The sequence below is a fragment of the Paenibacillus popilliae ATCC 14706 genome (assembly GCF_000315235.1).
Classification (GTDB): domain Bacteria; phylum Bacillota; class Bacilli; order Paenibacillales; family Paenibacillaceae; genus Paenibacillus_B; species Paenibacillus_B popilliae.
Window position 1 is genome coordinate 1 of the sequence record NZ_BALG01000048.1, and the last position, 57,671, is coordinate 57,671.

Here is a 57,671-nt window from a genome sequence, read left to right on the forward strand (position 1 = left end):
GGCTATACTGGGACTGGAAAGTCCATCCCCTGAAAAGCGCATACAGGTTCCGATGAAAGTGTCCGTCATTCGATAGGTCTCATAACCCTTTCGACGAAGTATACGGGTGAGCTGCTTGAGGGAAAACCTCACGAGCAGTTCTTATGGGGAGGGGCTGGAAACGGGCCTACAGGACCGCGCCAGTCCTTTACCCGACAAACCTCATTCCGGGCATTAAAGTACACCGTCGGTCCGACGAATTTTCATGCAAAGAAACGAGAGTCCATCACCCAGGAGATTTTCGCAAGAATGATCCTGTACAATTTCGCTGAAATGATGATCTCACACGTCGTCATTTCCCAAATGGATAAACGGCACCCATACCAAGTCAACTTCACGGTTGCCGTTCACGTTTGTAGACATTTCCTGCGATCACGGCACGATGAACTCCCGCACGATGTTGAAGCGCTGATTCGCAAAAACATTTTACCGATTCGACCCATTCGCCCAGGGCAGCAGAATACGCGAAAAATACGCTACAAATCAGTGGTTAGCTTCGTCTACAGAGTAGCATAATTCGTTTCACATGAACACTTTTTTAAGCGGATATTCCATCCGCTTTGTTTGCTGTACGCTTTTTCCTTGCTTGCACCAAAAAACAAACGACACAGGGCTTTTTCCCATGCCGTTTCAAATTCCATTTTTATTTCCGCTCTTGTTTTTGAGCTTAACTTAATGACATTGCCCAAGTGGAGCCTTTACGCCACTTCTATGTTAGATACAAAATATTAGGAGGATTTGTTTGCTTTTCTCTACTCTAAAAAAAGCACTGGGAGTTTTACATTATATCCCTATTTTTAAGTGCTTGTATATATTGAAAAACTGAACCTCTCCTGACTAAGGGACTGACCCCCGTTTGTGAGACGGGGATCAAAAACACCTTGCCAGATTAAGCTGCCAGTCGCCGAAAATCTTGGCTCAACGGTTCGCAAGCTGTTGCTTTCACGTGGAATCACGTGGTGAGCCGTATGCCTTAGCAGGGTACGTGCGGTTCGATAAAGGGGAAGCCATGAGAGTGGTTTCCCTACTTTATTGTCCCCCATTTTATGGTTTTTCCGTCGCAGATAGCGGTTATTGTCCCTTGCTTGTCTGTTCGGAATATTTCCGCGTCGGATTTCTTGAGCCTGTTCATCACCGATTTTTTGGGATGGCCATACTTATTGTTTGTACCCGTGCTAATCACGGCGTAGCTTGGTTGTACGGCGTCCAGAAACGCCTGGGATGTGGATGTATCTGAGCCGTGATGCCCTACCTTCAGCACGTCGGCACGAAGCCGCTCCGGCTGCTTTAGCATATCCGTTTCGCTTCGCTTTTCGGCATCCCCTGTAAATAAGAATGACGTATCTTGGTACGTAACCTTCAGAACTGCGCTCCAGGCATTCAGATCCTTGCCGTATTCGCCAACCGGTGCGATAAACTCGGCCGTAACGCCGTCAAGTGGGATAGACAAGCCTGCCTTCGCCGTCTTGATCTTCAATCCTCGATTTTTGACGGCCAGCAGGAAATCTTGATAGGTTTGGGTGGTATGTGACACCCGCGGTGCATACACGGATGTAACCGGGATGGAATCAATCACCATATCCAAGCCGCCGATATGATCTGCATCCGGGTGTGTCGCAATAACTGCGTCCAACTGCTTCACGTCAAGTTGATCCAGGTAATCGACGACAGTCTGTCCCTGATGGTTGTCCCCGCCGTCAATCAATATGTGCTGCCCTTTCGGTGTCTTGATTAGTGTCGAATCTCCCTGACCGACGTCCAAATAGTACACTTCCAGCGTGCCCGCCTGCTGCTGTGTTTCTACGGTTTGATTTATTACCGGGAAACTTGTTGAGCAAGCTACAAGCAGCACCAAAACAAGCCCAAGCACGATCTGTATATATTTCTTCATATGTACCTCTCCATGTAAGTTAGTATAAAAGAATAAGCCGAATGAATGGCGGTTTGAAGCGGCTTTTGCACAATCCCGACAATGAAAGAAATAGGAATGAGAATCATCACAAAATAGGATAGAATCAGTTTCAGTGTAAGGCTTTTAAACATAGATCCCCTCCTTCAGGATGTCTACAGTAATTTTATTAATGGAATTCTACATTAAACAGAAATATTCGACAAACAGAAATATTCGACATGAGTATTTATCGCCCCCCAAAGGGGGCATTTTAATAGCGAGGAGCGATTTGAAGAGAAGGCATATGTAGATATGTAGTGACAATATGCGACAGAATCGTCAAGTTCAATAGATCGCATATTTGGGGCGCCGTATACAGTTTCATTGCGTCTCGGTGTTCGAATACGAGCAGGCTCAAGACCGCCAGAAGATCACTTTCTGGCGGTCTTGAGCTGCGAATACATCTGTTGGTTATTCCTATTGATAAAGAATCTGGCTGTGCACATTAGAGGTGGCCTGCTTACTTTATCCCTTTCATATAGCTTTGAATCTTCGGGGACAGCAGGTAGAGCAGAAGACTCAACACAATGGCTACCCCTCCAATAACACCAAAGTAAAGCATCTCGGTTTCTGGGGTATAGAACTTTACGATCTGGGCGTTAATGGCTTGAGCTGCGGCATTGGATAAGAACCATAAGCTCATTGTCTGGGCCGTGAAGGCAGCGGGCGCGAGCTTCGTAGTAGCCGACAGGCCTACAGGCGATAAGCATAACTCTCCGAGTACAACGACGAAGTAGCTAAGCACGAGCCACAATGGATTGACGAGTGAAGCGGATCCGCCAAAGTAAGCCGGCAGCAGAATGATCAAAAAGGACAAACCGGCGAACAATAAGCCCAGTGAGAATTTTTTCGGGATGGTCGGCTGGCGATTTCCGAGCTTTACCCATAACCAAGCGAATACAGGAGCCAGTATAATAATAAAGAGCGGATTCAGGGATTGAAACCAGGCGGGTGAAATATGGATGCCTGCGAATTCCAATTGGGTACGCTTGTCTGCATAGTTGGCCAGAATTGTGGACCCTTGCTCCTGAATTGCCCAGAACATAATCGAAGCAATGAACAAAGGAATGTACGCAATAACTCGGGAACGCTCAACGGGCGTTGTTTTTGGACTGCGGTACATTACAATAAAGTACAGGGTGGGAATCAGAAGGCCTAAAATCCCAACCAGCTTGATAAAGGTATCGAAGGTAAGAACACCGAATGCAATGGCAGCCACGATCAAGACAGCCAAAACAACGACACCCACACCCAGAATCGTAAACACTTTTTTCTTCTCAGCGGGTGAGAGCGGATTGACGACAACCGTACCGGCAAGACCTAGATTTTTGGAGCGGGTTACCATAAACACGACCAATCCTATGAACATCCCGATAGCGGCTAAAGCGAAACCGAGATGGAAATTATTCATCCCGACGGTTCCAACAACTAATGGAGAGAGGAAGCCTCCGAGGTTAATCCCCATATAATAAATGCTAAAGCCCGCATCTCGGCGGTTATCCTGTTCGCTGTAAATATCCCCCACTAAACTGGATGCATTGGATTTCAGAAGGCCGGTACCAAGCACAATCAAGATCATGGATACAAAGAATAGCGATGCATTGCCCGGTACGGCCAGCACGATATGACCGAGCATAATCAGGATACCACCATAAAAAATAGCTTTCGACGTACCAAATATCCGGTCAGCTAACCAGCCACCAATGATGCCGGACATATACACGAGTGATCCGTAGATGGACATAATGGCGAGTGCGGTGTTCTCCGGAAACCCGAGTCCGCCCTGCGACACTTCATAGTACATAAAGAATACAAGGATAGCCCTCATCCCATAATAGGAGAACCGCTCCCAGAACTCGGTGAAAAAGAGGGTAAACAGGCCTTTGGGATGTCCAAAGAAACCTTTTTGTGGAACGCTTTCTATAATTTTCTTCCTGTCATTATTTGGCATACCAACTCTCCTTTAATAATCTATATTCCTTTAACGTATTGAAGCTAATATTTTTTTTATTATAATACCCTAAGTAGTAAAACTGCAATCTTTTCGAGATGACAATATAAGGGAATTAAACCTTATCATTGTCTGTGACAATGGAACTTTCGAAATTCGGCCTGACCAGATGACCTTTACTTGGCTTTTGTGATGTCTTGGAATAAACGGTTTCTTGCCGTGGATTTCCACACCGATGTCTTCCACAATAACGCCGTTACGTTTCATTTTTACCATGGAGACTCCTTATTAGCCGCATAATATATACTTTTTTTTATTGGGTGCCAGACGTCAAGTGATCCATGGAATAATGAGCAGGGATGGCACGCGGGCGACGGCAGCGGAGCCGGAAATACGTCATCCATCGGCATCGAGGTCTGCATGTACGAGGGAATGGACGAGCCGTTGGCATGGCAGCGGGCCGCGGAGCTAATCGCTCTGCTGGCCAAGCGGCACGGCATCGGGCTGGATGGTGTCGTGCCGCACTCTCACTGGAGCGGGAAGGCATGCCCGTCCCGTATTCTCCCGCAGTGGGAGGAGTTTATCCAATTGGTAGAAACGGCAATGAAGGCAGGTGATAAGCCGGTTCCACCTGATATCATCGGCCACTGGGCGGAAGCCTCAATCAGAGCGGTAATCGAGGCCGGAATTATGGTGGGACGCGGCTCCGGAAACTTTGAGCCGAATCAGCCGATCACCCGTGCTGAGGTAGCTGTAGTCGCTGATCGGATATTGAAACGTTTTACAAATGCCACTTGAGAATAAAAAATAAGGCCACCCAGAAGATGCTGGCTGTCCTATTCATATGAAAAGAGAAGAAAAAGGTGACCAGCGAAGGGATATGGGCCAGTGGATCAGCCGGCGAGGAAACAAAGCGGCGGGCCGCACGGAAAGCGCGGCCCGTACTGTTGGTCCCATTCGGGGGAATGTTCGAATATCCGGATTAGGGAATTTATTTGCTCAAGGTGTCTGTCAACACAGGCACGATTTGCTTCTTACGGGATACGACACCCCTCAGGAGCGCAGTGTTGTTCTCTAGGCTTACCTTGTATGCCTTCTCGACGGCGTCCGCCTTGGCGCCGAGCGCAATGGCCATGGAATTGCTGTTCAAAATATCGGTCACGACGAACACGAACAGATCGAGACCTTTCTTCGCGATCATGTCGGACATTGCCGCTTCCACTTCCGCCTGGCGAGACAGCACATCGTTCACATCCACCGCATTCACTTGCGCGATTTCCACCTTCGCGTTGCCCATGGTGAATTCCTTCGCATCAAGCGAGAGCAAATCCTGGATGCTCTTGTCGCTCAGGTTTGCGCCCGCTTTCAGCATGTCCAAGCCGTACTTCTCCGCATCGACGCCGGCGATGGCAGCCAGCTCGTGGGCAGCAGCAATGTCTTGGTCCGTGCATGTCGGGGATTTGAACAGCATCGAATCGGAAATGATGGCAGACAACATCAGACCGGCAATATTTTTACTGATCGTTTTCCCGTTCTCTTTATACATTTTATTCAAGATTGTAGCGGTGCAGCCGACCGGCTCCGCGCGATAGTACAACGGGCCGCTCGTCTCGAAGTTCGCGATACGGTGATGGTCGATCACTTCCAGCACCTGAACCTGATCAATGTCGTTGGCGCTTTGCTGCCGTTCGTTGTGATCGACGAGGATAACGCCGTTCACTTCGTTAGCCACGGTCTCTACGAAGCGCGGCGCTTCCGCTTGGAACGTATCCAGCGCGAACTGCGTTTCCCCGTTGATGCTGCCGAGGCGAACGGGCTCGGCATGGAATCCCAATTGTGTTTTCAAATCTGCATAAGCAATGGCGGAACAAATCGTATCTGTGTCTGGATTTTTATGTCCGAAAATAAGAGCTTTTTCCATAATCTTTACTCCCTTACATCTATATTCTAGCGAGAAAAGTATACCTTAGAATTCATTTAACAATCAAGGTAACAGCGGATGTCAACGGAGAAAAATGGCCCATTCCTCTCTTGCCAATCCCCTTTTTTATGCAATAATGATGTCGAATGGACGCCCATTCAAGTCATGCACAATAGATGAGGTTATAGGCGCAATGGAAGTTTGGTGCTACCGAACAGATACGATGAAGTATATCTTAGCAAGCGGAGATGTTCTTTAATGCCGAAGAAGGGATGACAGCGGCGTGCACTTATATCATAAGCACAGAGGCTAGACCTCGCGATGTTTGCGGTGACGCTGCTGGCCAACGATATGGGCGGATTTTCATTGGCGCAGGTAGTGGTGCAACTTCGGAAGCCGACTTGTTCACCGGATTGATTCCTTGTATGCCGAAAAATCGGCTACGGGGCTTTTTTTCGTACAATGACCATGCTTGCCCTTGACAGATGAGTCCCTTTATTATTGCCAAGAAGGACACCTTCATTCGCTGAAGGCAGGAAATCTCACCTTCGGAATAACAAGTAAGGGGGAGGAAGACATCCCCAGCAACACTTCTTGCCCAGAGATGTCTATCCCTTCCGTACTACTCCTCGGCTAGCTCGCGGAACGATTTCACTTTGCCGTGGGAGTGAGGAGTTTGTTTGCGGATTTTGTCCACATTTTCACGCCGGTGCTTCGGAGAGGTCATCGGCTCAGCCTCCTTCATTAATAATGAAACATAAAGGCAACAATATAAGTCATTCGATAGGCTGTTGCATTACTATTGCAGCCTGCTGTCATCCGTCGGACGGGGTCACCCATCGAATGTGTTATTAATATGGTCCCCGGTACTTCCCCTTATCCCCACCAAAGTCAGGAGATGTAGCATGGGGCAGAATTATTTTTCTATATATAGGCACATATCCATTTTTAATGAATATACAGGTAGGGAAAGGTATATAATTCCACGACGGAAAGAGGAGAACATCCATGTATCATAACCCTTACGGATATCCGACTTATATGCATCACCATCAATATGTTGATCATTCATATAATCGAGCCCCACAATTTGAAAATAAAATTGGACAATACTATATTCTTCCGAAGTCTGTGCAGCTTCCAACAGGCTACACGATTCCGGCCAATACACGCGTTTTTATCCATAACGTCACACTGACCACCACAGGTGAAGAGTTAGTTACATTAGTAGCTCCGGTTCTAAAAGGAGGAAACTGGGTATCCGAGACGATTAAAGATATCCCTGCATCGCAGCTTTAAAAGTAAGAATGTAAAAAATAGATTTCTTAATAAGGAAGTGGAATACAAATGATTCACTATAATTTATATACAAGACAAACTACTGGAACATTGATGGTTTTTGTATTTGAGGGAAACAAGGCCAAGCCTATTATTGGCGCCACAGTAACAATAACAGGAGATAACCAAAATATAATACTTCAAACAAATGAATCCGGTCAAACCCAACCCATCACCTTGCCGGCCAAAGAACCTTACTCTAACTATACTGTTAATGTTTCAGCCAGCGGATACACCTCTATAAAAATTAATGGGGTACAGGTTGTCCCAAATTCTACAGGGATTCAAGAAATTGAAATGACTCCCACTGGTCAAAGATGGGATTATCGCCCAATAGAAGAACACACAATCCCTCCACATCAATTAGATTTGCCCGAACCTGAAAAGCCCATTGAAAATCCACTAACGAAACAAGAACCCCAACGTCGTCCCGACGGTCCTGCTATAGGCCTGTTAATACCTGAATATATTATTGTACACGATGGAGCGCCCAAGGATAGGTCTGCACCTAATTATCGGGTGAAATTTACAGATTATATTACCAAAGTAGCTTGTGGTGAAATATATTCGAGTTGGCACAAAGAAGCTTTAACAGCTAATATTCTTTGTATCACTTCTTTCACGTTAAATCGCCTATACACGCAGGAATATCAAGGATTCGATATTACGTCCAAAATCCAATTCGACCATAAATTCGATCCTAACCAAACCGTATATGGAGAAATCGTGGAAGTCGTAGATACGATATTCAATCAATATGTTAAGCATCCAGATCCCGAATTAAAGCAACCCTTTTTAACCGAATATCGAGCTTACGAAAGACGTTGCACATTAGGCCAATACAAAAGTCAAGAACTGGCACGTGCAGGATATAAACATCTGGATATTCTAAAATACTTTTATGAACCATGTTATAAACCGATAGCAACCGCAACAAGCCCGGGTGTAATTTTCCAAGGCCGCCCAACTCCGCCTCCAGAAACAGTCTTGCAAGAAGGCGCAACCGGTTCCGATGTACGTGAAATTCAGGTCTATTTAAACGAAATCTCCAAAAAATATAGTGAAATACCTAGCCTAGAAGTAGACGGCACTTATGGAAAAGAAACAAAACAAGCCGTTGAATCCTTTCAAAAAATATTTATTGTACCACAAACTGGAGCCACAGACTTTAGAACATGGTATAAAATCACGAACCTCTATTATTCTATATTACAGTATAGGCATAATAATAAATCTATCCCACATCATACAAACTTGCCATCAAACCCATCAACTAATCCAGGGTTAATCAATCAGCATCATCTTGCGCACCCATACCATCTAAATAATCACCGAAATATTCCAAATTATTATAACTACTTTTGAGTGAGAGCAGTGGATGAGTCCATGGTATTTACATGCTTATGAGTTTCAGAAGATACCTTCCACTTTCTCATTTCAATAGGGCAGAGAATTCTGCCCTATTATCACCATATCACCAAACTTTTTTTCATCCACGGAGTCCCGGCTGCTCTCTGATTGATTGGTGACAAGTTTGTATGTACAGGCACAATGGCAAAAAAGAAAATTTATTTGTTTAAAAGCATAAGTATTTTTGATAAAATATGTTACAAGGAATAAAAATGCAAATATTAATTTAATTGGGAGTTGCTCTGTAACCTATTCGTAATAACTACTTCGAGATACCTGAAATAGATAGCACATCAACATCGTATTCCGTGACGTACGGAAATGATACCTTTGATCTATAAAATACCAAATTTGATAGGTGGAATGGTAATGGGTGAAAGAAGTAAAACAATGTTGGGAGTTTCGTATATTAGAGGCTACTTATTAGAGGATGTACGTTCAAAACAGTTGATCGAAAAACAAAAAGAGGAGAGCAAAAATATTGTTGAACGAATCAATAAAGCGAATGGAGGTATGTTTACTCGGAATATAATAACGAGAAATTTTTACTTTAACGAGAAAATTAAAGAAAATATCTATAAGTTCGATCAGCTGCTTGTTTTAGGCATTGGCTTAGATACCAAAGCAGATGCACTTGAAGAGTTGAAAGATAAAAAAGTTTTTGGCCTTGATATAAATGCAAATAGCATTCATGGAATATATGAAGAAGCTGGTCTAAAAACAAACGCAGTTATTTTACCTGTAGATTTAAGAAATGTAAGTAAAGAAGATATTTTAAAAAAATTGATAGAACAAGGATTCTCCCTTGAAGAACGGACATATATGATCTGGGAAGGTGGAACCTTTTATATTAAAGAGTCTGAAGTATTGGATATCCTTTCTTTTTGGTATGATTCCGTTAATATCAGGGGAATGAGTATCGATTTTTTAAATTACGATGTTTTTCATGATAAGACTCACAAAAGCAGAGAAGTGATTGAAATGGTATTGAAAATATTGGAAAACGCAAAAGAACCGTGGATAGGTTACTTTCGCCCTGAAAACATAACAACCTATTTTCGTTCTTTAGGATGTAAGCATATTGATCTTGATATGCACGGAGATATTGAAAGAAAGATCTATGACGAGCCATTAGTAATTGAAGATTTACTTTTTTTCGTAACTGTTTTTGATTAATCATTATGTAACGTATAAGAGGAGGGATATATTGAAATATTTAGAACATAAAGCAATTATTATTGGTGGCGGATTTGCTGGCAAACTTGCATGTAAAGCGCTTTCCCCCCATGTTAAGCATATTACGATATTAGAATCTAATTCTAAACCTGCTGACAATGATATGCAACCTTTTGTTCCGCAAGCTCATCATGTCCATATTTTGTTAAGACAAGGTTTGCTGACTTTGGAAAAACTGTTTCCGGAAATCTCGAAGAAATTAGTTGAATCGGGTTCAATAAAGTACGATATATTACAAGATTTGAAGTGGTATCATTATGGCGGACTTAAATCACCTTATCCAAGCAACTATTTTATCATTCAACAAACAAGAACGTTACTTGAACACCATATTCAAAATTATATTCATGACTTAAAAAATGTGTCTTATGTCGATAATGTTAGGGTAACAAAAATGCTTTTTGACTCGAAAAAGACAAAATTGCTAGGTGTTGGAGTCAAAAAGCGCCATAGTGAAGAAATGGAAGACTACTTCGCAGATATCATTATTGATGCAAGCGGAAATGGAGCCAATATAAAAAAATGGATTACAAATATCCATATACCTGTCAAGGAAATTAATATTAACTTACTTTATATGTCTAGATTTTACGAAATAAATAATGAAAATCTTCCTCCGTGGAATGGATTGCTCGTTTCTCCGATTTTTCCACATTCAACAAAAGGGGGGGTAATATTAAAAACAGAGAAAAAAAACCAGTTTATCGTTACATTAAGTTCTTATTTAACGGAAGAAATCCCAAAGAAAGATGAAGATTATGAGAAAATGGCTGAGTCATTACCTCAGCAAGATATTATCCAATTCATGAGAAGTGCAAATCCAGTAACGAAATGGAAAAATTATAAAATCAATAAACAGCACTGCTATCAATTTGAGAAGGTTGATCATTTACCAAGAAACTTGTTTGTCATAGGTGACTCCTATTCTGTATTTGATCCTATATTTGGGCAAGGGATGGTCGTCTGTGCCTTAGAGGCCGAAGCATTAAAAACAGCTTTTTCGAAAATTGACGATATAAAAAATAGTTCTCAATACTATTACAAAGCATGTGCAAAAATAGTAAAACGGGCTTGGGATATCTCAGTTGCTGAAAATTCTAAGTTAAATAGTAACGTAAATAAAAATAATTTGTCTTTGAAAATTAGGCAGTGGTTAAATAAAAACATATTTGAAATCTCAGCTTACGATCCATATGTTTACCTGAAATTAGCACAAATTATGCATATGACACATACCCCCAAAGAGATTATTTCACCAAGATTAGTGTATAAATTGGTCAAACACCTTTGTATAAAAGGAAAAGGGAAGAGTTAATTAAAAGAGGAAGCTACAGTCTGGCGAGGGCTGCGCGAAACGAAGTTGTTTGTTCAAATTTATTTTCGATATCATATAGTGAAAGTGATAACTTTCACTAATAGGTATTAATAACTATGCTATCATGATGATGTGTATAGAGTACGATTACGCTGTATGCAAATATAACAAGTGAGGATAAGGGGTTAACCGACATGAAGAGGATGAAGCAAGCGGGAATGATGTTACTGATTCTATGTCTGTTCGTGATGTTAGCAGCATGCGGGAGCGGGAACAAAGATGGCAAGGAGGCCAATAATGGAGGAAACCAGAATCGGATCGTGACGTCTATCGGGGAAGGCGATGGCAAGCACGGTACGATTAAGGTGGAAGTCACGTTCGAGAACGATGAGGTTAAAGATATTAAGGTGCTCGAACAGAAGGAAAATGAAGTGTTGGCCGAGCCTGTATATAAAGAACTGAAAGAGAGTTTGATCGCCTCGAACAGCACGGAGGTGGATGCGATCAGCGGTTCGACGGTAACGAGCCAGGGCTACATCGACGCGGTGAAGGATGCGGTAGCGAAGGCGGGTTTGACGCTCGTCGCGAAGCAGGCGGCTGGAAAAAGCCAGACAGACGAGCCGTCCGAGCAGACGTATGACGTTGTCATTATCGGGGCAGGCGGTGCCGGCTTCAGTGCGGCTTTGGAAGCGAAGCAGGCGGGCGCTTCGGTTGTCCTCTTGGAGAAAATGCCCAGCGTAGGCGGCAACACGCTGATTTCCGGCGGTGAAATGAATGCGGCCAACACGTGGGTGCAGAAAAACTTGGGCATTGAAGACAGCACCGAGCTGTTTATCCAAGATACGCTCGAAGGCGGAGACCATATCGGCGATCCGGACATGGTCCGCGTGCTGGCCGAGAACGCGACTGCTGCGGCAGAATGGCTGAAGGATGTAGTGAAGGTGAACTTTCTAGAGGACCATTTATTCCAATTCGGCGGCCACTCCGTCAAGCGTGCGCTGATTCCGGAAGGGCATACGGGGGCAGAACTGATTACGAAGCTGAAAACGCAACTGGACGAGATGGGCATCGATCTGAAGACGAATACGAAGGCCGAGAAATTGCTTACGGATGACAGCGGCAAAGTGATCGGTGTCGAAGCAGCCGGATCCAACGGCAGCGCCATCACATTCCATGCCAACAAAGGCGTCATTATTGCGTCGGGCGGCTTCGGCTCCAATATCGAAATGAGAAAGCAGTACAATCCGGAATACGATGAAAAATATATGACAACAGATGCGCCGGGCACGACGGGAGACGGGATTGTGATGGCGCAGGCCGTCGGCGCTGCCCTGACCAATATGGAGAGCATTCAGACTTATCCGGTATGCAATCCGAAGACCGGCGTTATCTCGCTGGTTGCGGACAGCCGTTTTGACGGGGCGATTCTCGTGAATCAGAGCGGCCAGCGTTTCGTTGAAGAACTGGAGCGCCGCGACGTCATTTCCCAAGGGATTCTGGCCCAGGAAGGCGGCTATGCATATCAGTTGTGGAATCAGGAAATAGGCGATATCAGCAAGACAGTCGAAACGCATAAAGACGAATATGAAATGCTTGTCAAAGACGGCGTCTTGTACAAAGCGGATACGCTGAAAGAAGCTGCTGAATTTTTCAAGATCGATCCAAAAGCGCTGCAGGCGACAATAGACCGCGTCAACCAATTCGCCAAGTCGGGAAAAGACGAGGACTTTAACCACCGTTCGGGATTGAAGGATATGAGCAAAGGGCCTTATTATATTCAAAAAGCGGTGCCTTCCGTTCACCATACGATGGGCGGTCTCGTGATCAACAAGGCGACAGAGGTGCTGAATGAGCAAGGCCAGCCGATTCCGGGCCTGTTCGCCGCAGGCGAAGTCACGGGCGTCATTCACGGCAAGAACCGGCTTGGCGGGAATGCGATTGCCGATGCGATCACATTCGGACGCATCGCCGGCCAGCAAGCCGTCAAGTAAATAGCAAGTATACAGAAGCCGCAGCAGCAAGCTGCGGCTTCTTGCATTGGGCGGGAACGGAGGCTTCTGCCTGCTAGCGTAAGAAATCAAACAGAGTCTGCAAGCGACCTTGCTAAGGGATATCGCCTGTTATGTTATATAACAACAAAAATATTTAAAAACAGTATTGAACAGATCTTATTTCTGTAATATAATGTCATCAATGAATTAGTTGTGTTATATAACAGAAAAAAAGGAGGAGGCGCGAAATGGATTGTCCCGTATGCGGAGGCAATGGCGATTTGGACTGCTTTACATGCATGAGCCCGATGGCTGAAGGCCAAGAATACCACGATTGCCCGTTATGCGAGGGCAGGCGAGTTCTTCCTTGCAGCCGGTGCTCAGGCAACGGTTACCTGGAGCAGGAAGCATGAATCGAACCCAATAATCGATGGAGGAGGATTGACGATGAGCGGTACAGGGAGAACGGAACTCGAGCAGATGAAGGGACACTGGTCTGGAGTCCGTTATGAAGGAATTCGGCGTCCGTATTCGCCGGAAGACGTGTTGAGATTACGAGGGTCTCTGAAAATCGAATATACATTGGCCCAGCGAGGTTCCGCAAAATTGTGGGATCTACTTCATTCGGAAGATTATATCCACGCGCTGGGGGCCCTGACCGGCAACCAAGCCGTTCAGCAGGTCAAAGCGGGACTGAAGGCCATCTATCTCAGCGGATGGCAGGTGGCGGCGGATGCGAACCTGTCCGGACAAATGTATCCCGACCAGAGTCTCTATCCAGCGAACAGTGTTCCCCATGTCGTGAAGAGAATCAATCAGGCGCTGGAGCGCGCCGATCATATTCAGCATTCCGAGGGCAAACATGACATCGATTTCTTCGTCCCCATCATCGCGGATGCCGAGGCTGGCTTCGGAGGGCCGTTGAATGTATTCGAGCTCGTGAAGTCCATGATTGAAGCGGGAGCCGCAGCCGTCCATCTCGAGGATCAGCTTGCCTCGGAGAAGAAATGCGGCCATATGGGCGGCAAGGTGCTGGTGCCGACCGGGCAGGCGATTCGGCATCTGATCGCGGCGAGGTTCGCGGCTGACGTGATGGGGGTGGATACGCTACTGATTGCCCGGACAGATGCGAATGCGGCGCAACTGCTTACCAGCGACATCGACGACAACGATCGACCTTTCCTGACCGGAAAACGCACAGCGGAAGGTTTCCACTATGTAAGGGCGGGACTGGATCAAGCGATATCGCGGGGTCTTGCCTACGCCCCTTATGCCGACATGGTCTGGTGCGAGACCTCCGAACCGAATCTGAAGGAGGCCGAACGATTCGCGCAAGCCATTCACGCCCGGTATCCCGGCAAATTGCTTGCGTATAACTGCTCCCCTTCCTTCAACTGGAAAATGAAACTGAGCGACAAGGAGATCGCCACCTTCCAGGAGAAGCTCGGCGCCTTGGGCTACAAGTTCCAGTTCGTCACCTTGGCCGGCTTCCACGCATTGAACCACAGTATGTTCCGTCTGGCGCGAGGATACAAGGAGCGGGGGATGCAAGCCTACTCCGAGCTGCAGCAGGCGGAATTCGCCAGCGAGGCGGAAGGATATGAGGCAGTCCGCCACCAACGGGAAGTGGGAGCCCGTTATTTTGACGAGGTGACCCAGATTGTTGCCGGAGGCCTGGCCAGCACAACGGCATTGGCAGGTTCGACAGAACAGGAACAATTCAGCCGTTCATGAAGCATATTTTCAGCTATTGTAAAAAAAGGGGGTTCGACCGATGAACCGTGTGAGCCAGTCACACCGTGTATTGAAAGGGGATTGCGGCTCCGAAGCGCACCGCATCATCTTGACGCCTGAAGCACTGGACTTCGTGGCGGCGTTGGAAAGGCGGTTCGGGAAGCGGCGCAAGGAACTGCTTCGAATGAGAGACGAGCGCCAGCACAGACTGGACACGGGAGAGTGGCCGGACTTCTTGGCGGACACGACACATGTCCGGAACGCGGATTGGAAGGTTGCCTCCATTCCGGCCGATTTGCAGGATCGAAGAGTGGAAATAACAGGCCCCTCTGGGGATCGCAAAATGGTTATCAATGCGTTAAACTCGGGCGCCAAAGTGTTTATGGCGGATCTCGAAGATGCCAATTCCCCAACCTGGTTCAACACGCTGGAAGGCCAGGTCAATCTGCGCGATGCGGTCAATCGGACGATACGGTTCGTTAGCGATGCAGGCAAAATCTATGAACTGAATGAGAAACCGGCCGTGCTCAAGGTGCGGCCGCGGGGCTGGCATATGGAAGAGAAGCATCTGTTGATCGACGGAGAGCCGGTATCGGCGTCGCTATTCGATTTCGGTCTTTATTTTTTTCATAATGCGGAGGCGTTGATGCGGCAGGGAAGCGGTCCCTATTTTTATCTTCCGAAAATAGAAAGCCATCTTGAAGCGAGGTTATGGAATGACGTGTTTGCATTCGCGCAGCAGGAGTTGGGCATTCCTCGCGGCACCATTAAGGCAACCGTATTAATCGAGACGATTCTGGCTGCCTTCGAGATGGATGAGATTCTGTTCGAGCTGCGCGATCACGCGGACGGCTTGAATTGCGGACGCTGGGACTACATTTTCAGCTTTATCAAGAAGCTCCGGAGCAAGTCGGACGTCATTTTGCCCGATAGAGCCCTTGTGACGATGGAATCGCCTTTTATGACGGCCTATTCGCTGCTTGCCATTCAGACGTGCCATCGGCGCCAAGCCTACTGTATCGGGGGCATGGCGGCCCAGATTCCGATCAAGAATCATCGGTCGGCTAACGAAGCGGCACTGGAGAAGGTGCGGAAGGATAAGCTGCGGGAAGCGCTGAACGGACATGATGGCACCTGGGTGGCGCATCCCGGTCTCGTGCCGATCGCCATGCAGGTGTTCGATGCCCATATGCCGGGACCGAACCAGATCGGGAAGCGGCCGGAGCGCGAGATCACGGCGGCGGAGTTGCTGGAGGTTCCACAAGGGCCGATTACCGAGGCTGGCGTTAGAATGAATGTGTCGGTCGGCATTCAATATTTGGAGGCATGGCTTCGAGGAATGGGCGCGGTGCCGATCAACCATCTGATGGAGGATGCCGCGACCGCCGAGATTTCGAGAGCCCAATTGTGGCAGTGGCTTCACCATCCGCGGGGCGTGCTCGTCGATGGGCGCAACGTTACGGCCGAGCTCTTCGATCAGATCTTTCAGGAAGAGCTGGAGGATCTCCGGCTTCGCATGGGCGAGGACAAAGTTCCCGGCTCCCGGCTGACGCTGGCTGCCTCGCTGTTCCGCGACATGACGGTTGCGGATACGTTCGAGCCGTTTTTGACCCGTCCGGGTTATATGCATCTATCCTAATTCCGCTAATGGAGGTTCACGCATATGGCAATGAACAAGGTCGAACTCGATACAGACGAGACGATGGAGTACACGGCGTTTTATCCGCTATCTCCCGTATTTTTGGACTTAACCTATCATTCGAGCAGCGAGGAAGTCCGGCAATCCTCCTTGCCGCTGTCGCATTATTTCATTTCCAATTATTATTGCTACCGCAATGATTGAGCAATGACCTGCAAGCTGATTTCCAACAAAGCCTGTTCGAGGAAGGAACGGGCCTGTTGGAAATTTTCTATTTCCGCTTTCGTTTCAATAGGTTCCCCATGCTATATAATAGAAGTATTCCGCTATATAACAGAGGGGATAGCTTATGAATTCTTACGACATGTCGACGAAGCACGGGCAAATTATTCAATACATTGAGGAGCTTGACATCGGGACGCGCATTTCGGTGCGCAAAATCGCGCAGGTCTTGAACGTGAGCGAGGGCACGGCTTACCGCGCCATCAAGGAAGCGGAAGGCCGAGGCATCGTCAGCACGAGAGAGCGTACGGGCACCGTACGAATCGAGAAGCAAGAGCCGCAGTATATCGTTAAACTGACCTTCGAAGAAATACGAAGCCTGGTGGACGGAGAGGTGTTGGGCGGCACCGCCGGCCTCGATAAGACGCTGAACAAGTTTGTGATCGGGGCCATGCAGCTTGAAGCGATGATCCGGTATATTGAACCGGGAAACCTGCTGATTGTCGGGAACCGGAACAAGGCGCATCACATCGCTCTGACCTTGGGTGCAGGAGTGCTGATTACGGGAGGCTTCGACACCCCGGCGGAGGTTCGCGAGCTGGCGGACGAGCTTGCGCTTCCGGTCATCAGTTGCAAATACGATACCTTTACGGTGGCTGCACTCCTGAACCGCGCCTTATCGGAACGGATGATCAAGAAGCAGATCATTTTGGTCGGCGATATCATTAGAACAGACATTTCGCTCACCTCGATTCACCAGTCCAGCACGGTCGGGCATGTGAAAAAGCTGATCGAGCAAAGCGATCACAACCGCTTTCCCGTGGTGGATGATTCGAACAGGCCGGTGGGTATGATAATCGCCAAGGACATTATCGGCGCTTCCGACAGCGACCCGATCGAGCATGTTATGAGCCCCCATCCGATTACGGTCATGCCTCACACCTCGATAGCGACGGCGGGCCACATGATGGTATGGGAAGGCATTGAACTGATTCCGGTCGTTAACGGGGAGAAGCAACTGATCGGCGTGATTAGCCGCAAGGATATATTGAAAGCGATGCAGTCGGTTCATTCCCAGCCCCAGCAGGGGGAGACGGTGGAGGATCAGATCTGGTCGGCGTTCGAGGAGATTCGGGACGACGATGGCAGGCTTACTTTCCGCGGGCCTGTTCATACCTCAATGATCAACCAGATGGGGTACATCTCCGAGGGAATCCTGGGCAGCATGATCACCCTTGCCGTCACCCGCACGATCAAGCAGCAGAAGAAGAAGGATTTGCTTATCGACCACACCTCCGTTTATTATTTGGCGCCGATCGAAATCGAAAATACGGTGGAAATCATGCCAACGGTGATTGAACTTAGTCGCAGGTTCTGCAAAATCGAAGTGGAGATGTTCGTTCAGGGACAGCGAGTGATCAAGGCGATGGTAACGGCCAGAATTTTGGATTAACGCAGCGTCTGTAAAATAGTATATGAAAGCTCCAAAACCTATTCACTTATCGTCCGTGCCTGGCACAACAATTGGAGTGCTTACGTGAACAAGTTATTGCATCACGGCTACGCCATGCTCAAAAAAGAGCAATCCTTCACTTTCTAGAAAAGTATATGCCAAGTAAACCTCCACCCATTGGAGGTTTACTTGGCAGCCTTTAAATACAATTTACAAGAGATCTCACTTATTCTAAAGCGCCTATTGACAAGGTATGAGTTGGTTTCTACATTACTTCCGTAAATATAAACCTTCTGTCATACAAATGGTTCTAATCAAGTCTTCTTGTTCCTTATCACACAGGTAAAGGGTAGCACGAAGACGATCCAGCCAAAGAACCAATTTTAAATCGGTAAAATAAACGCAAGTAGTAACAACATTTTTCAAACTTAAAGCAAATAAATACTCTAGATTTTCCCATTCATCCGTCGTTACGATACCTTCTTTAGAAAACAATTGCTTTGTTGATTGAAAAAGTTCATTTTTTTGCACTTCATCAGGCAAATCATTACGGAGAAGGCTGCTTTCCAAGTAAACAAACGAATAGGCCCATAACTTTGATAGAACATGTAAAAACTTTTTCTCTTCCTGAAAATAAAGTGAATGTAAACCATGCTTATCCTCTTGCCTATAAAATTCCTCCAATTGCGGGAACTTTCCCCCTTTAGGATTAGCCTGTGGAAAAGAATCTATCACATACATGTTCTGTCTATAAACACATTCTTTTTCAACCAAAGTTTTCTTACCCGAATCAGCACAAGCAGGTTTTATAAAGAAATCACGTTTATCAAGCAGAAACAAATCTTCATTCCAGTCTTCCGCAGGAACATCTTCTTGCAAAACCGATAAATCAATATCAAATACGTTACACAATTCCTTTACTTGCTCACGATGCAATAATTTCGTTTCCAACCATTTTCCCTCCCCAGGTAGTGATGCCACTTTTTTATTTCCATTATATAACTCCCATTATATAACTTCCATACCTTATCATTATGACTTTTATTCGTATAACTTTCTATTTGCCCAACCCGTGTCGGCCCTTTTTCTTCATCCGTTATACAAAATACAACCCTTCGGTTGTACATACCGTTCTTACCAAGTCCACTTGCTCCTGGTCGCAAGCATAAACAATAGCACAATCACCGCCAACCCAAAGTATGACTTTGATATCCACCAAATATAGACAAGTTGAAACAAAATTTCTTGAACCTAAGACAAATAAACACCGTAGAACTTCCAAATCATCAATTTCTACGATCTCCCCCCTGGAAAACAATGACTTCACTTTCAACAAAAATGGCCTATTTAAAAATTCATCAGGAAAACAAAAAGGGTTACCATATAGAATATCGCTCTCTACATGGATGGAAGAATACGCGCATAGCTTAAAGTAAATAGATAAAAATTTCTTTTCTTTTTCAAAATAAATGGCATTAAAACCGTACATATCATCGTAAGTGTAGAACGACTCCAGTTGCCCATATCTTCCTTCAATTCTAACCGTTTTGGGCATATCATCGATTCTAAACATTCTTTTTTTATAGCATATATCCATCTCTTCCCATTTATCACCTAAAAAATTATCCCAATCACTATCGATCAAATTTTGATTCAATAAAGATAAATCAATATCAAATCTACGACATAAGGAATCTCTTATATTCATGACTACATTCCCCTTTCTCAAAACAACAACCTACCCGCTCCTACATCCGTTTGCAAGCAGAACTAAATTCTGCGCCGCACATGCTGTTCTGACAACATTCACTTGTTCCTGATCAGCGATATAAACCACATAACCCGCAGTCGTTGTCCACACAATCGTCTTCCGGTCTAGCAAATAAAAACAAGTGGTCATCCTATTTCGTAAACTTGCCACAACCAAACATTTTACAATTTCCCGATCGCTTACTTCTTCTAAAATTTCCTGCTCAAATAACGATTTCATGCCCAATAAAATGTCTGGTTCTACACATTCTTCTGGGAAATTTAAAAGGTTCGCATCATAGAGAAATTCACTTTCTATACGAACGATACCATGTTCTCCTAATGCAAACAGAATCGATAATAGTTTGGTTACCATTTCACTATCCACGGCATCGCTCTTGCTTTCCGGCTGCCCCATACAACCATCTATGTGATACATTCTGTCTTTATACACCGTATCCATCATCTGTTGTTTATCGACTAAGAAACACTCTTCATTCCAATCATCATCGGGCACCGTTTGCTGAAATAAAGGTAAATCAATATCAAATATAGGACATAAATCATGGATTCGCCCCTCTACGACCAGCCTCTTTTCCCAGTATGGCAAAGACAAAACTCCCTTCCTTGTATAAATTGAAAGATAGTCAAAAAGCCCTCCAAGCAAGGGCTTTTTGTACCTCTATCCGTAAATCTACAAACCGAAAATCTACAAACCGAGCACATGCTTTTTTTCGTGATAGAAGCAGTGAACGATCCCAATCTATGTTACTTCGCTTGCCTGCGTGTTTGGTTTATTTGCCAACAATTTTTCCCTCTGCAGTTAGTGATGCAATTCTTTTTTTTCCTTTATACAGTTTCCATTTATCACCTTTATGAGGGTCGGAACATCTATTTTTTTCTATTAACCAACCTGTATCAGGATCTTTATATTTTACGCTAGTTTTACTTTTTACTTTTTGGTTAAATTTATCGAGATCAACCGTATAATCATCACCATCTTTTTTCAATTTCTTTGGAATTGCCGTTGCCGCGTCTTCAATTTCTTTTTTCGTGTTGTAATAGACGGAATCTTCAGCTTTTTCATAGTCATTTACCGTTAGCGCAATCCCGGTAGTTACGGTAGCAGCGGACACAATCGCAGCCGCGATTTCAGCAGCGCCCCATGCTAACGGAATGACAAAGACAAATCGCTTGTGCCGGTTTCCTTGTGCTGGCTTTTCCAACCAAGATAACACCGTTCCGATAGAAGCGCCGTGTTCTTCAAACACGGTTTCCCCTGTATGCTGGTCTACGACCTGAATGTCGAGCGTTTGCGGAATTTCATGGTACGTTACGTAGGTAGTGTAGTCCTCTTTGTGGATTATGAAACGTTTCTCCTGATCGACGGAATAGGATGGCTCAACTTCTACTTGCCCTGGGGAAGCATAAGAAACACCCGCCAACGATACAACCAAGGAACATACGACCATACCTGACAACATCTTTTTCAGTATCTTCAATAGTAAACCTGCCAAAATATGGTTTCAAGTCATTTTACCATGAAAATTATGGAATTAAAAGAGAAAAATTAGGCGCAACAACAAAAAACTATATTAGCTGAGCATCTGTATAAAGGTAAATGCTTCCGGACATGGTGCTGTGGAGATTATGCGCGCTGGAAAAATATCTATAAATATAGGACTGCGAGTGATGACCGGAAGACGAAATTTCAAGCGCTTCATCGATACGAATCTACTTGCTATTGACAATAAGTTTGCATTAATGGAGGACAGCAACCAATGGATAAGCTTTAATTCGCCTCGACATGAGATACGGTTATGGCGGCGGCATCGACGGCTTGCTGCCCTTGTGCTTCGATTTGAATCAACGCTTCATCGATGGTTAGTTTGCCTGCAATGACGTCCTCCACGATTTCGTTCCCGACGCTTTTGAGCGCATTAATGATTTCGTAATGCACGAAATCATAAGGATTAACATTGTTCGGAGAAGCCTTTAGCATCGTCAAGGGCGATAAGTCGTGGCCCTTCACCGAAGCGGAAAGATCTGTTCGTGCCGTAAGCCCATAATCCATGTCCAATGAGGCGTCGGCTCCTCCTTGCACGATCCACTTCAGCAATTCCCATGCCGCTTTTTGCCGTTCCGAAGCTGCCGCTGCCGAGATTCCGTAGATTTCTCCAATACTGTAATAATCGCTATAGTCCGGATTACGGGGATCTACGGGGACGGTGACCATATCCCAATGGATGGTCTGTCCACCCTCAAAATGTTGATTGATGTTAAAATTAGAAGCAGCGCCTTCGGATTGCAGCTCCATGGCAGCCTGGCCTGTATAGATCGGGTCAAGTTCCATCTCGCCTTCGGTTGGCTGCGTCTCCTTATAGATGCGTCCGGAGCGCAGCGCGTCCATCGTTTTGCTCCATATTCTCTTCCACGCGGGGGTATTCATCTGAATTTTCAAGGTGTTTGGGTCAATGAACCGCAATCCTTCCGTTTGTCCCCAACGCATAATAAGCGCTATGCCGATGTTTTCGTAATAGTTGGACTTAAAGCCGTAGAGCGGCTTCCCATCGTCGGCTTGCGCGGGAAAGCGGCTGGCCAACTCAAAGATGTCCCCCCAGGTAGAGCGGTTTTTTGGAAGCGGGATCTTGTACTTGGCAAACAAATCTTTATTATAGAAAATGGCGCAGCTCGAAAAGGAGGGTGCCAGACCGTACAGTCCGTTTTCCGTGTTGAACGTCAATATATCGGTCATGATCGGAGATATGTTCTTCCACTGGCTAGGTTCCTGCTGGATAAGTGGTTCCAGATGAAGCAAGCCGCCCGAATCGCTCAGCTCCTTATAGGCGGATAAGCTGTTGAAATAGCGGATGTCAACCGTTGATGTCTGGTCTGCCTTCGGGATAACTTGAATGTCAATTAGGGGGAAATGGCGTTCGAAGGGGTAGGCATATCTTTTGTAAAACTCGTTGGGATAAGGATATTCCACGGTAAGGGTAATCGGCTTTTCGGCAGTGCTATGGCAAGCTAACAATATCAGCATAAGCATAAGAAATATCATTCCGCATATCGCAATTTTGTTTTGCCTCATGACGTTACCTCCCGAAGGTAGATTGGATACAAGGGTGGGAGAAGCCCACCCTTGTGTAGATTAATGCCAAGAAAAATTTTTCATCGATGATTGACAGCTCTCTGTGCCATCCTTGTAATAGGTCCGCGAGACCGAGTTTAGCGAGTAGGAACCTGAGGAATCATATTCTCTCGTGTACCATGCTGTTTCATTATGTGTGGTCGTAGAATTGCTTCCCTGTTCCTTCTTGACATTTCCTTGATAGAAGGTGCCGAATACACTGATTTTTTTCATGTTCGCATTTCCTGTCCGGGCATAGGCTTTGCCTTTTACTTTCTCATCGTCACCGACGACATAGTCGATGTACGCATCCGTAAATGCTTTCGGGTCTTTTTTGCAAGTCGTTGCGGACACGGACATGGCCGTACCGAGACACAACGCAGTTGCCACACATAACACCGTGATTTTCCTGGTCATCCTTACCATCTCCTTCATTTAATAATGTTCCACTCCATTCTGCAGTTCCGAGGTGCAAAAAATGAATCACCCCCCTAAGGCCAATGAACGACCGATTGGTATACTGTGGATGCGTCGTTTATGGAAACGGAATGTCCGCATACACCGGAATCATTTGATAAGCTGCTGCGAGTCGCGCTGCAATTGATCCAATGCTTCTTCTAGCGTGTGGCTTCCGTCCAGTATGCCTTGAATCGCCGTATTCGCTTTCCCTATCAGTTCCGACGGTACTCTTTCCACAGGACGGTAAGTTTGCCGCAGTGCGTACATGGCAGACAAGCGCTCTCGTTCCTCTTGATTCGTGCTTACCTCGCTCTGTAGGGTAGAGAAACCAAATAAAGAGCGGTAATCCCATTTGGCAACGGTACGGGAGTTGAGAAACTTTACCAGTTCCCAAGCCGCTTCTTTGTCGGCAGATTGAGCGGACACTGCATACAACCCATCGATTTGCAACGTATCGTTGTTATCCGGCTGAGCTGGATGCGTTGGAAACGGAGCTAATGACCATTGGAATGAAAGTTCCTTCTTGCCGGCAAGCGGCTTGTACTCCTCATAATTAACGACGGCCATGGCTTGCTGGCCGGCATGGAAGGCATCCATATACGTATTTGAATCAGAGTTGTTCATAAGTTGTCCGCCCTGCAAGAGAGGCAGCGTAAGCTTCCAGATTTGCTTCCAGGAATCGCTGGCGACCGCTGCAGAGGGCGGGTTGCCTTGCATCATCGTTAAGCCTTGGCCGAAGCCGACCTTCAACATAAATTCAAAGGAAGAAGGGGCGTGAGTTGCAAGCCCGATAAGCGCATTGCCGTGCTCGTCCTTCGCAGGAAATCTCCCGGCTAAGCGGAGCAGATCCTCCCAGGTCATTCCTTCGTGCGGATATTTGATATGGTACGCATCGAAAAGGTCTTTATTGTATGCGATAGCTTGTCCGTAGAAGCTAGGAGGCAATCCGTATAGCTTCCCGCTTCCGATCGAACGGACATAATCGACGACTTGGGGAATGTAGTCGTCCAACGGGAAGGAATCTCTCTGAATCCATAAGTCCAATGGTTGCAAATCATTGCGATCTGCCATTTCCTTCAATATATCCGGTGGCAAATAGATAATATCGAATTTGTTCTGCTTCACCCAGTTCTCCACAGAAATCTTCTTCGACACGAGCGGAATGGTGGATGTAATCGTAAGCCTAAGGTTTGGATATTCCAGATTGAACAGATTGTCGTAGCGCTTAAAAAACGCGCTTTCATTTGTATAAGCAATCGTGAGCGCTGCCTTTTTATCTTTGGGGAACGGAGGAGCTTCATTTTCTCGACATCCTGCTAGGAGGCCAGTCAAACATACGATGGAAGCGAGAAGCGTGGTCAGGCGTCTTCTTTTCAATTGTGAACACCTCAATGCGAGAAATTTTATTCTAAAATATCCCAACTACTTTTACTATATCACTTATACTATATTTTAGACTGAATGTAAATGGATAGTGTTTTATCATATGGATGATATACTATTCCTGTGATATGGCAATTATTAATCGGACGGTAACACGTTTCCGTTGAGATCTTTATAAGATTTCCCCACCGATGTAGATTTAGATCTTCACGGGGGCCGGATTGTCAGCGGGGCCTTATGACTATCAAATTTGTAAGCGTATTCCGTTTTGTTGGGAGGGATGAGCTATGTCGGATAAGAGGTGGGGTGGTGTCCTTGGCTTGCTGTTCCTGTCCTTTCTTTATCTTCCCTTTCAGTTCACATCCTTATCTCGCAGGGGCTGGACAATCTGTATTGGCGGATGATCGAGCAAGGGGTGAAAGATGCGGCGAACCGGCTAGGCATTGCCTTGGAATATGTCGGGCCGCTCCACATCAATCCGGAGGAACAGACGATGCTGTTGTAAAAAGCCATCTTCGCGGTCGTTCATTTCGATCAGGTTCCGGTTCGAGCCGGAAGCTGCTCCCGCCCGGAACAACTGCAAGCGATCCGAAGCGGAACCCGCACCGAAGAGGCGCTTCATGCGGCCATTCATCAAGTGCAAGCAAGCCGTGATCGGGAAGCGCATGCGGTTATGGAGCAGGCGCGAGCGATCATTCACGAGCGGTTTCATCTGCAATGACGCAGACAGGCCATCTTCCGGAGACTTCTTCCGGCGGGTCTATTCGTCTTCCATCCGTTCCCTTTGCGAGTCCTCCGTCATCAGGTCTTCGTCGGGAAAGTTACGTGTCCATCCTTGGTGCAATTGCAGGTTTTCATTGCCGAACGGGCGCGGGCCATGCTGCCCATTGCGCCACGGCGTGCTTTTGCCAAGCGATTCCGATTCGATGCTCGCTCCGTACGGCCCTTCTGGGAACTCCTCCGCCGTCAGGTCATTGCGCTGCGATTGTATCGTAGACACATCGGTATGGTTGTGTTCGGTCTCGCGATCCGATGGATCCATTAATGGGAGCACCTGCCTTTCTTTTTCGAGTAGTGTATCCTTGAAATCCCGCTCTCATTCAAGCTCTTTTCAGTAGGACACCGCTTCGAAGATAGATTGTGCTTGTCAATCTAGTCCGCATAATTGGTCCAATTCCTTCATAGACATGTTATCAGTGATGGGAGTACACCGAATCGAAGAATACTCATGTCAGAGGGGATGATTACATGCGTCGACTCACGTGGATGTTGGCCATCGTGATGAGTGTGGCGATCCTGGTCGCCGGATGCGGGAAGAAGGACGCAACCGATGTGGTCCATGACCTGGATCAAGTAATGAGCAAATTGGAAAGCTATGCCGGCATCGGCACGATGACGCTGCATTCCGGTACACAGCCGCTGCAGTATCGCGTGGAGGTGTGGTATCAGGATCCGACTTATTATCGGATTGAGCTGACGAACGAGAAGAAGGATATCAAGCAGATCGTGCTACGCAATGAAGAGGGCGTATTCGTGCTGACGCCGAGCCTGAAGAAGATTTTCCGCTTTCAGAGCGAGTGGCCGGAGAATCAAGGTCAAGTATACCTCTACCAGACCCTGGTCCGCAGCATTCTCTCGGATGAGGGACGCCAGTTCACCGAGGACGGCGACAGCTATGTATTCGATGTGGTAGCCGATTATCAGACCGACTCGCTCGTCCGCCAGAAGATCTGGCTGCACAAGAGCGATTACACGCCGAAGCAGGTGCAGGTTACCGATTCGGAAGCGCAGGTTGTCGTCGAGATGAAGTTCAATCAATTCGAATTCGGTAAGAAATTCGATAAAGATTCCTTCGATATGCAGCGCAATATGACCGGCATGAATCATGCGAAGATTCCAAACGGTGAGCTGGATAAGAACGGACAGCCGCCATCCCAGGAGACGCTTGCCCCTGCGGACGGAGACGAAGGTACAGATGAAGCAGGGCAGCAGCCTGATACTGCGCAGGTGGAAAAGGATATGGGGCCATTCGGCTTCATTGAGCCGTCCTATCTCCCGGAAGACGTAGCCAAGCTCGATCAGAAGGAGCTGCCGAACAACGGAGATTATCCAGTCATGATGCGGTATACGGGCACGTATTCGTTCACGCTGATCGAATCCCGGCCGAAGGATGTGGAAGTCGGGCTTCAGGTCGGTGAATCGAAGGCGGTGGACCTGGGCTTCACCTATGGGCAAATGGCCGGTGAGGAGCAGAAGACGCTGACCTGGACCTATGAAGGAGTGAAGTATCGGATGCTTAGCGGCGACCTGCCGGAACAAGAAATGGTGAGAATTGCACAATCGCTCGTGGATCAGCCTGGGAAATAACGACTTCAGGGTCCAGTTCTCCGGTCCGTATTCCGTGGCGCTTAACGGGATACGGACCTTATCGCGATCGGCATGCAGGTATAAATGGGTGAACTTCCCTTAGTAATGGGTGGTAATTCCGACTCTCCTTGGTTGACAGTCTCCGCCATGGGCATTAACATAGGTTTGTTACATGGAACGGGATGAACAGACATGAAGAAGGTGACTGACCATGGAGGCGTATTATCGTCCGACGCGAGCGGAGATTTCGCTGGATGCGCTGCGTCACAATATGGAAGCTTTTCGCGCCGCGCTTCCGTCTGCCACGAAGCTGAGCGTCTGTGTGAAGGCGAATGCTTACGGACATGGCGCCGTGGAGATCGCGCGCGCCGCGGAACGGTTCGGAGCGGATTATGTGAACGTGGCGTTCCTGGATGAAGCCGTGCAATTGCGCCGCGCCGACGTACAGATGCCGATATTGATATTGGGTTATACGCCGCCTGCCGGGATTGAAGCTGCCTTTGAGCATGATATCTCCTTGACGGTATGTACCGAGGAGTGTATCCGCAAGCTGGAGGAAGCGGCACCGGGGCTGTCAACCCGGTACGGCGGGCGCCTGCTCAAGGTGCATGTCAAGACGGATACCGGCATGGGACGGTTAGGTCTTCGCACGCCGGAGTATACGGCCCGCTGCGTCCGCCGCCTACAGTCGATTGACGGCATACTGGTCGAAGGGGTGTTTACCCATTTCGCGGGGGCGGATGAGAAGGATCAAGCTTACAGCTGCCTGCAGCAGGAACGGTTCGAGGCCGTCATCGAGGAGCTGAAGAGACAGGAACTGACCGTTCCGCTGATACATGCGAGCAACAGCGCGGCTGCAATGGAATTGCCTGAGTCCGCATATGATATGGTAAGAGTGGGCATCAGTGCCTACGGGTTGTACCCGTCGGCTGATGTGCACCGCCAGCGAATCCAATTGCGGCCGGTGCTAAGCCTGAAGACGGCCATCGTCCATGCGAAGACGGTTCCCGCCGGCGAGGCGATCAGCTACGGCATGCATTATTATACGAGTGCGGAGGAGCGTATCGCGACAATTCCTGTCGGGTATGCCGACGGTTATTCCCGTATGCTAAGCGGAAAAGCGCATATGCTGATCCGCGGCCGGCGCGTACCGGTGCTGGGGAGCATCTGTATGGATCAATGCATGGTCTCGCTGGAGCCGCTCGGCGAAGATGGGTCATTCCCGGAACCGGGAGAAGAAGTGATACTTCTTGGCGAGCAGGGCGAAGAACGCATTACGGCGGAGGAGATCGCCGAGCATATCGGCACGCTCCATTATGAAGTCGTCTGCATGGTTGCCTATCGTATGCCGCGCCTCTATATCGAGAGCGGGAAGCCCGTCAAAGTGATCAACCCGCTGCTGCAAGCAGAGGCATATGCCGAAGCTGTATTAAATTGACGAAATTTAGGGGAATGGCACCTTTTACCGGAATTATTTTTACATTTTCGGCAGGATTTTCACGCTAAAGAGAGAATTAATATTCAGGAATTGTCTGCAGGCAGAAGGTCTGCAACATACTCGATATGGAAGAAGCATATATATGCTGCTGTATAATTTTTCTACAGAATCGACATAATGGGTATAGGCAGCAAAGGCTTTGGGGGTGCGAGGACAGGTGGCTAATATTCAGAACACCAAACGAATTATGATTAGCTTGCCCGACCAACTATTGCAAGAAGTGGACGGTATCGTTGCTATGGAAAAATCAAATCGAAGCGAGTTTATTCGCCAAGCGATGAAGTTGTATTTGCAAGAGCGCAAGAAGCGCCATATTCGTGAATCAATGCAGCGCGGCTATATGGAAATGGCCAAGATTAACTTGACGATGGCATCCGAGGCTTTTTACGCAGAAGTCGAAGCGGATGGTACGCTTGACCGCTTGGTTAGCGGGGTGTAGACATTGATTGTAAAGCGTGGCGACGTTTTTTTTGCGGATTTATCGCCCGTCGTAGGTTCAGAACAGGGAGGGGTGCGTCCCGTTCTCGTCATTCAGAATGATATCGGGAACCGGTTCAGCCCAACCGTCATCGTGGCGGCAATTACGGCGCAGATTCAGAAGGCCAAATTGCCGACACATGTTGAAATTGACGCCAAGATGCATGGCTTCGACCGTGATTCCGTCATTTTGCTGGAACAGATCCGCACCATTGACAAACAACGGCTCACCGACAAAATAACGCATTTAGATGAAGAGATGATGCATAAGGTCGATGACGGACTGCTTATCAGCCTCGGATTGATTGATTTTTAAAAACTGATTACGATCGACTGAACGAGGCTTGCCTCGTTTTTTTGTTTCCACGAGCTCCTTTGTACCTATTCCCTTGTGTTTGCATAACGGTTCTTAACGAAGGTGCTGGATGTCGAACCAAGACCGGCGCGGAAGTCTCCATCGTATCGAACCATCTTCCTGCATACGGCATGAAGTCACAATGAAGAAGAGTGTGGATTTTGTGGCTTGTTTTTGCGACAATATTGAGTAGGCTGTAAAGGGTTGCAGAAACAGGCGTGGAAAGGAAGTCATACATGACCGAACGTGACGAAACGATGGAAGTGCAAGCGCTGGATGCGGAAATTGAACAGATGAAAACTAGCGAGCCGGAACGACTTCTCCATCAGCTCGCCTCGGAATTGTCCCTTGGACGCGGACAAGCTCAACGGACGATCGAACTGTTGGATGAAGGGAACACGATCCCGTTTATCGCCCGGTACCGCAAGGAGATGACGGGGGAACTGGATGAGACTCAGCTCCGGACGCTGGAGGAGCGGCTTGGTTATTTGCGGGGGTTGGAGGGACGAAAGCGCGAGGTGCTCCGGCTCATCAACGAGCAGGGGAAGCTGACAGAGCCGCTGCTAGAGTCGATTGTCCATGCCTCGAAACTGCAGGAAGTGGAGGATCTGTACCGCCCTTATCGGCAGAAGCGCAAGACGCGCGCCAGTGTGGCGAAGGAACGCGGGCTCGAGTCATTGGCGCAGTGGATTCTCTCCTTGCCGAAGCAGGGCGATCCGCTGCAGGAGGCGTTCGCTTATGTAGACGAAGAGAAGGGTGTTCCTGCCGTCGAGGATGCGCTGCAGGGCGCCCAGGATATTATCGCGGAGATGCTGGGCGACGATCCGGATATACGCGCCTGGATTCGTCGGTATACGATGGATCAGGGCGTCATTCGCACCGAAGCCAAGGATAGAGAACAGGAATCGGTCTATGAGATGTACTATGGATATTCGGAGCCGGTTAAGCGGCTGCCGTCCCACCGCATTCTGGCCATTAACCGGGGGGAGAGAGAAGACGTCCTGAAGGTTGCGCTCGATGTTCCCGTGGACAAGATTCTGGCATATATGAGCAAGCGCATGATCCGGGGCGTTTCGGTTGTGAACGGGCTGCTTCAATCGACGATCGAGGATGCCTATAAGCGTCTGATTGCACCTTCGATTGAACGGGAAGCGCGCGGAGAACTGACGGAGAAGGCGGAGGAGCAGGCCATTCAAGTATTTGCGCAAAATCTGCGCAGCCTGCTGCTGCAGCCGCCGGTCCGGGGGCAGACGGTGCTTGGCGTCGACCCGGCCTTCCGGACCGGCTGCAAGCTGGCGGTGGTCGATGAGACGGGCAAGCTGCTGGAGGTGGCTGTCACGTATCCGACCGCCCCGCATCATAAGACGGTGGAAGCTATGAAGACGTTCGACCGGCTCGCGGATACTTACGGCGTCGGACTGGTCATCATCGGCAACGGCACGGCCTCGCGTGAGACAGAGCAGTTCGTTGCCGACTGGATTCAGCTCCGTCCGGACTTGAAGCTTCATTACGTGATTGTCAGCGAGGCGGGGGCGAGTGTCTATTCGGCATCGAAGCTGGCGGCCGAGGAGTTCCCGACCCTCGATGTTGCGGAGCGGAGCGCCGTCTCGATCGCCCGCCGGCTGCAGGATCCGCTCGCCGAGCTGGTGAAGATCGACCCGAAGGCGATTGGCGTCGGACAATATCAGCACGATGTCGCGCAGAAGCGCCTGGAGGAGAGTCTGGGCGCCGTCGTGGAGTCTGCGGTCAACCATGTCGGGGTTGACGTGAATACGGCCTCCCCGTCGTTGCTATCCTACGTATCGGGCATCAATGCGACCCTGGCCAAAAATATCTTCAAGCACCGCGAGGAGAACGGCAAATTCACCGAGCGGAAGCAACTGTCCAAGGTCGCCCGCCTCGGGCCTAAGGCGTTCCAGCAATGCGTCGGATTTCTACGCATACCGGATGGCGCGCATCCGCTGGACAATACACCGATTCACCCGGAATCGTATCCGGTGGTCGACCGGTTGTTCGCCGAGCTTGGGGTCAGTTCCGACAATATCGGCACGCTGGAGCTGGCTGAGAGGCTGCGCAAGGTGGACGTGAACGGCTATGCGGAACGGCTGGAAGTAGGCGTCCCGACGTTGAAAGATATTATCGGGAGCTTGCTCCGTCCGGGCCGCGACCCGCGGGAGGAACTGCCTCCGGTCGTGTTCCGTACGGACGTGCTTCAGATTGAAGATTTGAAGCCGGGCATGGAACTGAAGGGAACGGTCCGTAATGTGATTGATTTCGGCGCCTTCGTCGACATCGGCATCAAAAACGACGGCCTTGTACATATCTCGCAGCTGAGCGAGCGCTATGTGAAGCATCCGCTCGATGTCGTGTCCGTTGGGGACAACGTCACGGTATGGGTGCTGTCCGTCGATGTGAAAAAAGGCCGCGTCGGCTTGACGATGAAGCGCTCCAGTGTCGATAACCTGCAATAAGGATAACGCGCTTGCCTGTCGCGAACGCTAATAATCCCCCTCTCCCCGTTGCCGTCCGTCGCATAGACGGGCGCTGCGGGGCTTCATTCGATCGGGGCTACGGTTCCCGTCCGGACATGTCCTCAGGCGCCTTGGACTTGTGGAAATAGCGCTTGCATTTACGGATGAACGCGCTGCTTCGAACGATAAAAAAACCAGCACTCATTCAACAGCTTGATCTGGCGGCGGTCTTTCTTGTGAAAGGCCCGCATCAACTGGTTGCATAACCATTGCGGCATGAGTCTCCCTCCTTCAGCCCGGGGACATATTCTTCGTTGTAACGCTATCTTATGGGCTGCCGCCGCATTTGGTGCAGGTCCGACGCAAAAAACCGGAACGAGGCGGCGGGCTTCGTTCCGATTATGATCAGTTGTTGCGTATTCGGTTCATCGCTTGCGTCATCGCCTGCAGCTCGTCACGCTGACATTCCGCTATTGAATGCCGGACGCTTTGATCTCCTCCTCGTACCATTGCTCCATCTGGGCCTGCAGCGCCCGTATCTCTGTCAGCAACGCGACGAGGGGATAATGCTCCTCTTGAATCCCGGCGAAGGCCTGTTCTAACCGGTTCATGTATTCGAGTCCGTTGCACGCGCGCGTCTCCTCCTGCAGCAGCTCCAGCTGTTCGCATTCCGCGATCGCCACGGGCAGCTTCGGCACCCGTTCCGCCGTCAGCTTGCTGATTTCCTTATGCAAGCGCAGATTCAGAGCGCTCAGTTGGTACGCGTATTCGGCAGGCATCTCGACGAATTCCAAGTCGCTCCCCAATTGGAACAGAATATAGCGCATCTTCACCATCCAGCATCCCTCTTTTTATCCGCAATTCTACTCTTGACAGTGTACAAGACTTCCAGTACAAATTCAAGTAGGAAGCAGGGTGATATAGATGACCTATACGAATCAGTCGCTGCAGCAATGGGTGGAGAAGGTGTCCTTGCGGGATTTCGGCAAGCCGTTCCGGCATCAAGCGCGCTACAACGGGCGGCTGAAGTCGACCGGGGGACGCTATCTATTGGCCTCCCATCATATCGAGATCAACCCGAAGCAGATGGAGACCTTCGGCGAGGAGGAAGTCGAACGGATCATCAAGCATGAGCTGTGTCATTACCATCTTCACCTGGAAGGAAGAGGCTACCGGCACCGCGATCACGAATTCAAGGAGCTGCTTCAGGCCGTGGGGGGCTCGCGCTATTGCCGTTCCTTACCCGATGCAGAGGGCAAGTACAGGCTGCCTTACCGCTATCGCTTGGAATGTGTTGATTGCCGCCACGCCTATTTCCGTAAGCGGAGAGTGGATGTGACGAAATATGTGTGCGGACGTTGCCGCGGCAAGCTCCGGCTCGTTCCGATCCGCACAGAGACGGGTAGGAAGAAGCATAGCTGAATTCTAAGCTGGAAGGGAGAACGATTGTCATCACGGGACCTTGCAAGGTGGAAGAAATGTCAGCGCCGTGCGCAAGCAGGTGGTACGCCTTGGGTAAGGCCGACGCAAGGAGCGGTGCTTGAGGGCTTCGAGAGCTGGAGGCGGAAGTCGGGAGGCTGCTAAAGGCCGGTATCATTGGCCGTCTGGACGACGGGCGTGGGGGTTGGACAGGCTTGCTGAAAGCGACCCACGAAGCAGGGAAGGAGCAGGCGTCCCTTCGCAAGATGGCGAAGATGAAGCACGCGGCGCGCGGATACAAGAAGGTGAATGCGTTGAAGGGGACCGGCATTGCGCCTGCCGTCCGGAATGACGACGGGTCGACAGCCGGCCTTCTATACTCGCGGGACGTCAGCGGGATCGACTTTGGCCGGGCGGCAGGGTAGGCGATGGGAAGGAGATGAAAGGGAACACGAAATTCATATCCACCTGCTTGACATCTGTTCTATTCTGTGATAGATTAATATTTGTCATTCCCCGATAGCTCAGTTGGTAGAGCACTCGGCTGTTAACCGAGTTGTCACAGGTTCGAGTCCTGTTCGGGGAGCCATTTTTATACGGAGAGGTACCCAAGAGGCCGAAGGGGGCGCTTTGCTAAAGCGTTAGGGTGTAACAGCCGCGAGGGTTCGAATCCCTCTCTCTCCGCCACTTATGATTTCAACAATAAGTCCCGCAAGGGATTTTTTTTATATCTAAATGTAAGCGTGTACAAAAGAGGGGCTAACCATTAGACAAAAAGGATCTATCTTGCTCGCCATACTGTTGAGCATCCAGGCTCCTTCAGCAAGGCGGATCAAATGAAGTGCGGCCAGCAGAACGAGATTCCGCTCATAGCCGCCAGGAAAAAGGAAATGTTAGGCGGAGATCTGCCGCCGGTTCGGACAGCCGCTTGGCTCCGTACGAAGCAATAACGCAAGGATGGACCGCAGCCGAAGGGATGCGGTTATTCCTTGCCTTTTTTCATATAATATGAAAGATTTAATAGGTAAAGTTCGCAGGCCGCACGACGTATCGGCACCGATGGAATGCGTTTATCATATTATGAAGCGATTGGCCTTGGTGCGGCGCATGGACGGCGGAGGGAAAAGTCCTGCAGAACATCATGAAGGAGGTGGCAGCGTGAGCAGACAACAGACCGATGACCCGAACGATACGGTCAACGGAGGCAGAGGGTCGGAGGATATCGTGGCAGAAGCGATTCAGATTCTGGAGGGAGACGACGAATCAATTCGGCATGCCTTCCGATACTGGCATCCGTATGACCTCGCTCTCGTCTACCGGGACGCGAAGATGACGCACCGCACCCGCTTGCTGGAGTTGCTGGACGTCGACCGGCTTACGGGCATCATGCGCGAGCTGGATCCAGCACTGCAACTGGAGTCATTTCAGATGCTCGGCCGCGAGCGGGCTGCAGAAGTATTGAACCGCATGGATAACGACGACCTGGCCGATACGATGGCGGCCGTCAGCGTGGAAGCGAAGGAATTTCTGCTATCGCTGATGAAGCGGGAAGAGAGCGATACGGTACGCCAGCTCTTGACCTATGAGCCGGAGACGGCTGGCGGCCTGATGACGAACCGCTATGTCTGGTTCTATGAGCGCAACACGGTGCATGAAGCCGTCGAGAAGGTAAAGGCTTTCGCCGAATTGACGAAGCATGTGCATTATTTTTATGTCGTAAATGAAGAAAAGCGTCTTGTCGGCACGCTCTCGTACCGCGAGCTGGTGCTGGCCCAGGGGACGGTGTCGATTCAAGCCTTGATGAATGAGAAGGTCATCTCGGTTACCGCCGACACGGATCAGGAAGAAGTCGCCCGTCTGTTCGAGCAATATGACTTCCTTTCGATGCCGGTCGTGGATGAAAATATCCGGCTGATCGGGATCGTGACTGTCGATGACGTCATTGACGTCCTACGGGAAGAAGCGCATGAGGACTTCAATAAATACTCGGCTACGGACAAGACGATCGATTTCCGTACGAATCCGTTCACGGCAGCACGACGGCGTCTGCCCTGGCTTATTATGCTGCTGTTCCTCGGCCTGGTATCGGGCAGCATCATCAGCCGCTTCGAAGAGACGCTGCAGCAAGTCGTCGCCTTGACCTTCTTCATGCCGATGATCGCCGGCATGACGGGGAACACAGGCACGCAATCGCTGGCGGTCGTCATTCGCGGGCTGGCGTCGGAGAAGCTGGACAAAGGCTCCATCAACCGGCTGATCGGACGCGAGCTTGTCGTCGGGCTCATTATCGGCACCGTATGCGGCCTTACGGTTGCGCTCGTCGCGGGCTTCTGGCAGTCCAGCCTTCCGCTCGGGCTTGTCGTCGGCAGCTCCTTGTTCCTGACGGTCATTATCGGAACAATGGCAGGGACCGTTATCCCGCTTATTCTGTATCGCTTGAATGCCGATCCGGCGGTAGCGTCCGGGCCGCTCATTACGACGCTGAACGATATCTTTTCGCTCACGGTCTATTTCGGGACAGCGACCCTGTGCTTGTCGTATATCCTCTGAGAAGCGGGAGGGATCTTTTCCTAAATATATATTAAATAGGAAATCAACTACTGGCGTTACTAGCGTCTGGCGGCGTCTGCATGTGCCTGGAGTCGTGTGCACGCATCGATACCCATCGTGTTGCTGACTGCTGCCATGCCTTCCAAAAGTTGCGTTACGGAATCCCACACTGGAGGATCTGTGCAAGAGGTTAGGTTTACGCTGCAGGCGAAAAGCACATTGAAAAATACCGAAAAAAAGCTTGTCAACGGCCATGGCGTTTGTTATACTCTTAATTGTTGCCGTGAGGTAATGAATTTTTGAGACGTGGCCCGTTGGTCAAGTGGTTAAGACACCGCCCTTTCACGGCGGTAACACGGGTTCGAATCCCGTACGGGTCACCATCATTTCTTATAGATGATATGGCGGACAGCAATGTTCAAGCAGCACGAGCCATTAGCTCAGTTGGTAGAGCACCTGACTTTTAATCAGGGTGTCGAAGGTTCGAGTCCTTCATGGCTCACCAGTTTTCTTTTTACGGTTGCAATGCGGAAGCATCGTTTCCAACATACGTGCGGTAGTGGTGGAATGGCAGACACGCTATCTTGAGGGGGTAGTGGGCGTACGCCCGTGGAGGTTCGAGTCCTCTCTACCGCACCATAATTTTCATGATGAATGAGCGAAGTCTTGGCATACTACAAGGCTTTTTTTCTTTTACCGGGACATCGTATTGACTTGAACCTCGTTACCATTTCCAAGCGCCGGGCCGAGTGAAGGAGTTGGTTCCGAATCTGATCCGGCAGCGAACCAAGAGGTGTTGAATATGATTATTATCAAGACCAAGGAACAAATTGGCAAAATGCACGAAGCGGGCAAAATATTAGCGGCCTGCCATATGGAGATCGAGAAAATGATCCGCCCAGGCATCACCACGATGCAAATCGATCGCTTTGTGGAGCGGTTTTTGAAGGAGCATAACGCGATGCCGGAGCAAAAAGGCTATATGGGCTATCCGTATGCGACATGCGCTTCCGTCAACGATGTCATCTGCCACGGCTTTCCGGGCGAGACCGAACTGAAGGACGGGGATATCGTCACGATCGATATGGTCGTGAATCTGAACGGCTGGCTGGCCGATTCCGCCTGGTCCTACGCGGTGGGCAACATCTCGGACGAGGCCGCCCATTTGCTGAAGACGACGGAAGTGTCGCTGTACAAGGGCATTGAGCAAGCGATCATCGGCAACCGCCTCGGCGATATCGCGCATGCGATTCAGACGTTAGCCGAGGCCGAAGGCTTGTCGGTCGTGCGTGAATTCGTTGGCCACGGGATCGGGCAGGATATGCACGAGGAGCCACAAGTGCTCCATTACGGGCCTGCCGGTAAAGGCATCCGCCTGAAGGAAGGCATGGTCATCACGATCGAGCCGATGCTGAATACCGGGGGCTGGCAAAGCAAGCGCGATCCGGACGGCTGGACGGCGAGAACAAAGGATGGCGGTTTGTCCGCGCAGTATGAGCATACGCTCGCGATTACGGCCGATGGCCCGCTGATTTTGACGAAGCAGGACTAAATTGATAACAAAGGCAAAGGCACAGGTGCACGAACATGCAACCTGTGCCTTTGCTTTTGGTGCCGATTTTTGCAGAAACAATTCCACTTTACATCCGGCTCAAATGATGGTAGTATAGTAACTGTTGTTGTCCTCTTGCTGAGGAGTTCAATGTGCGGTAGTGGTGGAATGGCAGACACGCTATCTTGAGGGGGTAGTGGGCGTACGCCCGTGGAGGTTCGAGTCCTCTCTACCGCACCATACATAACCCATTCGGAAGCCTTGCGATGCATGGCTTTTTTCGTATTCCCGATTCGCGGTGTCCAATATTGAGTCCCCTCCCTGTCGATGGACGCCATCACACTTCCTATCTGCTGTTCATGTTACCAATCTCAAAACGGCTTGATCGTGTGCTGGCTTTGGCTACACCACATCATCATTACTGAACTTCTGATATTCTTCCTCATTTGCGTAACATACATATTCATAAATGCCATTATGGTAGCTCCGCATATCCATGACGAACACCAAGGAGTCATGATCGATCCAGTTGGATGGCGGGAACTTGATGCTCTGCTCTGCTCCTTGCGCATCAGCATAGGACAAATATAACTTATCTGTTGCGCCCCGAACATAAGGGAAGGCGGTCTGAAAATGCTGCCCGGCAGGCAAACGAATGCTCTGATTGTATTTGTTTTCCCCTGTATTCAGGCGCAGCCCGGAAATTTCCTGGCCAGTCGAATTGATTACCGTAATCTGGATTTGTTTCGGTTCATGATCGTTTGCTGGCGGCGCAGGCTCCGCTTGCTGGGCACAGGCGGCGACGGCAAGTAATAACAGCAGCAGAGCGATGATAACTGTGTTTTTATGTTTCACAGGGCAAACTCCTCTCTGATAACCCCGTTCTCCAACCGATAAACATAATCGCATAAAGAATGAATGTCAGACTCGTGGTGAGTAGCCAACAATATCGTACAGCCCTCTTTTTTCTTGTTCAGCAGCATGTTTGTAATCAATTGAATGCCATCCTGATCCAGCGCATTCATCGGCTCATCCAAAATAATAATTTTGGGCTGCTCCATAATCGCCTGTGCAATGCCAAGTCTTTGCCGCATCCCTAACGAGTAATTTTTCACTTTCTTGTTATCGTCAGGCTGTAATCCTACTTTTGCGAGACTGTCTTTGATTTGCGCTTTATTGATTTTGTTGTTAATGAACGCTAAATAGGCAAGGTTCTCCAACCCGCTTTTATGAGGGAGAAAGCCGGGGGTTTCCAGTAAAACGCCTACATGTTCCGGAAATACAGATTTCTTTCCTATGCTTTGATCCCATACGGTAATCTCCCCGGAAGTCGGCTTGATGAATCCGCAAATCGATTTGAACAGCATCGTTTTCCCTGATCCGTTATGGCCTACAATTCCATATATTTTGCCCGCTTCAAACGTCATATTGATATTGGACAGCACCGCTTGCTTTTTCATGATTTTCGTCACATTTATTACATTTATCGTAATGTGCTTCGCCATAAGAACCCCTCCGGTGGTCAGAAAATATCTTTGCGATGGAATAGATACAGAGACAGAATGGACAAACAGATGGCTGTACCGATGAGCACGAGCAGCGACATAGTTAGGTCATAAGGTGCGTCGCTTACATGCTGCCATGCCATCCCCCTATTAAGGAATATCGCATCCGCAACCTTGTTCGGCTCTTGAAGTAATTTGATATCTATACACATAAGCGCCGCGATGATGGCTGCAGAATAGATGAGTTTATGCATCGCAAAACATAGAAACAATTGGATTATCGATATATTTACGAACACCAGGTATTGAAGAAAAAATAATGTGAGAAGATGAAAGTCAGTCTGCTTTATTTGAAAAAGAGTCATAAAATCGGTGCTGAAATCATAAGAGGGGTATAAAAAAATTCTCCCCATTGCATAGGTTGCGATAGCGCCGACGAGCAGATAGATAAAGGAAAAAAGTAATAAAAGTCCATTTGGAAAGGAAATAAAGCGATTTGGATCGGCTGCGCACAAGAATGTACACTCTGTTGGCCTGAAACTCTTGCACCAGTACCTGACCGATCAAATAACTCAAAAACAAACCAATGAGCACCCATCTGATCACGACCCAAATGGTCGTCGCTCCCTGAACAGGAAGTCCCCCATACATATACATGAACAGATCCATCCCTGTTGCCTGAGGAGACCGTTGCTTCAATTCATATACGGCAAAGAGAGCAAGCGCGCTATGGAATAACACGATATTCCCTAATGTAGACATCCGAAAAAAATGATGGCAATCGAATCGCACGAATCGCAACATGTTCAGCATTGGTATCATCCTTACCAGCGGGTATGCTCTTTCTGTAAAAAATCGGTGCGGTTGCACAAATAAAATCCGGCAGCAACGGAAGCGAGCGACAATAAGGCAAGCAGCGTATAGGCGTCAAAAATGGATAGGTTTCCCGTACCGGAACGCTCTACATCGATATACAATTGATTTATGGAAATATAACGAAATAAAGAATATATGCTATCATTGGCGATAAAATGATTGATTAATAGTAACGTATACGTGATGATGCTACCGGCATATCCATGCTTAAAAGCGAGAGAGAAGAACATGGTACTGGTGCCTAACACGAAAAATGTCATTAACAGCAATAAAACATGCATGAGAAAAACAGCGCCTGGCGAATAAGCCGAGAAATTGACCGGGATATGGCTCAGCATAAAATCTTGCTCGAAAACGTATAACGAGTAGGGACTCCACTGCCAGCTTACCTGTTGTTGGGACAACAGCGCCACAACAACAGGACATATGCTTAACAACAGGACATAGCCGCACATGTTGACCAGGCCATAAATGATTTTGTTCTTCCACCATAGCGAACGTGAGCGGCAGCGTATCTGAACCACGTATTCATGGGCGATGGAAGAGCTGGATACGGCATCCGATAATAAAACGAGAAATGTAGGAATATAACAAAAAAATAAAAGATTGCTATGGTATGACAAGGAATACAGAATCCCATAGATTGAGTGAACGGCTGTCGATTTTCGCCAGCTCGCCCATGATTCGTATCAGGCTGACAACGAAAAGCAGGATTGCGGCGACAGCCCATCTTTTTCCCCATTGCGTACGATTGAATTCACGCTTGAGCGCATACCATGGATTCATATGTTGTCCTTCCTATACATAGCCAGCATATATGCAGCGCTGCATAGCACCGTAAGGGCGATAAAATCTTTGAAGATGAAAAATGTCGATATCGAGTGCCCCGCCGCATTCGGTGTAAACGTGGAGGCAGGCAAAAAATAAGGGTAGCCAAAATAAGTTCCCAGCAAGTACACCATATACGGGGAAGATAACGCGATGTAGCGGTTATTTGCCACGGCGGATACGCTTAGCCCAATCAGAGCATAGGAAGCTCCGAAGCAAAACTTGACGGCGCTAATCAGCAACAAGTAGCCTGAGTGGACGAGAAGTAATCAATCCGTCATCATAATCCACGTTTAACCTGAGGAGATTAAGATTGTCCTCCGTATAGTTGAGCGGCAACAGGAGCTGAAATATAAAGTAAAGCAGTGCGCACGGTACACTTGCCGCTAGGCCGCCGGATAACATTGTGACGACATATTTAACATAGGTATACTTTACATAGCTGCTTCGAATCAAAATGTGATTACGGAAACGGGTATTCGCATCAACCCACAGCGTATCTACGTATACAAAAGCTAGTAATGCCGGTGCTACTAGCATATATAATGGCATCATGCTCATGCCTGTTCCCGCCTGCCAAGCGATCACATACGATGGATTTCCAATATAATTTTTACCCGCGATCATGCGCAAATATTCCCAGGCATCGATAAAACTAAAAACGAGCGTGATCAAAAGGATGAGGAGAAATGGGCGTCCTAGCGCTCTTTTCAGTTCCAGCGATAGTAAGTTCGTAAAAATAGGGATTCCCCTCCTGAACGGATTCTAATTACTCTTATTTTGACGCACAGTAAGGAAAAGCAAGTTCTCCTTACTGTGCGAACCCGATTACGAATCAGAAATCATCCTTATTGTCGGGAGACCATGTTCCTTTTGCATAAATATTAGAGCTGGTCTCTTTAGGTGAAGTGCCGATTCTCATTTTATAATAATTCTCAGGAGTAACAGACTCTGTGTAATACATTTTGATTCGGTTTCATTCATCGAAGCTGTGCCAGTCGGATACAGCGTTTTCATCATTATCCAGAACCCTGGAGCGAAGGGAAAACTTTGCGCCATCGATATCTTCATTGTTGTTGATGGCAGAGCTGTCTTTTTTCACTTTCTTTACACCCGGCCGAGTAATGGAAGAGTTGCCTTTCGACAAGTAAAAACTGTAGTTTCCGATACCTGGTTTATCTGCCGCCGCAATAGCATCGATGGCAAAGCTGCTCATCACCATGCAAAATGCGAATGAACTAACCAGCATCATTTTACCTAGTTTCTTCATGCGTCAAGCCTCCTTACAATTTGTTTGGGTATCCTATCAGAATCTGTTGGCAGAACTACAGCTGTCGAGAGAAAGGGCATTACGAGAGCGCTCCCTGTATAAAGCCCTTCACTTATATAGACAATCTATCCGGTTGTCATGCAACACGTTGGATGGCATTTTATACCTCCAATAGCGTAGAGCATTCAATTTTATTTAGAAATATTCAGTCTAGAACAGTTGGCTTGGGCATGTAAGTCGGGAGGGTGCCTTGTATATTGTTTGTATGCTCTGCGCCTTGCACGCGTTAAGTAGGAGCGGATATTTTTTTCAGAGGTTGTAAGCTTCGCTGCGATTTCTTTGTCGCTTAGCTCCAGGATGTATTTCGAATGCAATAATGTCTGATCTCTTGCAGACAATTGACTTATAGCTTGTCTTAATTGCAGACAGTTTTCGTACAACAGGTAACTTCTTCCTATTGCTACATGCTCATCCGCGATACATGGATCTTGAGTGATTCGGCAGGCCAGCTTTTTCATATAAAAGTAATGTTGATGATACCATTCGCTTATCCATTGGTTCATGTCCTCGTATTCTCGTGTTGGCTGAACAGAGGATTCCATTCTATTTCCCTCCTACTCATGGAAAATTTCTCTCGATCATAGGAAGTATATGAAAATGATGTATGAACTTATATTACCATAGGCATAAAATAATTCAACTAATTGTAAATATAAGTAGATAGCGTGGGCGTCTCTTCGGAAAAAGAGAAGGCCGTGCTCTAACAAAAAACGATGGGTGATGTAAATCCCCCCCCAGCCGGATTAAAAATCATTGTTACTCATACAGCGCGTCCTTCAGCTTCGTGGACATGCCTGAACGGCTGCGGGCCGCAGCGAGCGCAGACTTGCGGAGCCGTTCATTCTCACGTGTCAATGCCTCCATCCGGAGCAGCATCTCGTCGAGCAATTGGCACGCTTCTTCGCTTAATCCGCCTTCCAGAGCTTTTTTTCTCTCCGCGAACGCTTGAACGGAGGTTTCTTTTATCATTTGAGTTTACCTACTTTCTTTTCATCCATCTGCATTTGTCTTCCATTCAACCCTCATTCTATTATAGGGCAAATGAGCAGAATCCAAAAGAATAGAATAAAGTTGACCATATTTATTTCATGTTTGTGATACAATGAGGGTTGCCAATGTAATCGCAGAAGGGATCTTTTCATCATGAACAGACACTACGAGAGTCCATTCCATCGATGCTGTACCGCATCTTTTACCGCTTTCAAGGCGGCGAAGGCGGCAGGACGATGACGACCCGAACGATCCAGAATGCCATGAATGTGCGTCAGTCGCAAATACGTCGTATGTATCTGTACATGTTTATGATATTTACGCCGGGAGCGGTATTTTCTTCGTTCTTTCCGCTCTATTACCGCGATATAGGGTATACCGACGCGATGTATGGAATGCAGAACGCGATTATGCCGATTATCGGCGTGGTTGGCAACTATCTGTTCGGGTATGTGAGCGACAAATTTGCGCGGATGAAGCCGTTGATTTTAGGGCTGATTCTCGCGTTGATAGCCGTGTTGTACTTTGTCTTCCACGTTACGGATCCTTGGACCATAATGGGATTGATTTTCCTGTTCCAATTTCTGTGGGTGCCGTTGATGACCTTGACGGACGGGATGGCGATGCTGGCTTCCCGAAGACTTGGCGATTCCTATGCGGTCATTCGCGGCTTCGGCGCGGCCGGGTTCGCGGTGTCCGCGCTTATTATCGGCTGGCTGCTCGACCGGCTGCCGGGGCATGCCGCCATGGGATGGATTATGATGGCTCTGCTTGCCGCCACCGGAGGCGTGCTGCTGCAGATACGCGATCCCCGGCGCCCAGAGGCGGACGACCGGGAAGCACCGGGGAAGAGCGGGGCGCCTTCGCGAACGGAAACGGCGGACATGTCCCAATTTTGGAAATACGTGTTTACCCGGCGTTTCCTCTTGTTTATCGCGGTGCTCATTACGTATAACATGACCTTAATATTCAATGATCAATATTTCAGCTTTCTCATTCGGGAATTGGACGGCACGTCCTTCCATATCGGGCTTGGCTGGATGCTGCCGGCAGCTACGGAGGTCATTGTCTTCCTGTATTTGGGCCGCGCCGGCAGCCAGTTCCGCCCGTTGACGATGCTGGCCTGGTCTGCTGTCATTCTCGGCATTCGGGCGCTCGTCATCTACGTTACCGATTGGCTGCCTCTAATTCTGTTCATGCAGGCGGTTCAGGGCATCGGCATTGCGCTGTTCTTCATCTATCTGGCCGAGTATATGATGGACCTGATACCGGATCGGTTCCGGGCCAGCGGGCAGGCAGTAATGCAGGTGGCGCTCAGCATTGGCGCGACGATGACGGGCAGCATTATCGGGGCGTATATTTACAGCCAGTGGGGCAATCAAGCACTGTTCCTCGTGATGGGGGCGGTATTGGCGATCGCGGCAGGCGGCTTCGCCGCGGTGGATCGGTTAGAACGGCGGAGGGAGAGGATAGAAGCGGCCTCCGTCTAACGACCTGACAAACATAACAGCGGAAGTCTGGGCCTACAGCCTGGGCTTCCGTTTTTTTATGTAATTCAAGCAAGGCGTGCTGGAACTGTGCGTTCTCACCTATGAGTTGGATCGATACGGCTATGAACTGGTGAACCGGATCTCGGAGAAATTCCAGGTCGCGGAAGGCGCAATGTATCCTTTGCTGCGCCGATTGACCCAGGAAGGTCATGTAATATTACTCCCCCGACGGGCCGCATTGTATCAGCGCTAGCCAGCTTCTTGAACGGTGTAGGATTCACATTTCGCCAAAAGAGTACTATAATAAAAATTGAAGTGTTGCCTCTCTTCAAAAAAAATAGCCCCAGTGAAAACTAATCTCATTCTCAATACCATGCTGTTCCCTCATAGGGAACAGCATGTCGCATTTTTAGGGGTACAACAACGATAGTCATTATCAATGAAGAGGGTGTGTTAAGAATGAATAACAAGCAATCATTCACAGAATGGATGGATAAATACGGTGAGGCGCTGGCTGCGGCCGGAAGCGCCTGCTTTATCGCCTTGGCGTTCATTGCCGGCTATGCCTCGGAGACGTTGGCGATTGTGTTCTATGCGCTCTCTTATGTAATAGGAGGTTGGCTGAAGCTCAAGGGTGGGCTGGTTACAATCATTCGGGATAAGGATCTGGATGTTAATCTATTAATGATTGCCGCAGCCTTGGGCGCCGCCAGCATCGGGTACTGGTCGGAAGGTGCAATTCTGATCTTCATCTTCGCCTTGAGCGGGGCATTGGAGACGTTCACGATGAACCGGAGCTCGCGCGACATTTCGGCTCTGATGGATTTGAAGCCGGAGGAAGCCATCGTGCTCCGGGACGGGCAGGAAGATATCGTTCCGGTGGATCAACTGCAAGTAGGCGAGACGGTCTTAGTCAAGCCGGGAGAGCGCATTCCGGCGGACGGGCTCGTTCAGGAAGGAAGCTCGGCGGTCGATCAAGCTTCGATTACCGGGGAGAGCGTGCCGGTTGACAGAGGTCCCGGCGATGAAGTATTCGCAGGCACAGTGAACGGCCAAGGGGTGCTCTATGTGGAAGTTACTCAATCCAGTGAATCGTCGCTGTTTTCCAAAATTATTCGGCTTGTCCAGGAAGCGCAGAGCGAGATGCCGGAAGCGCAGCGCTTCATTGAGAAATTTGAGCGGATTTATGCGCGGGTCATTATTCTGGTCACTTTGCTGCTGATATTCATCCCGCCGTTTCTTCTTGGAGAGACATGGGAGGCTGCGTTCTACCGGTCGATGGTGTTCCTCGTCGTCGCTTCCCCTTGCGCGCTTGTCGCGTCCATCATGCCGGCGACCTTATCGGCGATATCGAACAGCGCCCGCAAAGGCTTGCTGTTCAAGGGCGGGGCTTATCTCGATCACATCGCGCGCGTGCAGGTGATCGCGTTCGATAAGACCGGAACGTTGACGCAAGGCAGATTGACGGTAACCGACCTGGAACCGCGCGGCGAACTCCAGGCCTTGGAGCTGCTTCAGGCGGCAGCCGCACTGGAGTCGCTGTCGACTCACCCGATTGCCAAAGCGATCGTCCTGGAAGCAGAGCGCGATCGGCCCGCCGGCAGCGAAGGCGCCTGGGCCCGGCCGACAGATTTCCAAGCTCGGTCGGGACTTGGAATCGAGGCAGAGATGGAAGGCGCGCGCTGGCGCATTGGCAAGCCGGCCTTTATTTTGAACGAGACCGATGCGGAGGTTCTCGCCCGGGCGGCCGAGCTTCAGAGTGAAGGCAAGACCGTCATTGCGGTCGAGCGGGACGGCGCTGTCGTCGGCTTGATTGCACTCCAGGATCGGATTCGTCCGGACACGCCGGCCCTTGTCCACCAATTGAAGCAGAGCGGCATTCGGGTGGCGATGCTTACGGGGGATCAGGAACGGACGGCGCAGGCGATTGCCGCAGAAGCCGGAATCGACCTCGTATATGCCGAATTGATGCCGGAGGACAAGTTGGCGATCATCAAAAAGCTGAAGTTGGAGTATGGGGCGATAGCGATGGTAGGGGACGGCGTCAATGATGCGCCTGCGCTGGCCGCGGCTAATGTCGGCATTGCGATGGGGGCCGCCGGCAGCGCTGCGGCGCTGGAGACCGCAGACTTGGTGCTGATGAATGATGATCTGAACAATATCAAACACGCCATTTCGCTCGGCAGACGCACCCAGATCATTGTGAAGCAGAATATTATTTTTTCCGGTGCCGTGATCGTAGCTCTCATCTCTGCCAACTTTTTGTTCGGAATACCGCTTCCGCTGGGCGTCGTCGGGCATGAAGGCAGCACAATCCTCGTCATCCTGAATGGATTGCGCCTGCTTCGATCGTAAGAGCTATCCGCAATGATCCGATTCGTATCCATCGCTCGTCTGTTCATCCCGTCGGCATGATCATCAACCGGTTCATCTACTACGAAAACACGAAGCTGACGCAGTTACTCGGTAGGTTGGCGCTGATTGTGATTCTGTTCGAAGGCGGGATGCGGACAAGCTGGAAGCAAATGCGGTCCGTAGTGGTACAGCCGTCTCTCTCTACCATCGGAGTTGTCGCAACGGCCTTGGTGTTCGGCCTGTCCGTATCCCCCCTGGGGGCACACCCGCTTGCTGGCAGGCGATGTCGATTATATACTCGTAGCCCAAAAAATCTGGATATGGGCACAGCATGTTCACAGAGCAGGCCAGGGAGGGCTGCTGCTTTAAGCGGAACCGGGAAGTGGATGCTGAGGTACCATAGTAAGAGACATGATCCGGCATACATCAACAAAAAAGCAACGTTAGACCGATGTTTTCGGAAAGATTATAGGTATGAGGTCTTTTTTTCGGATTTCAAGGGGCGTGCAACATCCCAGAGATGTAGATGACGCAGTTCAACAATATAACGATGCAGATTTTGTTCGATCCGAACTTGAAGGCCCAGGTAGCAAATCTGAAAGGGCTCAAGGACGGAACTTATGATATGATCCAGGCGAATGACAGGATCTCGAAGACGCTGCAGAACTACAGCGTCAGCAACGATGAGATCGAGAATATATATTTGATTCCTGAGGAAAAGACTGATCTGGTTATGGAGGTATCCTCCAACCTGAAAGACACGCTCTCTCAGTTCAAATACTAAATGATAGGCGTTGTAGACGATACCCACTTAATATGGCGAAGAAGCATAAAAATATATGAGCATCATTTATAAAGATGTAGATTTATTAAGAAATTTATGGTATTATCATCATCTAAATTTTAATAGTTAGGGGAGAGAATAATGAAGAAAAAATTAGCTATGTTACTTTCTATTTCCATGACATTTTCTATGTTTGTGATGTCGTTTAGTTCTAATGCAGCTATAGCGGCAAATGATAAGATGACACAAACCTTTGCTAACAGACTATCTGAAATTAAAATGGAAGTAGAACAGGAATTGATACGTAAAGAAACTGCATTTAAAGAAGCTGAAGCCAAGTTAGAAGAAGCTACAGCCACATTAAAAAAGGCTCAAGATAATATGAGGTCAAAAGGAAGCCAATTTACAGAAGAAGACCAAGGCCAAGTGATTGAAGCTACTTTGGCTGTAAAGCCTTATCAAGAGGCTTATAATAAAGCAAAAGCTGAGTTAGATTATGTCGAGAAATTAGTAGCCGAAGTAATTAAACAGGAGGCCATTGAGAAGTCTTATGAAATCAAGAGTAGGCCAGTGAGGAGTCTTATGGAAGGGACTGAAGAGAATGCGGTCTCAGAAGATATTTACCAACAATTAGATAAGGCTCAAATAAGAGTAGATAAAGCAAGAGAAGCTCAAGACAACTTAATGAAAAGTCTTAATGATTTAATTAAAGCCTTCACGTTTTCTAATTCGGAAGATTATAAAGACAGTGACTCGGAAGTGACACTTAAGAATAAAGAAAAATTGGCTGAAAAAATAGAAAATATGAACAAAGTAATGGCTAAATCTATTACGAAGTTAAAAAACATTGCAGATAATGTTACTCAAAGAACTGTAGACATAGCCGACGTGTTAAAGAAAGCTGAAAAAAAAGTAAAGAAGACAAGGAAACTACTAGCAAAGGCAACGGAAGAAAAGGAGAAACTGTGGAAAGAGGTACAAGCTGCAGAGGAAGAAGCATATGAGGCTGGCCAAAATTTAGTGAGAGTTGAAACAAGAGCAGCTAAGACTGGACAGTCTAAGGATGATTCAAATGAAGTTAAATTAGCAGCGATTGCTAAGGAGAGAGCTGATCAAACTTTAGCTAAGTTAGAAAAAGCCTATGATGATGCAGTTGAACAATTTCAAAATGCAGACGTTTCGAATCAAGCTGCTGAATATAGATTAGTCAATGCAAAAACAGTAGCCTTAAAAAAATAGTATAATATTTAAATAACTTAGTTAGTTGAAATGGGTAGTAAACTGCGTTTATTAGATGCGCCGCCCGATCCCATTTCAGTAATTTCACTATGTCCATTATATCATATTTAATAAATGGATGTAAACTAGTGTTACTATACAAGCTAGCAATTAAGGCTCATTTTTAGTTCAGAAAATGGGAATAGCCAGTTGCAATGGCATCAAGATTTTGGTATGTTAGAAATAACTTCACACGAACGTTGGTACGGAAGCACCGTCATGAAGCAGATAGACATGCAGCGCATGTCCTGCTTGATGGCGGTGCTTTTTTGCGTTTTGCGGATCCGTACCCGGAAGGAGAGGGGAAGAGTGATGAAGGCTTGGGATATTGTCCTCGCCCATCCACAGAAGCGAATGCTGGATGCATGGATGGAATATTGGAAGCAGTCCGATTATGCGGAACAGCTTTACCTCCGGGTGTTCACTCAGGCGGACACGCTGCGTCGTTACCTGGGCTTGAAGCCGGGCATACATATGGTTGTTGCCGACCCGGAAGTGCTGCAGGAGATGAGCGAGGAGGAGATGGATGGAAGGCTGATTACGTTATTGTCAGCGGAGGATCGGCTCGATGCATTTCCGTTCGCTCGCGCAATAGAGAATCCGTATCAGCCGCTGCCGCAGCTGTTTCAATCCTTGATCGAGTGCTGCAGGACGGAATACGAAGGCGCTGCCTTCCGAACGGAGAGTCACTCCTGCATGCTGCTCGGCATCAGCTCGCTGGGAGGCGGCGTAGGCAAGACGACGGCAGCGCTTCATCTCGCCCGCTATGCCGCCGCCAAGGGGAAGCGCGTCCTGCTGCTGAATGTTGACCCGGTGCAGGAGTATGCGCTTCTGGATACTCGTCCAGAGCCGGCAGCACTCACGCCTTTGGCGCAGCTTCTGTACTACCTGCGCAAGGATCAAGCGGGAGAGCCCGTGACGTTGGACGCTTACCTTCTGGACATTTCTGACCTTGAAGGCGTGGATATCTTCGCTCCGGCCGATTGGATGAAGGAATGGAAGGGCATCGACGGGCGGTTGATGCGGAAGCTGCTCCGACTTCTTCGTCGGAGTGGCCGGCACGACCTCATTATTGCAGAGGGAGGGTACAGCCAACCGGCATTCGATGCCTTGTGGGAAGAGGCGGATGTAATCGTCTGGCTGCTGCAGGATGATTTGCCGCATTTGCATAAGTTGGAGCTTCTGTTCCGCCAATGGGAACGTTCCGGCGATGCGGCGGTTCGCAACCGGATTCGCAGACTTGCCCTGCTCGTGAACCGATATATGGGCATGATGGCGAACCGGTGGATGTACCGTGATGCACCAATTACCGGATATTTGCCGTATATTCCGAGCTGGAAGCAGATGCACCGTATCGATCAGTGGTTACAGTCCGCCGTCTATCAATCTGCGGTCGCCGCGTGGGCCGATCGGCAGCTTCGGCACAGGCTGCCGTCTGGAAGTGAAGACTATGAAGGATAGCACAGCAGTTCCTTCCGTTCAAGAAGCCATGGATGAAGCGTATGCCTGGACCCGGCAGCGCGTTCGGGACAGCCTGGAATGGGGAGACCCCATTCCGGATGAAGCGCTCATGGCGAGGATTGAGCAGACATTGTTCTTCAGTCCCCAAGCCGGGGGGTTCACGTCGGAAGCCTTGGACCAGATCGTCAAGCGGCTTTATTACTCGTTCCGCGGCCTGGACGCCCTCCAGCCGCTAGTAGACGATCCGGATATTACGGAGATTATGATCAACAGTCATGAGGAGTGTTTCATTGAGCGGAAGGGGCGGACCGAACGGTTGGAGAGCGGCTTCGAGAACGAGGAGAAGTTGGAGGATGTCATCCAGGCTGTCGTGTCCCAAGTGAACCGGGTCGTCAACGAATCGTCCCCGATCGTGGATGCCCGACTGCCGGACGGCTCGCGGGTGCATGTGGTCCTGCCGCCGATCGCTCTGAAGGGGCCGACGGTTACGATTCGCAAGTTCCCGGCCGAGCCGATGAAGATGGATGATCTGATCCGTTTGGGCGCGCTGAGCGAGCAGGCCGCTTTGCTCCTGCAGTCGCTGGTCGCTGCCAAGTTCAATATTTTCATCAGCGGGGGAACCGGTTCGGGCAAGACGACATTTCTCAATGCATTGTCGCACTACATTCCTCCCCAGGAACGGGTCATTACGATCGAGGATGCGGCTGAGCTTCAGATTCGCACTGTTCCCAATCTGGTATCGTTGGAGACGCGCAATGCCAATATGGAGGGAAAGGGCGCCGTTACGATTCGGGATCTGATCCGGGCCTCGCTGCGGATGCGGCCCGACCGCATCGTAGTCGGGGAAGTCCGGGGGGCGGAGGCACTCGATATGCTCCAGGCGATGAATACCGGACATGACGGTTCCTTGTCCACCGGCCACAGCAACGGGCCTGCCGATATGATCAGCCGCCTGGAGACGATGGTGCTGAGCGGAGCGAATCTTCCCGTCGAGGTCGTACGGCGGCAGATAGCCTCAGCCATCGATATCATCGTGCATCTGGCCCGTCTTCGCGACGGATCGCGCAGGGTGATGGAGATTTCGGAGGTTATCGGCCTGCAGGACGGGGAGATGCTCCTCGCGCCGTTGTTCCGGTTCGAGGAGTTTGGCACAGATGAAGGCCAAGTGGTCGGGTGCCTGGCCGCGCAGCATAAGCTTCGGGACAGGCACAAGCTGGCGATGGCAGGATTGCGGCTGCCGGAGGACAAGGAGGTGCATACCGATGGGAAAGCAGCCGGAGGCGGCTGAGCAGCGGCTGCCGCAATACGGCGAGTATATATTGAGCCGCAGGGAGAAGGTGGCGGCTCTGAGTGTCGGAGCTGCTGTCATGGCCGCCGTTGGGTACTTGTTCTATCATCACTGGCTGGGGATGATCCTGCTTGCTGTCGCCGGACTGCCCTATACCCACATTCGCCGGCAAACGCTGCTCGCGCGCAGGCGGGCCCGGCTCGCGCAGCAGTTCAAGCACACGCTCTATTCCTTGTCCTCATCGCTGTCAGCCGGGCGTTCCATGGAGAACGCGTTCCGTGAAGCGATAGCCGATTTGAAGCTGCTCTGCCCGGGAACCGAGGTGGAGATGGAGCGGGAGCTGCGAATTATTGCGATGCGGATGAAGAATGGGGAGCCGATCGAGCAAGCGGTAATGGATTTGAGCCGCCGGGCGAGGCAGGAGGATATTTCGAATTTTGCCGACGTGCTGGTCACTTGCAAACGGACGGGAGGTGATTTGATCGAGGTCGTGCGCAGAACGTCTTCCGTCATTGGCGAGAAGATGGAAATTAAGCAGGAGATTGACGTTCTTGTCGCCCAGAAGCGTCTGGAGATGAAAGTGATGATGGCGGCTCCGTTCCTGTTTTTGGCCTTTCTTAATTTGGCTTCCCCGGATTTCATGGCGGCGCTTTATGAGGGTGTCGGCCGCGTTATCGCAACGGGGGCGCTGCTGTTATTGCTGCTTAGCGCGTGGCTGATTCACAAGTTAATGGATATCCGTGTTTAGCGTTAGCCGCCAGTTACATCATTTTTTTGGAAATCAGGTGATGAGAAACCGATGATGCCGCCATGGATGTGGGCTTCCGGCTCCGCCGTTCTTGTGCTGATGTTCCTGCTGGTGAATCATAACAATCAGCGGCGCTACGAGGCGCTGCTGGCTGGCTTGAACTCCCGGAAGAAGACGGTCCGCTGGCTGGCGGCGCCGCTTCGCTGGCTGGAGAGGGTCCAGTCTGCTCTCGATACGAATCCGGCTCTGTCCCCGGTTCGCCAAGCGTTAATGCAAATCTATGGCCCGACCCATAGCCATACGGCGTACCGGGCGCTGTTGGCTGAACTGGCGTTGCACCTGTACGCGGGCATCTGCGGGTCATTGCTTCTGCCGGCGCTGACGGACGGCAGCGTGATGAATCTGGTTGGCGGCCTACTGGTTGCCGTCGTTCTGCCGCTGGCGAAGGTGAAGGATACGCTGAACCGGGCTGAGTGGAAGAAACAGGATCTACAGTTGGAACTGCCGGAGCTGATCAGCAAGCTGACCTTGCTCGTGCAGGCTGGAGAGACGGTGCAGAAGGCACTGTCCATCTGCATCGAGCGCAAGCGGGAGGAATGGTGCCATCCGCTCTACGCCGAGCTTGCCAGGATGCAGAAGGATATACATAACGGGTACTCGTTCGCGCAGGCAATGGAACAGTTCGGGAAGCGGTGCTCCCTACAGGAGGTATCGATGTTCGTCACGACAGTACTGATCAATCAGCGCCGGGGCGGAGATACGTTCGTGCTGGCGATGCAGGATGTCGGGCGGCAACTGTGGGAGAAGCGCAAGTCGGTGGCCCGCCGGAGAGGGGAGGAAGCGTCGACGAAGCTGATCTTCCCAATGATGCTGATGTTCCTGGTCATCCTGGCCGTTGTGGGCGCTCCCGCACTGCTTATGATGAAGTAATGAGATGAAGCAACAAAAATCAATTAGAAAGAAGGAAGCGGAAATGGATAAAAGCTTGCTCTTTTTCAAACGGCTATGGAAAGAGGAAGATGGACTCGGCATGGTGGAGCTTGTCATTATTATCGCGGTGATTGTTGTGTTGGCGCTTGTTTTTAGAAAGCAGATTAGTACGTTCCTGGAAAATTTGATCTCAAGAGCGACCAAAGAAACAGATAAAATTTTTGAATGATGGATTCGATTGCAGCGATTTCAAAAGGAGGAGCTGGTATGAACACAAAGCTGCGCTGCTGGCTGCGTTCCGTTCAGAAGGAAGATGGCTCGATAATCGTGGAAGCCTCGCTGATATTTCCCGTTATCTTCTATTGTGTGTTGGCGATTCTGTTCTTCGCCTTGCTCATCTATCAGACGGTGCTGAGCTCGCATGCTGCGGCGTTGGCCGCGGAACGGGCAGCGGCCTGCTGGGACAACAGCTATAAGGAGGCGGTGACCGGCGCTTATGACAAGGGACAGCATGACGGAATATATTGGCGCCTGCTCGACGATCGGCTGTTGGATAAGGTGATCGGGGGAGGCTTCGGCGGCGAGAACCATATGGTAATGTTGCCTGCCGTTAGCGACGGCGGTTCTCTTCCCGAGCGGAAGCTAGTGCGGGCCGCCAGACTGGTGCCTGAGGCTTTTCGCGGGAAGATGAGCTACGAGAACGGCCTACCGGGTCGCAGAATTACTGCGGTTCTGGACAAGCCCCTGTATCAGGCGATGTTCCGGAACATGGCGGGAAGGGAGATCTCGAATGAGGGACAGGCTGTATCGGCCGTCGTGGAGCCGGCAGAGTTCATTCGTACGGTGGAGTTTGCGCGGTATATGGCGACGAAGCTGAAGGAATGGAAAGGGCAAGGCGTTCCGACGGGGCAAGCGAAGGGCATATTGAAGAAAGCGGCGGGGCAGACTTCGGGATCATCATGACGAGCAGAGGGGAGGGCTGCCTGTGAATCGCAATATGCTGAACCGATTGACGAAGCGGATTTTTATGGCAAGGGACGGATCGGTATCGATATTACTTATGTTTGTTGTGGCTGCCCTGTTCTTATTCACCTCGGTGTTCATTGATTATGCCCGCATCGCGGCGGCCGAGTGGCGAATCGAGGCGTTGGCCCGGGCAGGCATCCGTTCGGTCATGTCCGCTTATGAGCCGGTGCTGCAGGAGAGATATCAATTATTCGTATACGGAGCCACCGATCCGGCGCACATCTTGGATGATGTGATGCAGGATCAAAATCAGCTGCGATCGACAGGCGTATTTCCTTGGGTTCCCCTGCTGCTGGACAGTCATTCGACGTCGGTCACCCGCCCGCTGGCGGACTATGACGAGATGGAACGCCAGATTTTGGAGGATATGAAATACAAAGGGCCGGTACAATTTGTGTTCGAACTGTCCGGCAAGCTAAAGCCGATGTCGGGAGCGTTGAAGGAAGCGGCCCAGACGACTGAGCTGCTGGCGAAGCTGCAAAAGCTGGTAGATCGGAGGGACAAGAAGTTGCTGTCTGTCTTGAAGCATCAGAAAAAATCCCGCGATGCGCTGGACCGTTCGGGGATTAACAAAGGAATCGCGGTCAATAGGAACGATCGGATGGAGGATCGTCCCCTTGGCTCGATTCGATCGGCGGCCGATATTGCAGCCCAATATGCCGATTACGCGGAGATGAAGCGCGAAGATGACCGCAGGGGGAAAGATGAGGATCCGCAGCATCGAGATGATACGGACCGTTACGAGTCGGATTCACGCGAGCATGCATGGAGATTGCTGCAGGCCGTCTCCATGCATAACGGGAATCATGACGGCTGGCTCCGCGAAGCCGAATTGCATCTGAAGGAAGCTAGGCACTTCAACGAAGAGATGAAGCGGGTTATCGAAGTGGTCCGTTCTAGCCCCGACTATGCCGGCTATGACAAGGTAGGCCAATCGGATATGCCGGATGGGGGTACGAAGGAGATTGGCCAGCAGGTTGAAGATGCCATCAAAGAAATCAATGCTTCCGCCGAGCAATTGGTTATGCCTGATTCTTTCTTCGAGCAATGGAGAGGAGAGATCGAGCGCCAGAAAGAACTCATGTCGAAGATCAATAACGCCGCCTCCGTCTTCCTATACTTGGTGGATAACATACCTTCTCACTCCACCTCTGCCAATATATTGAAGAATAAGGCGAGGGAACTGCTGGAGGCTTACGAAACGTATGCTTCCGAGTTTATCCCGCCGGCCGGCAGCTATATTGAACAGAGAGAGGAAGCAATGACCAATCACGAAGGAAAGGGCAAGGGGTACAAACGGGTAGCGAAGAAAGCTGACAAGGAATTGGAAAAAGCTAAAACCTTGTTCTCTTCGCTGTCTAAGATAAAGAGCAAATTGCAGGAGCACCAGAATGCTTTCGAGGATGTCCGCAGCAAGATGGAAGCGATTGATGCGCTTAACCAATCGTCAACCGAGGCGCCTGCAGAGCGATCGGCCAGCGACGATGCCATCGAGGAGAGCAAGCAGTCCATGGGTTCCGTTACCACACTGTATGAGCAAGCGGCAGACGTGTTATGTTCGTCGCGTGATCGTCTGTACCGGAACGAATATGCCTATATGTACTTCACCTCCTACGACCCGCGGCAATTGAAATCATTGCTAGGTTCAGGGAATCCGGGAGAGGAGGTCATGAAGTCGCTGAGCATTGCCAACCAGGAGCTGGAGTATATTTTATATGGATTTCACAATCCGGTCGGCAATATTGCGGCTGCCTATGGACAGATTTTTACGATGCGCCTCGCCATACGCACGATGGAAGGATTCGTGGAATTCGGCAAGCTCGGACATCCGCTGCTTATCCTGGCGTCAGCGATTCTCTACGGCATTCAGCAAGCGGTTCAGGATATGTTGCTGCTCTCTACGAAGAATGAGATTCCGATCTCCTGTTATTTGCCTGCGGTGAAGTTGAATTATGCCGATCACCTTCGCCTGTTCATGCTGGCTCATGGAAGCCGGGAAGGAATGCTGAAGCGGATGCTGGCGCTGATTCACTATAATACCGGAATCGATCCGGCTGCAAGGGGGACGTATGGCGAGTCGGAAGTCCGTCTCAGCACACCGCTTTGGTTCCTGCCGGGATTGATGAAGCTGCTGGGCCATGCCGGGCTATGGGACGGTGAGATCGAGAATGGACGTTATTACGGGGTCAAGCGTTCCGTGTTCTCCTATTAAATGCAGACTCGATCCGGTATCTCAACGGCGAGCGCGCCGGATACCGCCCCGCGGCCTGTTCGGTGACAAGCGCGGAAGCATTACGGTTGAAGCGGCTTTGCTTTTACCGATGGTGCTGCTCGTATTCATGTTCTTTGTGTTCATGATTCAGGCCGCCGTCATCACGACGTCTCTACAGTCTGCTGCCATGAATGCGGTGAAGCAGGTGTCTGCTCATTTATATCCTGTCAGTCTGCTGGCCGTCCAGTCCGCCGGTGCGAATGGAGATAGTTCGGGGAAGCCGGGCAAATGGCTGCCTCCGGCCCAGAGAATGAAGATGACGGTGCAGGAATTCGGCCGATCATTCGGGAGCGAGCTGCCGAAGCCAATCAGCGATTGGGTGCAGGACGGCACGGAGTGGTCCGCCCAGCAGGCGGAGGCGGAAGGGGAATGGGGACAGGCTCGCCTCGCCGAGACGGGTATCAAGCCATTGCTGGTTCGGTATGGCGTTCAAGGCGTACTAAGAGAGGACCGGATCCGAGTTACGCATGTGAAGCTGCCGGATCTGAATAAGAAGACCGATCCTTATTTCGCCATAGAGGTTGCCTATGATTTGCCGATGCGTGTCCCGTTTCTGAATACGACGCTGACGTTGTCCGCGCGAGCCGTGGAGCGGGTCTGGATCGGCGACGGGCTGGCCCCGTCTGATTCGGGGAACGATTCGCCGGACAAGCCGACGCCGGCCTTGGTGGAGCTGACGCCCGATCCGCTCCTTCCCGGCAGAAAAGCGAGGCTTACCGCCAAGGCGGAGCCGCATGAACGGGTAGAGCTGGTTGTCTATTACAAGAGCGGCAAGAGTCAGGCGAAGCATGTCGGCTGGGCAACCGCCGACGCGGACGGCGTCGTTACGTGGGATTGGCATGTCTCGGGCAATACGACCTCAGGAACATGGCGGCTGGCCGTAAAGACGGAAGACGGGCG

At 49.5% G+C, this 57,671-nt stretch carries 58 protein-coding genes, 6 tRNA genes and 2 pseudogenes (1 of these 66 running past the window's edge); 40 read left to right on the plus strand and 26 right to left on the minus strand.

Translation table 11 applies throughout. The annotated features are described in order from the left end of the window. Positions 1–539: 539 nt before the first annotated feature. The 3 genes from PPOP_RS23850 to PPOP_RS05445 form a co-directional block, all read right to left on the minus strand. The gene (locus PPOP_RS23850; protein WP_234399691.1) at positions 540–680 is read right to left on the minus strand and encodes a hypothetical protein; all 141 of its coding nucleotides are present in this window, start codon (positions 678–680) and stop codon (positions 540–542) included. Between the two features lie 383 nt (positions 681–1,063). Beyond that, a complete protein-coding gene (locus PPOP_RS05440) occupies positions 1,064–1,930 on the minus strand; it encodes a ComEC/Rec2 family competence protein (protein WP_006285094.1) in 867 nt (288 codons plus the stop codon). A gap of 520 nt (positions 1,931–2,450) precedes the next feature. Then, positions 2,451–3,941: a peptide MFS transporter gene (locus tag PPOP_RS05445; protein WP_006285096.1), complete on the minus strand. Its 1,491-nt coding sequence runs from the start codon at positions 3,939–3,941 to the stop codon at positions 2,451–2,453. A gap of 315 nt (positions 3,942–4,256) precedes the next feature. Between PPOP_RS05445 and PPOP_RS05450 the strand changes: the two genes are divergently transcribed. Then, positions 4,257–4,739 (plus strand): S-layer homology domain-containing protein, encoded by a 483-nt coding sequence (locus PPOP_RS05450; RefSeq protein ID WP_306304716.1) that lies wholly within the window; start codon positions 4,257–4,259, stop codon positions 4,737–4,739. 193 nt (positions 4,740–4,932) lie between these two features. Here the strand turns inward: PPOP_RS05450 and PPOP_RS05455 are convergent, their stop codons facing one another. Continuing rightward, on the minus strand, positions 4,933–5,862 hold the full coding sequence (locus PPOP_RS05455) for a manganese-dependent inorganic pyrophosphatase (protein WP_006285099.1): 930 nt from the start codon (positions 5,860–5,862) through the stop codon (positions 4,933–4,935). Positions 5,863–6,174: 312 nt separating this feature from the next. Between PPOP_RS05455 and eutH the strand changes: the two are divergent. After that, positions 6,175–6,281, plus strand: a pseudogene (eutH, locus tag PPOP_RS25750) (ethanolamine utilization protein EutH); the annotation flags it as partial. 203 nt (positions 6,282–6,484) lie between these two features. Here eutH and PPOP_RS23855 read toward each other — a convergent pair. Beyond that, positions 6,485–6,589 carry a DUF6254 family protein gene (locus PPOP_RS23855; protein ID WP_234399692.1) on the minus strand — a complete coding sequence of 35 codons (105 nt, stop codon included), beginning with the start codon at positions 6,587–6,589 and terminating at the stop codon, positions 6,485–6,487. Positions 6,590–6,870: 281 nt separating this feature from the next. Between PPOP_RS23855 and PPOP_RS05460 the strand changes: the two genes are divergently transcribed. The 9 genes from PPOP_RS05460 to PPOP_RS05500 all read left to right on the plus strand — a co-directional run bounded on the left by PPOP_RS05460 (position 6,871) and on the right by PPOP_RS05500 (position 18,200). Further along, positions 6,871–7,161 (plus strand): hypothetical protein, encoded by a 291-nt coding sequence (locus tag PPOP_RS05460; RefSeq protein WP_006285101.1) that lies wholly within the window; start codon positions 6,871–6,873, stop codon positions 7,159–7,161. Between the two features lie 48 nt (positions 7,162–7,209). Beyond that, on the plus strand, positions 7,210–8,565 hold the full coding sequence (locus tag PPOP_RS05465; RefSeq protein ID WP_006285102.1) for a peptidoglycan-binding protein: 1,356 nt from the start codon (positions 7,210–7,212) through the stop codon (positions 8,563–8,565). Between the two features lie 414 nt (positions 8,566–8,979). Beyond that, the gene (locus PPOP_RS05470; RefSeq protein ID WP_042227543.1) at positions 8,980–9,786 is read left to right on the plus strand and encodes a class I SAM-dependent methyltransferase; all 807 of its coding nucleotides are present in this window, start codon (positions 8,980–8,982) and stop codon (positions 9,784–9,786) included. A gap of 31 nt (positions 9,787–9,817) precedes the next feature. Next, complete coding sequence (locus tag PPOP_RS05475; RefSeq protein WP_006285104.1) at positions 9,818–11,161, plus strand: hypothetical protein; 1,344 nt, start codon at positions 9,818–9,820, stop codon at positions 11,159–11,161. 194 nt (positions 11,162–11,355) lie between these two features. Next, entirely contained in the window at positions 11,356–13,152 is a 1,797-nt protein-coding gene (locus PPOP_RS05480; RefSeq protein ID WP_006285105.1) for a flavocytochrome c, read from the plus strand. Between the two features lie 447 nt (positions 13,153–13,599). Then, positions 13,600–14,886 (plus strand): isocitrate lyase, encoded by a 1,287-nt coding sequence (gene aceA / locus PPOP_RS05485; protein WP_006285106.1) that lies wholly within the window; start codon positions 13,600–13,602, stop codon positions 14,884–14,886. A gap of 40 nt (positions 14,887–14,926) precedes the next feature. Next, positions 14,927–16,525 carry a malate synthase A gene (gene aceB, locus PPOP_RS05490; RefSeq protein WP_006285107.1) on the plus strand — a complete coding sequence of 533 codons (1,599 nt, stop codon included), beginning with the start codon at positions 14,927–14,929 and terminating at the stop codon, positions 16,523–16,525. 24 nt (positions 16,526–16,549) lie between these two features. Next, the gene (locus tag PPOP_RS05495; protein WP_006285108.1) at positions 16,550–16,729 is read left to right on the plus strand and encodes a hypothetical protein; all 180 of its coding nucleotides are present in this window, start codon (positions 16,550–16,552) and stop codon (positions 16,727–16,729) included. 145 nt (positions 16,730–16,874) lie between these two features. Next, positions 16,875–18,200 (plus strand): DRTGG domain-containing protein, encoded by a 1,326-nt coding sequence (locus PPOP_RS05500; RefSeq protein WP_006285109.1) that lies wholly within the window; start codon positions 16,875–16,877, stop codon positions 18,198–18,200. A 270-nt stretch (positions 18,201–18,470) separates the two neighbouring features. Here the strand turns inward: PPOP_RS05500 and PPOP_RS05505 are convergent, their stop codons facing one another. The 9 genes from PPOP_RS05505 to PPOP_RS05545 all read right to left on the minus strand — a co-directional run bounded on the left by PPOP_RS05505 (position 18,471) and on the right by PPOP_RS05545 (position 25,963). Next, positions 18,471–19,151, minus strand: a complete 681-nt coding sequence (locus PPOP_RS05505; RefSeq protein ID WP_006285110.1) for a hypothetical protein — start codon at positions 19,149–19,151, stop codon at positions 18,471–18,473. Between the two features lie 145 nt (positions 19,152–19,296). Further along, the gene (locus PPOP_RS05510; protein ID WP_006285111.1) at positions 19,297–19,908 is read right to left on the minus strand and encodes a hypothetical protein; all 612 of its coding nucleotides are present in this window, start codon (positions 19,906–19,908) and stop codon (positions 19,297–19,299) included. Positions 19,909–19,938: 30 nt separating this feature from the next. Beyond that, positions 19,939–20,559 carry a preprotein translocase gene (locus PPOP_RS05515; protein WP_148277837.1) on the minus strand — a complete coding sequence of 207 codons (621 nt, stop codon included), beginning with the start codon at positions 20,557–20,559 and terminating at the stop codon, positions 19,939–19,941. Positions 20,560–20,743: 184 nt separating this feature from the next. Beyond that, complete coding sequence (locus PPOP_RS19290; protein ID WP_052516581.1) at positions 20,744–21,451, minus strand: hypothetical protein; 708 nt, start codon at positions 21,449–21,451, stop codon at positions 20,744–20,746. Between the two features lie 290 nt (positions 21,452–21,741). Beyond that, on the minus strand, positions 21,742–23,040 hold the full coding sequence (locus PPOP_RS05525) for an ABC transporter substrate-binding protein (protein WP_006285114.1): 1,299 nt from the start codon (positions 23,038–23,040) through the stop codon (positions 21,742–21,744). A gap of 60 nt (positions 23,041–23,100) precedes the next feature. Then, a complete protein-coding gene (locus PPOP_RS05530; protein ID WP_006285115.1) occupies positions 23,101–23,496 on the minus strand; it encodes a hypothetical protein in 396 nt (131 codons plus the stop codon). A gap of 150 nt (positions 23,497–23,646) precedes the next feature. After that, entirely contained in the window at positions 23,647–24,915 is a 1,269-nt protein-coding gene (locus tag PPOP_RS05535; protein WP_093470981.1) for an ABC transporter substrate-binding protein, read from the minus strand. A 442-nt stretch (positions 24,916–25,357) separates the two neighbouring features. Then, positions 25,358–25,639: a hypothetical protein gene (locus tag PPOP_RS05540; RefSeq protein ID WP_148277838.1), complete on the minus strand. Its 282-nt coding sequence runs from the start codon at positions 25,637–25,639 to the stop codon at positions 25,358–25,360. A 42-nt stretch (positions 25,640–25,681) separates the two neighbouring features. Continuing rightward, on the minus strand, positions 25,682–25,963 hold the full coding sequence (locus PPOP_RS05545; RefSeq protein ID WP_006285118.1) for a hypothetical protein: 282 nt from the start codon (positions 25,961–25,963) through the stop codon (positions 25,682–25,684). Positions 25,964–26,169: 206 nt separating this feature from the next. Here PPOP_RS05545 and PPOP_RS05550 point away from each other — a divergent pair, with 206 nt between their 5' ends. From PPOP_RS05550 to PPOP_RS05570, 5 genes are all read left to right on the plus strand, one after another. Beyond that, positions 26,170–27,288, plus strand: coding sequence for a DUF4367 domain-containing protein (locus PPOP_RS05550; RefSeq protein WP_006285119.1), 1,119 nt, complete (start codon positions 26,170–26,172; stop codon positions 27,286–27,288). 211 nt (positions 27,289–27,499) lie between these two features. Beyond that, on the plus strand, positions 27,500–28,726 hold the full coding sequence (alr, locus tag PPOP_RS05555) for an alanine racemase (protein ID WP_006285120.1): 1,227 nt from the start codon (positions 27,500–27,502) through the stop codon (positions 28,724–28,726). 217 nt (positions 28,727–28,943) lie between these two features. Beyond that, entirely contained in the window at positions 28,944–29,225 is a 282-nt protein-coding gene (locus tag PPOP_RS05560) for a CopG family ribbon-helix-helix protein (protein ID WP_040731899.1), read from the plus strand. 3 nt (positions 29,226–29,228) lie between these two features. Continuing rightward, positions 29,229–29,579: a type II toxin-antitoxin system PemK/MazF family toxin gene (locus tag PPOP_RS05565; RefSeq protein WP_006285122.1), complete on the plus strand. Its 351-nt coding sequence runs from the start codon at positions 29,229–29,231 to the stop codon at positions 29,577–29,579. A 275-nt stretch (positions 29,580–29,854) separates the two neighbouring features. Further along, entirely contained in the window at positions 29,855–32,089 is a 2,235-nt protein-coding gene (locus tag PPOP_RS05570; protein WP_006285123.1) for a Tex family protein, read from the plus strand. A 158-nt stretch (positions 32,090–32,247) separates the two neighbouring features. Here the strand turns inward: PPOP_RS05570 and cmpA are convergent, their stop codons facing one another. Further along, complete coding sequence (cmpA, locus tag PPOP_RS20080) at positions 32,248–32,367, minus strand: cortex morphogenetic protein CmpA (RefSeq protein WP_006677697.1); 120 nt, start codon at positions 32,365–32,367, stop codon at positions 32,248–32,250. 192 nt (positions 32,368–32,559) lie between these two features. Further along, a complete protein-coding gene (locus PPOP_RS05575; RefSeq protein WP_006285124.1) occupies positions 32,560–32,925 on the minus strand; it encodes a hypothetical protein in 366 nt (121 codons plus the stop codon). Between the two features lie 88 nt (positions 32,926–33,013). On the opposite strand from PPOP_RS05575, the gene PPOP_RS05580 reads away from it, so the two are divergent. The 10 genes from PPOP_RS05580 (at position 33,014) to PPOP_RS05625 (ending at position 37,850) form a co-directional block, all read left to right on the plus strand. Further along, positions 33,014–33,511, plus strand: a complete 498-nt coding sequence (locus tag PPOP_RS05580) for a SprT family protein (RefSeq protein ID WP_006285125.1) — start codon at positions 33,014–33,016, stop codon at positions 33,509–33,511. A gap of 212 nt (positions 33,512–33,723) precedes the next feature. Further along, on the plus strand, positions 33,724–33,933 hold the full coding sequence (locus tag PPOP_RS19295) for a hypothetical protein (RefSeq protein ID WP_006285126.1): 210 nt from the start codon (positions 33,724–33,726) through the stop codon (positions 33,931–33,933). An 88-nt stretch (positions 33,934–34,021) separates the two neighbouring features. Next, a tRNA-Asn gene (locus tag PPOP_RS05590) sits at positions 34,022–34,097 on the plus strand. Positions 34,098–34,106: 9 nt separating this feature from the next. Next, positions 34,107–34,195: transfer RNA gene (locus tag PPOP_RS05595), tRNA-Ser, on the plus strand. A gap of 471 nt (positions 34,196–34,666) precedes the next feature. Further along, positions 34,667–36,058, plus strand: a complete 1,392-nt coding sequence (gene mgtE / locus PPOP_RS05600) for a magnesium transporter (RefSeq protein ID WP_006285127.1) — start codon at positions 34,667–34,669, stop codon at positions 36,056–36,058. Positions 36,059–36,366: 308 nt separating this feature from the next. Then, a tRNA-Glu gene (locus PPOP_RS05605) sits at positions 36,367–36,441 on the plus strand. 46 nt (positions 36,442–36,487) lie between these two features. Further along, a tRNA-Lys gene (locus PPOP_RS05610) sits at positions 36,488–36,563 on the plus strand. A 48-nt stretch (positions 36,564–36,611) separates the two neighbouring features. Then, a tRNA-Leu gene (locus tag PPOP_RS05615) sits at positions 36,612–36,697 on the plus strand. 163 nt (positions 36,698–36,860) lie between these two features. Further along, positions 36,861–37,610 carry a type I methionyl aminopeptidase gene (map, locus tag PPOP_RS05620; protein WP_006285128.1) on the plus strand — a complete coding sequence of 250 codons (750 nt, stop codon included), beginning with the start codon at positions 36,861–36,863 and terminating at the stop codon, positions 37,608–37,610. 154 nt (positions 37,611–37,764) lie between these two features. After that, positions 37,765–37,850: transfer RNA gene (locus PPOP_RS05625), tRNA-Leu, on the plus strand. 162 nt (positions 37,851–38,012) lie between these two features. On the opposite strand, the gene PPOP_RS05630 is transcribed toward PPOP_RS05625, so the two are convergent. From PPOP_RS05630 to PPOP_RS05675, 10 genes are all read right to left on the minus strand, one after another. Continuing rightward, positions 38,013–38,465 (minus strand): hypothetical protein, encoded by a 453-nt coding sequence (locus PPOP_RS05630; RefSeq protein ID WP_006285129.1) that lies wholly within the window; start codon positions 38,463–38,465, stop codon positions 38,013–38,015. Further along, positions 38,462–39,115 carry an ATP-binding cassette domain-containing protein gene (locus PPOP_RS05635; RefSeq protein WP_006285130.1) on the minus strand — a complete coding sequence of 218 codons (654 nt, stop codon included), beginning with the start codon at positions 39,113–39,115 and terminating at the stop codon, positions 38,462–38,464. The genes PPOP_RS05630 and PPOP_RS05635 overlap by 4 nt, the downstream gene beginning before the upstream one ends. 17 nt (positions 39,116–39,132) lie before the next feature. Then, positions 39,133–39,258 (minus strand): hypothetical protein, encoded by a 126-nt coding sequence (locus PPOP_RS25050; RefSeq protein WP_267879055.1) that lies wholly within the window; start codon positions 39,256–39,258, stop codon positions 39,133–39,135. 238 nt (positions 39,259–39,496) lie between these two features. Then, the gene (locus PPOP_RS05645) at positions 39,497–39,928 is read right to left on the minus strand and encodes a hypothetical protein (RefSeq protein ID WP_042227550.1); all 432 of its coding nucleotides are present in this window, start codon (positions 39,926–39,928) and stop codon (positions 39,497–39,499) included. An 11-nt stretch (positions 39,929–39,939) separates the two neighbouring features. Beyond that, complete coding sequence (locus PPOP_RS05650) at positions 39,940–40,446, minus strand: hypothetical protein (protein WP_042227552.1); 507 nt, start codon at positions 40,444–40,446, stop codon at positions 39,940–39,942. A 154-nt stretch (positions 40,447–40,600) separates the two neighbouring features. After that, the gene (locus PPOP_RS22550; protein WP_006285132.1) at positions 40,601–40,777 is read right to left on the minus strand and encodes a hypothetical protein; all 177 of its coding nucleotides are present in this window, start codon (positions 40,775–40,777) and stop codon (positions 40,601–40,603) included. Between the two features lie 273 nt (positions 40,778–41,050). Then, entirely contained in the window at positions 41,051–41,446 is a 396-nt protein-coding gene (locus tag PPOP_RS05660) for a hypothetical protein (RefSeq protein ID WP_042227557.1), read from the minus strand. A gap of 349 nt (positions 41,447–41,795) precedes the next feature. Beyond that, positions 41,796–42,089 carry a hypothetical protein gene (locus tag PPOP_RS05665; protein ID WP_006285134.1) on the minus strand — a complete coding sequence of 98 codons (294 nt, stop codon included), beginning with the start codon at positions 42,087–42,089 and terminating at the stop codon, positions 41,796–41,798. 191 nt (positions 42,090–42,280) lie between these two features. Next, positions 42,281–42,691, minus strand: a complete 411-nt coding sequence (locus PPOP_RS05670; protein ID WP_006285135.1) for an RNA polymerase sigma factor — start codon at positions 42,689–42,691, stop codon at positions 42,281–42,283. A gap of 214 nt (positions 42,692–42,905) precedes the next feature. Further along, positions 42,906–43,118: a hypothetical protein gene (locus tag PPOP_RS05675; protein ID WP_006285136.1), complete on the minus strand. Its 213-nt coding sequence runs from the start codon at positions 43,116–43,118 to the stop codon at positions 42,906–42,908. A 257-nt stretch (positions 43,119–43,375) separates the two neighbouring features. Between PPOP_RS05675 and PPOP_RS05680 the strand changes: the two genes are divergently transcribed. The 14 genes and pseudogenes from PPOP_RS05680 to PPOP_RS05735 all read left to right on the plus strand — a co-directional run. Further along, positions 43,376–44,629 (plus strand): MFS transporter, encoded by a 1,254-nt coding sequence (locus tag PPOP_RS05680; RefSeq protein WP_234399693.1) that lies wholly within the window; start codon positions 43,376–43,378, stop codon positions 44,627–44,629. 76 nt (positions 44,630–44,705) lie between these two features. Continuing rightward, positions 44,706–44,837, plus strand: a pseudogene (locus tag PPOP_RS20085) (helix-turn-helix transcriptional regulator); the annotation flags it as partial. Positions 44,838–45,088: 251 nt separating this feature from the next. Next, positions 45,089–46,984, plus strand: coding sequence for a heavy metal translocating P-type ATPase (locus PPOP_RS05685; protein WP_042227559.1), 1,896 nt, complete (start codon positions 45,089–45,091; stop codon positions 46,982–46,984). A 56-nt stretch (positions 46,985–47,040) separates the two neighbouring features. Beyond that, complete coding sequence (locus tag PPOP_RS23860) at positions 47,041–47,514, plus strand: hypothetical protein (RefSeq protein WP_234399694.1); 474 nt, start codon at positions 47,041–47,043, stop codon at positions 47,512–47,514. Continuing rightward, on the plus strand, positions 47,511–47,768 hold the full coding sequence (locus PPOP_RS05690) for a hypothetical protein (RefSeq protein WP_006285139.1): 258 nt from the start codon (positions 47,511–47,513) through the stop codon (positions 47,766–47,768). The genes PPOP_RS23860 and PPOP_RS05690 overlap by 4 nt, the downstream gene beginning before the upstream one ends. Before the next feature lie 141 nt (positions 47,769–47,909). Then, positions 47,910–49,007, plus strand: coding sequence for a hypothetical protein (locus PPOP_RS05695; RefSeq protein ID WP_006285140.1), 1,098 nt, complete (start codon positions 47,910–47,912; stop codon positions 49,005–49,007). Between the two features lie 351 nt (positions 49,008–49,358). After that, on the plus strand, positions 49,359–50,507 hold the full coding sequence (locus PPOP_RS05700) for a nucleotide-binding protein (RefSeq protein WP_042227576.1): 1,149 nt from the start codon (positions 49,359–49,361) through the stop codon (positions 50,505–50,507). Next, complete coding sequence (locus PPOP_RS05705; protein ID WP_148277841.1) at positions 50,497–51,795, plus strand: TadA family conjugal transfer-associated ATPase; 1,299 nt, start codon at positions 50,497–50,499, stop codon at positions 51,793–51,795. Before PPOP_RS05700 ends, PPOP_RS05705 begins: the two co-directional genes overlap by 11 nt. Next, a complete protein-coding gene (locus PPOP_RS05710; protein WP_006285143.1) occupies positions 51,770–52,543 on the plus strand; it encodes a type II secretion system F family protein in 774 nt (257 codons plus the stop codon). The genes PPOP_RS05705 and PPOP_RS05710 overlap by 26 nt, the downstream gene beginning before the upstream one ends. A gap of 51 nt (positions 52,544–52,594) precedes the next feature. After that, positions 52,595–53,473: a type II secretion system F family protein gene (locus PPOP_RS05715; RefSeq protein WP_234399695.1), complete on the plus strand. Its 879-nt coding sequence runs from the start codon at positions 52,595–52,597 to the stop codon at positions 53,471–53,473. Between the two features lie 4 nt (positions 53,474–53,477). Next, positions 53,478–53,702, plus strand: coding sequence for a Flp1 family type IVb pilin (locus PPOP_RS05720; RefSeq protein ID WP_306304715.1), 225 nt, complete (start codon positions 53,478–53,480; stop codon positions 53,700–53,702). Between the two features lie 38 nt (positions 53,703–53,740). Next, complete coding sequence (locus tag PPOP_RS05725) at positions 53,741–54,436, plus strand: TadE family protein (protein WP_006285146.1); 696 nt, start codon at positions 53,741–53,743, stop codon at positions 54,434–54,436. A 22-nt stretch (positions 54,437–54,458) separates the two neighbouring features. Continuing rightward, a complete protein-coding gene (locus PPOP_RS05730; protein WP_006285147.1) occupies positions 54,459–56,711 on the plus strand; it encodes a TadE/TadG family type IV pilus assembly protein in 2,253 nt (750 codons plus the stop codon). Next, positions 56,668–57,671, plus strand: partial view of a TadE/TadG family type IV pilus assembly protein gene (locus PPOP_RS05735; protein ID WP_234399696.1) — the 5' portion only. The gene runs 55 nt beyond the window's last position; the window shows 1,004 of its 1,059 coding nt (coding positions 1–1,004); the start codon lies at positions 56,668–56,670; the stop codon falls past the right edge of the window. The genes PPOP_RS05730 and PPOP_RS05735 overlap by 44 nt, the downstream gene beginning before the upstream one ends.

Excerpts from the sequence above, each read along its gene's own strand:
- PPOP_RS23850 (WP_234399691.1), bottom strand. The coding sequence starts at position 680 with ATGGAATTTGAAACGGCATGGGAAAAAGCCCTGTGTCGTTTGTTTTTT.
- PPOP_RS05440 (WP_006285094.1), bottom strand. The coding sequence starts at position 1,930 with ATGAAGAAATATATACAGATCGTGCTTGGGCTTGTTTTGGTGCTGCTT.
- PPOP_RS05445 (WP_006285096.1), bottom strand. The coding sequence starts at position 3,941 with ATGCCAAATAATGACAGGAAGAAAATTATAGAAAGCGTTCCACAAAAA.
- PPOP_RS05455 (WP_006285099.1), bottom strand. The coding sequence starts at position 5,862 with ATGGAAAAAGCTCTTATTTTCGGACATAAAAATCCAGACACAGATACG.
- PPOP_RS23855 (WP_234399692.1), bottom strand. The coding sequence starts at position 6,589 with ATGACCTCTCCGAAGCACCGGCGTGAAAATGTGGACAAAATCCGCAAA.
- PPOP_RS05460 (WP_006285101.1), top strand. The coding sequence starts at position 6,871 with ATGTATCATAACCCTTACGGATATCCGACTTATATGCATCACCATCAA.
- PPOP_RS05465 (WP_006285102.1), top strand. The coding sequence starts at position 7,210 with ATGATTCACTATAATTTATATACAAGACAAACTACTGGAACATTGATG.
- PPOP_RS05470 (WP_042227543.1), top strand. The coding sequence starts at position 8,980 with ATGGGTGAAAGAAGTAAAACAATGTTGGGAGTTTCGTATATTAGAGGC.
- PPOP_RS05480 (WP_006285105.1), top strand. The coding sequence starts at position 11,356 with ATGAAGAGGATGAAGCAAGCGGGAATGATGTTACTGATTCTATGTCTG.
- aceA (WP_006285106.1), top strand. The coding sequence starts at position 13,600 with ATGAGCGGTACAGGGAGAACGGAACTCGAGCAGATGAAGGGACACTGG.
- aceB (WP_006285107.1), top strand. The coding sequence starts at position 14,927 with ATGAACCGTGTGAGCCAGTCACACCGTGTATTGAAAGGGGATTGCGGC.
- PPOP_RS05495 (WP_006285108.1), top strand. The coding sequence starts at position 16,550 with ATGGCAATGAACAAGGTCGAACTCGATACAGACGAGACGATGGAGTAC.
- PPOP_RS05500 (WP_006285109.1), top strand. The coding sequence starts at position 16,875 with ATGAATTCTTACGACATGTCGACGAAGCACGGGCAAATTATTCAATAC.
- PPOP_RS05510 (WP_006285111.1), bottom strand. The coding sequence starts at position 19,908 with ATGAATATAAGAGATTCCTTATGTCGTAGATTTGATATTGATTTATCT.
- PPOP_RS05525 (WP_006285114.1), bottom strand. The coding sequence starts at position 23,040 with ATGAGGCAAAACAAAATTGCGATATGCGGAATGATATTTCTTATGCTT.
- PPOP_RS05530 (WP_006285115.1), bottom strand. The coding sequence starts at position 23,496 with ATGACCAGGAAAATCACGGTGTTATGTGTGGCAACTGCGTTGTGTCTC.
- PPOP_RS05545 (WP_006285118.1), bottom strand. The coding sequence starts at position 25,963 with ATGGATCCATCGGATCGCGAGACCGAACACAACCATACCGATGTGTCT.
- PPOP_RS05550 (WP_006285119.1), top strand. The coding sequence starts at position 26,170 with ATGCGTCGACTCACGTGGATGTTGGCCATCGTGATGAGTGTGGCGATC.
- alr (WP_006285120.1), top strand. The coding sequence starts at position 27,500 with ATGGAGGCGTATTATCGTCCGACGCGAGCGGAGATTTCGCTGGATGCG.
- PPOP_RS05570 (WP_006285123.1), top strand. The coding sequence starts at position 29,855 with ATGACCGAACGTGACGAAACGATGGAAGTGCAAGCGCTGGATGCGGAA.
- cmpA (WP_006677697.1), bottom strand. The coding sequence starts at position 32,367 with ATGCCGCAATGGTTATGCAACCAGTTGATGCGGGCCTTTCACAAGAAA.
- PPOP_RS05575 (WP_006285124.1), bottom strand. The coding sequence starts at position 32,925 with ATGGTGAAGATGCGCTATATTCTGTTCCAATTGGGGAGCGACTTGGAA.
- PPOP_RS05580 (WP_006285125.1), top strand. The coding sequence starts at position 33,014 with ATGACCTATACGAATCAGTCGCTGCAGCAATGGGTGGAGAAGGTGTCC.
- map (WP_006285128.1), top strand. The coding sequence starts at position 36,861 with ATGATTATTATCAAGACCAAGGAACAAATTGGCAAAATGCACGAAGCG.
- PPOP_RS05635 (WP_006285130.1), bottom strand. The coding sequence starts at position 39,115 with ATGGCGAAGCACATTACGATAAATGTAATAAATGTGACGAAAATCATG.
- PPOP_RS25050 (WP_267879055.1), bottom strand. The coding sequence starts at position 39,258 with ATGGCATGGCAGCATGTAAGCGACGCACCTTATGACCTAACTATGTCG.
- PPOP_RS05645 (WP_042227550.1), bottom strand. The coding sequence starts at position 39,928 with ATGCTGAACATGTTGCGATTCGTGCGATTCGATTGCCATCATTTTTTT.
- PPOP_RS05650 (WP_042227552.1), bottom strand. The coding sequence starts at position 40,446 with ATGTGCGGCTATGTCCTGTTGTTAAGCATATGTCCTGTTGTTGTGGCG.
- PPOP_RS22550 (WP_006285132.1), bottom strand. The coding sequence starts at position 40,777 with ATGAATCCATGGTATGCGCTCAAGCGTGAATTCAATCGTACGCAATGG.
- PPOP_RS05660 (WP_042227557.1), bottom strand. The coding sequence starts at position 41,446 with ATGATCGCGGGTAAAAATTATATTGGAAATCCATCGTATGTGATCGCT.
- PPOP_RS05665 (WP_006285134.1), bottom strand. The coding sequence starts at position 42,089 with ATGAAGAAACTAGGTAAAATGATGCTGGTTAGTTCATTCGCATTTTGC.
- PPOP_RS05670 (WP_006285135.1), bottom strand. The coding sequence starts at position 42,691 with ATGGAATCCTCTGTTCAGCCAACACGAGAATACGAGGACATGAACCAA.
- PPOP_RS05675 (WP_006285136.1), bottom strand. The coding sequence starts at position 43,118 with ATGATAAAAGAAACCTCCGTTCAAGCGTTCGCGGAGAGAAAAAAAGCT.
- PPOP_RS05680 (WP_234399693.1), top strand. The coding sequence starts at position 43,376 with ATGACGACCCGAACGATCCAGAATGCCATGAATGTGCGTCAGTCGCAA.
- PPOP_RS05685 (WP_042227559.1), top strand. The coding sequence starts at position 45,089 with ATGAATAACAAGCAATCATTCACAGAATGGATGGATAAATACGGTGAG.
- PPOP_RS23860 (WP_234399694.1), top strand. The coding sequence starts at position 47,041 with ATGATCATCAACCGGTTCATCTACTACGAAAACACGAAGCTGACGCAG.
- PPOP_RS05690 (WP_006285139.1), top strand. The coding sequence starts at position 47,511 with ATGACGCAGTTCAACAATATAACGATGCAGATTTTGTTCGATCCGAAC.
- PPOP_RS05695 (WP_006285140.1), top strand. The coding sequence starts at position 47,910 with ATGAAGAAAAAATTAGCTATGTTACTTTCTATTTCCATGACATTTTCT.
- PPOP_RS05700 (WP_042227576.1), top strand. The coding sequence starts at position 49,359 with ATGAAGGCTTGGGATATTGTCCTCGCCCATCCACAGAAGCGAATGCTG.
- PPOP_RS05705 (WP_148277841.1), top strand. The coding sequence starts at position 50,497 with ATGAAGGATAGCACAGCAGTTCCTTCCGTTCAAGAAGCCATGGATGAA.
- PPOP_RS05710 (WP_006285143.1), top strand. The coding sequence starts at position 51,770 with ATGGGAAAGCAGCCGGAGGCGGCTGAGCAGCGGCTGCCGCAATACGGC.
- PPOP_RS05715 (WP_234399695.1), top strand. The coding sequence starts at position 52,595 with ATGATGCCGCCATGGATGTGGGCTTCCGGCTCCGCCGTTCTTGTGCTG.
- PPOP_RS05720 (WP_306304715.1), top strand. The coding sequence starts at position 53,478 with ATGAAGCAACAAAAATCAATTAGAAAGAAGGAAGCGGAAATGGATAAA.
- PPOP_RS05725 (WP_006285146.1), top strand. The coding sequence starts at position 53,741 with ATGAACACAAAGCTGCGCTGCTGGCTGCGTTCCGTTCAGAAGGAAGAT.